General features: G+C 65.4%; 52 protein-coding genes (1 of these 52 cut by a window edge). 27 read left to right on the top strand and 25 right to left on the bottom strand.

The window, feature by feature from the left end; genetic code table 11:
* On the bottom strand, positions 1-2226 hold the 5' portion of the coding sequence (locus RM96_RS02095; RefSeq protein WP_039007155.1) for an efflux RND transporter permease subunit. The gene continues 966 nt to the left of window position 1, outside the view; the window shows 2226 of its 3192 coding nt (coding positions 1-2226); it begins with the start codon at positions 2224-2226; the stop codon falls past the left edge of the window.
* A 96-nt stretch (positions 2227-2322) separates the two neighbouring features.
* Positions 2323-3558 (bottom strand): efflux RND transporter periplasmic adaptor subunit, encoded by a 1236-nt coding sequence (locus RM96_RS02090; RefSeq protein ID WP_039007153.1) that lies wholly within the window; start codon positions 3556-3558, stop codon positions 2323-2325.
* A 104-nt stretch (positions 3559-3662) separates the two neighbouring features.
* On the opposite strand from RM96_RS02090, the gene RM96_RS02085 reads away from it, so the two are divergent.
* The 5 genes from RM96_RS02085 (at position 3663) to RM96_RS02065 (ending at position 7920) form a co-directional block, all read left to right on the top strand.
* On the top strand, positions 3663-4196 hold the full coding sequence (locus RM96_RS02085; RefSeq protein ID WP_039007152.1) for a winged helix-turn-helix transcriptional regulator: 534 nt from the start codon (positions 3663-3665) through the stop codon (positions 4194-4196).
* 211 nt (positions 4197-4407) lie between these two features.
* Positions 4408-5595, top strand: a complete 1188-nt coding sequence (locus tag RM96_RS02080) for a thiolase family protein (protein ID WP_039007150.1) — start codon at positions 4408-4410, stop codon at positions 5593-5595.
* A 74-nt stretch (positions 5596-5669) separates the two neighbouring features.
* Complete coding sequence (locus RM96_RS02075; RefSeq protein ID WP_039007148.1) at positions 5670-6128, top strand: MaoC family dehydratase; 459 nt, start codon at positions 5670-5672, stop codon at positions 6126-6128.
* Positions 6129-6139: 11 nt separating this feature from the next.
* Complete coding sequence (locus tag RM96_RS02070; protein WP_039007146.1) at positions 6140-7078, top strand: 2-dehydropantoate 2-reductase; 939 nt, start codon at positions 6140-6142, stop codon at positions 7076-7078.
* A gap of 32 nt (positions 7079-7110) precedes the next feature.
* The gene (locus tag RM96_RS02065) at positions 7111-7920 is read left to right on the top strand and encodes an oxepin-CoA hydrolase, alternative type (RefSeq protein WP_039007145.1); all 810 of its coding nucleotides are present in this window, start codon (positions 7111-7113) and stop codon (positions 7918-7920) included.
* A 42-nt stretch (positions 7921-7962) separates the two neighbouring features.
* Here RM96_RS02065 and RM96_RS02060 read toward each other — a convergent pair whose 3' ends face one another.
* The 4 genes from RM96_RS02060 to RM96_RS02045 form a co-directional block, all read right to left on the bottom strand.
* Positions 7963-8961 carry a tripartite tricarboxylate transporter substrate binding protein gene (locus RM96_RS02060; protein WP_039007143.1) on the bottom strand — a complete coding sequence of 333 codons (999 nt, stop codon included), beginning with the start codon at positions 8959-8961 and terminating at the stop codon, positions 7963-7965.
* Between the two features lie 103 nt (positions 8962-9064).
* Positions 9065-11014 carry an acyl-CoA synthetase gene (locus RM96_RS02055; RefSeq protein WP_052279265.1) on the bottom strand — a complete coding sequence of 650 codons (1950 nt, stop codon included), beginning with the start codon at positions 11012-11014 and terminating at the stop codon, positions 9065-9067.
* 2 nt (positions 11015-11016) lie between these two features.
* Positions 11017-11808, bottom strand: a complete 792-nt coding sequence (locus tag RM96_RS02050) for an enoyl-CoA hydratase/isomerase family protein (protein ID WP_039007140.1) — start codon at positions 11806-11808, stop codon at positions 11017-11019.
* 28 nt (positions 11809-11836) lie between these two features.
* Positions 11837-13021: an acetyl-CoA C-acyltransferase gene (locus tag RM96_RS02045; RefSeq protein WP_039007139.1), complete on the bottom strand. Its 1185-nt coding sequence runs from the start codon at positions 13019-13021 to the stop codon at positions 11837-11839.
* Positions 13022-13429: 408 nt separating this feature from the next.
* Between RM96_RS02045 and RM96_RS02040 the strand changes: the two genes are divergently transcribed.
* The 4 genes from RM96_RS02040 to RM96_RS02025 all read left to right on the top strand — a co-directional run bounded on the left by RM96_RS02040 (position 13430) and on the right by RM96_RS02025 (position 17749).
* On the top strand, positions 13430-13909 hold the full coding sequence (locus RM96_RS02040; protein WP_039007138.1) for an SRPBCC family protein: 480 nt from the start codon (positions 13430-13432) through the stop codon (positions 13907-13909).
* A gap of 117 nt (positions 13910-14026) precedes the next feature.
* A complete protein-coding gene (locus RM96_RS02035) occupies positions 14027-14515 on the top strand; it encodes a (2Fe-2S)-binding protein (protein ID WP_039007137.1) in 489 nt (162 codons plus the stop codon).
* A gap of 1 nt (position 14516) precedes the next feature.
* Positions 14517-16892 (top strand): xanthine dehydrogenase family protein molybdopterin-binding subunit, encoded by a 2376-nt coding sequence (locus RM96_RS02030; protein ID WP_039007134.1) that lies wholly within the window; start codon positions 14517-14519, stop codon positions 16890-16892.
* Positions 16889-17749, top strand: coding sequence for an FAD binding domain-containing protein (locus RM96_RS02025; RefSeq protein WP_039007132.1), 861 nt, complete (start codon positions 16889-16891; stop codon positions 17747-17749). The genes RM96_RS02030 and RM96_RS02025 overlap by 4 nt, the downstream gene beginning before the upstream one ends.
* Before the next feature lie 23 nt (positions 17750-17772).
* Here the strand turns inward: RM96_RS02025 and RM96_RS02020 are convergent, their stop codons facing one another.
* The gene (locus RM96_RS02020; RefSeq protein WP_039007131.1) at positions 17773-18465 is read right to left on the bottom strand and encodes a TetR/AcrR family transcriptional regulator; all 693 of its coding nucleotides are present in this window, start codon (positions 18463-18465) and stop codon (positions 17773-17775) included.
* A 75-nt stretch (positions 18466-18540) separates the two neighbouring features.
* Positions 18541-19194, bottom strand: coding sequence for a TetR/AcrR family transcriptional regulator (locus RM96_RS02015; RefSeq protein WP_238587037.1), 654 nt, complete (start codon positions 19192-19194; stop codon positions 18541-18543).
* Positions 19195-19350: 156 nt separating this feature from the next.
* Here RM96_RS02015 and RM96_RS36210 point away from each other — a divergent pair, with 156 nt between their 5' ends.
* The 3 genes from RM96_RS36210 to RM96_RS02005 all read left to right on the top strand — a co-directional run bounded on the left by RM96_RS36210 (position 19351) and on the right by RM96_RS02005 (position 20640).
* Positions 19351-19968 carry a DUF302 domain-containing protein gene (locus tag RM96_RS36210; protein WP_052279264.1) on the top strand — a complete coding sequence of 206 codons (618 nt, stop codon included), beginning with the start codon at positions 19351-19353 and terminating at the stop codon, positions 19966-19968.
* 83 nt (positions 19969-20051) lie between these two features.
* Positions 20052-20330 carry a DUF3562 domain-containing protein gene (locus tag RM96_RS36660; protein ID WP_082016386.1) on the top strand — a complete coding sequence of 93 codons (279 nt, stop codon included), beginning with the start codon at positions 20052-20054 and terminating at the stop codon, positions 20328-20330.
* A 79-nt stretch (positions 20331-20409) separates the two neighbouring features.
* On the top strand, positions 20410-20640 hold the full coding sequence (locus tag RM96_RS02005) for a hypothetical protein (protein ID WP_039007130.1): 231 nt from the start codon (positions 20410-20412) through the stop codon (positions 20638-20640).
* 35 nt (positions 20641-20675) lie between these two features.
* Here the strand turns inward: RM96_RS02005 and RM96_RS02000 are convergent, their stop codons facing one another.
* Complete coding sequence (locus RM96_RS02000; protein WP_052279263.1) at positions 20676-21116, bottom strand: DUF1772 domain-containing protein; 441 nt, start codon at positions 21114-21116, stop codon at positions 20676-20678.
* 129 nt (positions 21117-21245) lie between these two features.
* On the bottom strand, positions 21246-21647 hold the full coding sequence (locus RM96_RS01995) for a hypothetical protein (RefSeq protein WP_039007129.1): 402 nt from the start codon (positions 21645-21647) through the stop codon (positions 21246-21248).
* Between the two features lie 196 nt (positions 21648-21843).
* Here RM96_RS01995 and RM96_RS01990 point away from each other — a divergent pair, with 196 nt between their 5' ends.
* Complete coding sequence (locus RM96_RS01990) at positions 21844-22347, top strand: DUF1993 domain-containing protein (protein WP_039007128.1); 504 nt, start codon at positions 21844-21846, stop codon at positions 22345-22347.
* 25 nt (positions 22348-22372) lie between these two features.
* Here RM96_RS01990 and RM96_RS39215 read toward each other — a convergent pair whose 3' ends face one another.
* Positions 22373-22594: a hypothetical protein gene (locus RM96_RS39215; RefSeq protein WP_193752372.1), complete on the bottom strand. Its 222-nt coding sequence runs from the start codon at positions 22592-22594 to the stop codon at positions 22373-22375.
* A 259-nt stretch (positions 22595-22853) separates the two neighbouring features.
* Between RM96_RS39215 and queE the strand changes: the two genes are divergently transcribed.
* The 5 genes from queE to RM96_RS01965 all read left to right on the top strand — a co-directional run bounded on the left by queE (position 22854) and on the right by RM96_RS01965 (position 27501).
* Positions 22854-23489, top strand: coding sequence for a 7-carboxy-7-deazaguanine synthase (gene queE / locus RM96_RS01985; protein ID WP_039007126.1), 636 nt, complete (start codon positions 22854-22856; stop codon positions 23487-23489).
* Positions 23490-23588: 99 nt separating this feature from the next.
* Positions 23589-24065 carry a 6-pyruvoyl trahydropterin synthase family protein gene (locus RM96_RS01980; protein WP_039007124.1) on the top strand — a complete coding sequence of 159 codons (477 nt, stop codon included), beginning with the start codon at positions 23589-23591 and terminating at the stop codon, positions 24063-24065.
* Positions 24066-24074: 9 nt separating this feature from the next.
* Positions 24075-24665 (top strand): tRNA adenosine(34) deaminase TadA, encoded by a 591-nt coding sequence (tadA, locus tag RM96_RS01975; RefSeq protein WP_082016385.1) that lies wholly within the window; start codon positions 24075-24077, stop codon positions 24663-24665.
* Positions 24662-25630 carry a muramoyltetrapeptide carboxypeptidase gene (gene ldcA / locus RM96_RS01970; protein ID WP_039007122.1) on the top strand — a complete coding sequence of 323 codons (969 nt, stop codon included), beginning with the start codon at positions 24662-24664 and terminating at the stop codon, positions 25628-25630. Before tadA ends, ldcA begins: the two co-directional genes overlap by 4 nt.
* A 248-nt stretch (positions 25631-25878) precedes the next feature.
* Entirely contained in the window at positions 25879-27501 is a 1623-nt protein-coding gene (locus RM96_RS01965) for an ABC-F family ATPase (protein WP_039007119.1), read from the top strand.
* Between the two features lie 73 nt (positions 27502-27574).
* Here RM96_RS01965 and RM96_RS01960 read toward each other — a convergent pair whose 3' ends face one another.
* Positions 27575-28225, bottom strand: a complete 651-nt coding sequence (locus RM96_RS01960; RefSeq protein WP_039007116.1) for a hypothetical protein — start codon at positions 28223-28225, stop codon at positions 27575-27577.
* Positions 28226-28419: 194 nt separating this feature from the next.
* Between RM96_RS01960 and RM96_RS01955 the strand changes: the two genes are divergently transcribed.
* Entirely contained in the window at positions 28420-29853 is a 1434-nt protein-coding gene (locus RM96_RS01955; RefSeq protein ID WP_039007370.1) for an aldehyde dehydrogenase family protein, read from the top strand.
* Positions 29854-29938: 85 nt separating this feature from the next.
* Here RM96_RS01955 and RM96_RS01950 read toward each other — a convergent pair whose 3' ends face one another.
* The gene (locus tag RM96_RS01950; protein WP_039007114.1) at positions 29939-31519 is read right to left on the bottom strand and encodes an isocitrate lyase; all 1581 of its coding nucleotides are present in this window, start codon (positions 31517-31519) and stop codon (positions 29939-29941) included.
* A 145-nt stretch (positions 31520-31664) separates the two neighbouring features.
* The gene (locus RM96_RS38365) at positions 31665-31964 is read right to left on the bottom strand and encodes a hypothetical protein (RefSeq protein WP_152624021.1); all 300 of its coding nucleotides are present in this window, start codon (positions 31962-31964) and stop codon (positions 31665-31667) included.
* Between RM96_RS38365 and RM96_RS01945 the strand changes: the two genes are divergently transcribed.
* The 3 genes from RM96_RS01945 (at position 31963) to RM96_RS01935 (ending at position 35952) form a co-directional block, all read left to right on the top strand.
* The gene (locus RM96_RS01945; RefSeq protein WP_039007111.1) at positions 31963-34428 is read left to right on the top strand and encodes a penicillin acylase family protein; all 2466 of its coding nucleotides are present in this window, start codon (positions 31963-31965) and stop codon (positions 34426-34428) included. The genes RM96_RS38365 and RM96_RS01945 overlap by 2 nt on opposite strands.
* A 100-nt stretch (positions 34429-34528) precedes the next feature.
* Positions 34529-35236: a glutamine amidotransferase gene (locus tag RM96_RS01940; RefSeq protein WP_039007109.1), complete on the top strand. Its 708-nt coding sequence runs from the start codon at positions 34529-34531 to the stop codon at positions 35234-35236.
* A complete protein-coding gene (locus RM96_RS01935; protein WP_039007107.1) occupies positions 35233-35952 on the top strand; it encodes an MOSC domain-containing protein in 720 nt (239 codons plus the stop codon). The genes RM96_RS01940 and RM96_RS01935 overlap by 4 nt, the downstream gene beginning before the upstream one ends.
* Before the next feature lie 4 nt (positions 35953-35956).
* Here the strand turns inward: RM96_RS01935 and RM96_RS01930 are convergent, their stop codons facing one another.
* Positions 35957-36142 (bottom strand): DUF1289 domain-containing protein, encoded by a 186-nt coding sequence (locus tag RM96_RS01930; RefSeq protein ID WP_052279279.1) that lies wholly within the window; start codon positions 36140-36142, stop codon positions 35957-35959.
* A 255-nt stretch (positions 36143-36397) separates the two neighbouring features.
* On the opposite strand from RM96_RS01930, the gene RM96_RS01925 reads away from it, so the two are divergent.
* Positions 36398-36871, top strand: coding sequence for a PaaI family thioesterase (locus tag RM96_RS01925; RefSeq protein WP_039007105.1), 474 nt, complete (start codon positions 36398-36400; stop codon positions 36869-36871).
* Positions 36872-37109: 238 nt separating this feature from the next.
* On the opposite strand, the gene RM96_RS01920 is transcribed toward RM96_RS01925, so the two are convergent.
* The 6 genes from RM96_RS01920 to prpB form a co-directional block, all read right to left on the bottom strand.
* On the bottom strand, positions 37110-38234 hold the full coding sequence (locus RM96_RS01920) for an asparaginase (RefSeq protein WP_039007103.1): 1125 nt from the start codon (positions 38232-38234) through the stop codon (positions 37110-37112).
* 228 nt (positions 38235-38462) lie between these two features.
* Positions 38463-39920 carry a bifunctional 2-methylcitrate dehydratase/aconitate hydratase gene (locus RM96_RS01915; protein ID WP_039007101.1) on the bottom strand — a complete coding sequence of 486 codons (1458 nt, stop codon included), beginning with the start codon at positions 39918-39920 and terminating at the stop codon, positions 38463-38465.
* A 24-nt stretch (positions 39921-39944) separates the two neighbouring features.
* Entirely contained in the window at positions 39945-41135 is a 1191-nt protein-coding gene (gene prpF / locus RM96_RS01910) for a 2-methylaconitate cis-trans isomerase PrpF (protein WP_039007099.1), read from the bottom strand.
* 125 nt (positions 41136-41260) lie between these two features.
* Entirely contained in the window at positions 41261-43873 is a 2613-nt protein-coding gene (gene acnD / locus RM96_RS01905; protein WP_039007097.1) for a Fe/S-dependent 2-methylisocitrate dehydratase AcnD, read from the bottom strand.
* Positions 43874-43995: 122 nt separating this feature from the next.
* Positions 43996-45153: a bifunctional 2-methylcitrate synthase/citrate synthase gene (gene prpC / locus RM96_RS01900; protein ID WP_039007095.1), complete on the bottom strand. Its 1158-nt coding sequence runs from the start codon at positions 45151-45153 to the stop codon at positions 43996-43998.
* Positions 45154-45240: 87 nt separating this feature from the next.
* Entirely contained in the window at positions 45241-46149 is a 909-nt protein-coding gene (prpB, locus tag RM96_RS01895) for a methylisocitrate lyase (protein WP_039007093.1), read from the bottom strand.
* Between the two features lie 269 nt (positions 46150-46418).
* On the opposite strand from prpB, the gene prpR reads away from it, so the two are divergent.
* Positions 46419-48398 (top strand): propionate catabolism operon regulatory protein PrpR, encoded by a 1980-nt coding sequence (gene prpR / locus RM96_RS01890; protein ID WP_082016384.1) that lies wholly within the window; start codon positions 46419-46421, stop codon positions 48396-48398.
* Between the two features lie 28 nt (positions 48399-48426).
* On the opposite strand, the gene RM96_RS01885 is transcribed toward prpR, so the two are convergent.
* Both RM96_RS01885 and RM96_RS01880 read right to left on the bottom strand, forming a co-directional pair.
* Positions 48427-49440 carry a cysteine synthase A gene (locus tag RM96_RS01885; RefSeq protein ID WP_039007092.1) on the bottom strand — a complete coding sequence of 338 codons (1014 nt, stop codon included), beginning with the start codon at positions 49438-49440 and terminating at the stop codon, positions 48427-48429.
* A 100-nt stretch (positions 49441-49540) separates the two neighbouring features.
* On the bottom strand, positions 49541-49834 hold the full coding sequence (locus tag RM96_RS01880; protein WP_039007091.1) for a putative quinol monooxygenase: 294 nt from the start codon (positions 49832-49834) through the stop codon (positions 49541-49543).
* 224 nt (positions 49835-50058) lie between these two features.
* On the opposite strand from RM96_RS01880, the gene RM96_RS01875 reads away from it, so the two are divergent.
* The gene (locus RM96_RS01875; protein WP_039007090.1) at positions 50059-51246 is read left to right on the top strand and encodes an HD-GYP domain-containing protein; all 1188 of its coding nucleotides are present in this window, start codon (positions 50059-50061) and stop codon (positions 51244-51246) included.
* Positions 51247-51351: 105 nt separating this feature from the next.
* A complete protein-coding gene (locus RM96_RS01870; protein WP_039007088.1) occupies positions 51352-52695 on the top strand; it encodes a mechanosensitive ion channel family protein in 1344 nt (447 codons plus the stop codon).
* 27 nt (positions 52696-52722) lie between these two features.
* On the opposite strand, the gene purT is transcribed toward RM96_RS01870, so the two are convergent.
* A complete protein-coding gene (purT, locus tag RM96_RS01865) occupies positions 52723-53928 on the bottom strand; it encodes a formate-dependent phosphoribosylglycinamide formyltransferase (protein WP_082016383.1) in 1206 nt (401 codons plus the stop codon).
* A 274-nt stretch (positions 53929-54202) separates the two neighbouring features.
* On the opposite strand from purT, the gene RM96_RS01860 reads away from it, so the two are divergent.
* Positions 54203-55336: a BamA/TamA family outer membrane protein gene (locus RM96_RS01860; RefSeq protein WP_039007084.1), complete on the top strand. Its 1134-nt coding sequence runs from the start codon at positions 54203-54205 to the stop codon at positions 55334-55336.
* 40 nt (positions 55337-55376) lie between these two features.
* Here RM96_RS01860 and RM96_RS01855 read toward each other — a convergent pair.
* Positions 55377-56614, bottom strand: a 1238-nt coding sequence (locus tag RM96_RS01855; RefSeq protein ID WP_039007364.1) for an MFS transporter, incomplete at its 5' end; no start/stop codon positions are given.

Here is a 56614-nt window from a genome sequence, read left to right as displayed (position 1 = left end):
CTTGGTCCGGTCAAGCTGCACGTCGAGCTGCGGCACGTTGATCTGGTAGTTGCTGAAAACGCCGGCCAGCTCGGGCGTGGCGCGCGCCTTGGCCAGGTATGCCTTGGTCGCTTCGAACAGCGCGTCATAGCCGAGCGCGGCCCGATCCTCGATGATCATCTTGAAACCACCGATCGTGCCGAGCCCCTGCACGGGCGGCGGGGGGAACACGCCGATGTACGCATCCTGGATCGACGCAAACTGCTTGTTCAGGCTGGCCGCGATCGCTTTGCCGGACAGTTCCTTGCTCTTGCGCTCGTCGAACGGCTTGAGGCCGACGAACAGGATGCCCGCGCTCGGGCTGTTGGTGAAGCCGTTGATCGACAGGCCCGGGAAGGCCACCGCCGATTGCACGCCCGGGTGCTTGAGCGCGATCTCCGACATGCGGCGGATCACGTCCTCGCTGCGGTCGAGCGTGGCGCCGTCGGGCAGCCGGGCAAAGCTGACCAGGTATTGCTTGTCCTGCGCCGGCACGAAGCCCTTCGGCACCAGCTGGAACACGCCCCAGGCGGCCAGCAGCATCACCGCATAGACGCCGAACACCGAGCCCTTGCGGCGGATTACCCCCTTCACGCCGCGGCCATAGCTGTCGGCACTGCGGCCGAAGAATTGGTTGAAGCGCTTGAAGAAGCCGCCGAACACACGGTCCATCCAGCGTGACAGCCAGTCCTTGGGCGCATCGTGGCCCTTGAGCAGCAGGGCCGACAGCGCTGGCGACAGCGTCAGCGAGTTGAACGCCGAGATAATGGTCGAGATCGAGATCGTCAGGGCGAACTGCTTGTAGAACTGGCCAGTCAGGCCGGTCATGAAGGCCAGCGGCACGAACACGGCGATCAGCGTCAGCGCGATCGCGATGATGGGGCCGCTGACCTCGCGCATGGCCTTGTAGGTGGCCTCCTTCGGTGTCAGCCCCTCTTCGATATTGCGTTCAACATTCTCCACCACCACGATCGCGTCATCGACCACGATCCCAATGGCAAGCACCAGCCCGAACAGCGACAGCGCGTTGATCGAGAAGCCGAACGCATGCATCAGCCCGAAGGTGCCCACAATCGACACCGGCACCGCCAGCAGCGGAATGATCGACGCGCGCCAGGTCTGCAGGAACAGGATCACCACCAGCACCACCAGCGCGATGGCCTCGAACAGCGTATGCACCACCGCATCGATGCTGTGTTGCACGAAGCGGGTTGGATCGTAAGCGATGCGGTAGTCGAGGCCCTCCGGGAAGTTCTGCTTGAGCTCCTCCATCGTCTTGCGCACGTCTTCCGAGATCTGGAGCGCGTTCGAGCCTGGTGACTGGAAGATCGGCAGGCCCACTGCGGACTGGTTGTCGAGCAGGGAGCGCAGCGCATATTCCGATGCACCGAGTTCAATCCGCGCGATGTCCTTGAGGTAGGTCACCGCACCGTCCGGCGACGTCTTGACGATGATGTCGCCAAACTCCTCCACGGTTTGCAGGCGACCCTGGGCGTTCACCGACAGTTGCAGGTCGGTTCCGGGCAGCGACGGCGATTGCCCGATCACGCCCGCGGCCACCTGCACGTTCTGCTCGCGGATCGCTTTGACCACTTCCGCGGCAGTCAGCTGCCGCTCGGCGACTTTCTCCGGGTCAAGCCACACCCGCATCGAGTAGTCGCCCGAGCCGAACAGCTTCACCAGGCCCACGCCCTGGATCCGCTCCAGGCGGTCCTTGACGTTGATCACCGCGTAGTTGCGCAGGTACGTCATGTCGTAACGATTGTTCGGCGAGATCAGGTGGACCACCATGGTCAGGTCCGGCGAGCTCTTGACCGTGGTGATGCCCAGGCGGCGCACGTCTTCGGGCAGGCGCGGCTCGGCTTGCGAGACGCGGTTCTGCACCAGCTGCTGCGCCTTGTCCGGGTCGGTGCCGAGCTTGAAGGTCACCGTCAGCGTCAGGTTGCCGTCGCTGTTGGCCTGCGACGACATGTAGAGCATGTCCTCGACGCCGTTGATCTGCTCTTCCAGAGGCGTGGCCACGGTTTCGGCGATCACCTTGGGATTGGCGCCGGGGAACTGCGCGCGCACCACCACCGAAGGCGGGACCACTTCCGGGTACTCCGAGATCGGCAGTTTGAACACCGATATGGCGCCAATCAGGAAGATCAGCACCGACAGCACGCCCGCGAAGATCGGGCGATCGATAAAGAATTTCGAGAGGTTCATCCTGGTCTCGGCGAAAGCGGTTCCCCTGGCGATCCGCCGGAACGGACGCCGCCTGCAGCTGCAAGGGGGAAAGTTGTCTGGCGGGCCTGGCTGGGCTCAGCTCACCCCGGGTTTTTCGGCTTGCGGTTGCGCAGCCTGCCTGCGGTCCGGCCCATTGCTGCGAGGTTCGAGCTCGCGGCGATAGGCCATCGCCACGCTCTTCGGCGTCACCGTATCGCCCGGCCGTACGCGCTGCAGGCCGCTGACGACGATGGTCTCGCCCGGCTCCAGGCCCTTGCGGACCACGCGCAGGCCTTCATGCGTCGGCCCCAGCTCCACTTCGCGATACGCGAGCTTGTTGGCCTTGTCGGCGACAAGCACGAATTTCTTGCCCTGGTCGGTACCGATCGCGCGATCGTTGACCAGCACGGCCGGATGGGGCGTGCCGCCACCAAGCTTGACCTTGCCGTACAGGCCCGGCAGCAGGCGGCCGTCCTCGTTGTCGAAGACCGCGCGCACGCGGATCGTGCCGCTATGCGGATCGAGGCGATTGTCGACCGACTGGATCCTGCCCTGGTGCGGATGGCCGTCCTCGTTGGCCAGGCCCAGGTACACCGGCAGGTCGTTCTTGTCGCCGCCGGCGCCCGGCGCGGTGTAGCGCAGGTAGCTCTGTTCATCGACATCGAAGCCTGCATATACCGGCGACACCGACACCACCGTAGTCAGCGGCGGCGATGCGGCACCAGCAGCCACAAGGTTGCCAACGGTGATTTCCGCACGCGATACCTTGCCGGAGACCGGCGCCACGATACGCGTGTAGCCCAGGTTCAGGCGCGCCAGTTCCAGCGCCGCCTGCGCGCCGCGCACGTCGGCCGTGGTTTCGCTGGCAGCGTTGATGCGCTCGTCGAATTCGCGACGCGAGATTGCGTTGTCGTCGAGCAGACGCTGCGCGCGCACCTTCTCGGTCTGCGCATGCGAGGCCCGCACCTGCGCTGCCGCGAGTGCGGCTTCGGCGTGTGCCACTTCGGCCGCGTACGGGCGCGGATCGATCGTGAACAGCGGATCACCCTTCTTCACGATGGCGCCATCGCGGAAATGCACCGTTTCGATCGTGCCGGACACACGCGGACGGATTTCCACGCGGTCCACCGCTTCGAGCCGGCCCGAGAACTCATCCCATTCGGTGATGGTCTGCCCGACTACGACGGCCACTTCCACCGCCGGTGCGGGTGGCGGCGTGCTGGCCCGTGCTTCCCCACCGTGCCTGGGGCGCAGAACCGAGGTTGCCACGGCCACGCCAAGAATTGCCGCGATGGCAACGGCGATCAGCGAGCGCTGAGATTTGTGATTCATCTTTCTTTCACTCCGTGTCCCATCTACTTGCTTGCATCATGATAGTTTCAACTCTATACTAACTTTCATGTTGATACCAACAAGATTTCTTGGCCACGTCGATCATGCATAGAAAGCCACTTGGAGACACGCCTTGCCCAATCGCCCGCACGGTGGCGCGCATCGGTGAAGGGTGGAGCGTGCTGATCTTGCGGGAAGCGTTCTACGGCGTGACCCGGTTTGACGATTTCCAGAAGAACCTGGGCATCGCTCCCAACATGCTGACTCGCCGCCTGAACTTCCTGGTCGGGGAAGGCGTGCTGGAGCGGCGCCCGTATTGCGACCATCCACCGCGTTCCGAATATGTGCTGACCCAGCGCGGGCATGAGTTTCGCCCAGTGCTGCTGGCAATGCTGGCGTGGGGCAACAAGCATTTCGCGCCCGAGGGCGAAAGCGTGTTGCTGGTGGACCGGCGCACGGGCGCCAGCGTCAGCCCTGTGCTGGTCGATGCAGCCAACGGGCATCCGATCACGGAAGCGGATCACCTGATGGCGGCTGGCCCGGCTGCCAGCGAGGGCATGCACCGGCGGCTGGCCCGGTCGGCTGGCGCCAGTGCCGAAGCGCAGATCCAGACTGTCCCGGCGGCGGGTGAATCCTGAAAGCAGAAGGGACATGCCATGCGAACTGTTTCCTCTTCCAGATCGAGGGCCGGCACCAGACGGCAGTTGGCTGCCGGCGCGCTGTCGATCGCCGAGCTTGCCGGGATCGGCTTCGGGTTACCACGGGCCTGACCAGGCCACCCATGATGCACTGCACTTCGCTTGACGTGCGTGCGACCGATTGATATTGCCCCATGCAAGGGAGAGTGCTATGAACGCAAGAGAAGTGGTGCTGTGCCAGCCGGTGCGAACCGCCATTGGCGCCTATAACGGCTCATTGAAATCCATCCCGGCGACTGAACTCGGCGCCGCGGTGATACGTGCAGCCGTGGAAGGCGCCGGAATCGATCCTGGCCAGGTTGGCAGCGTGGTGTTCGGCAATGTGATCCAGGCAGGCAACCGGATGAACCCGGCCCGCCAGGCTGCCATCGGCGCAGGCCTGCCGGTTTCGGTTCCGGCGATGACCGTCAACCGCGTATGCGGTTCGGGCGCGCAGGCCATCGCAACGGCCGCGGACGAGGTACGGCTGGGCTATGTCGACATCGCCATTGCCGGCGGCATGGAGAACATGGACCGTGCGCCTTACCTGATGCCCTCCGGCCGTTGGGGACAACGCATGGGCGATACAGTCCTGCATGACAGCATGCTGTACGACGGGCTGCACGACGCATTCTCCGGCCAGCATTCCGGCTGGCATACCGAGGACCTTGCCGCGCGCTATGCGCTTAGCCGCGAGTCCCAGGACCGCTGGGCCGAGCGGTCGCAGCGGAACTTCGCGCTGGCCCAGTCCCAGGGGCGATTCGCCGATCAGATCGTCGGCGTGCAGGTGAAGGGGAAGGGTGGCCCGACGATGTTCCAGGTGGACGAAGCCAACCGGCCCGACACCAGCCTCGAAGCGCTCAGCCGGCTCAAGCCCGCGTTCCGCCCGGATGGCACCATCACGGCCGGCAATGCGCCCGGGCTCAACAGCGGGGCGGCAGCCATGATCGTTGCCGAGCGTTCGCTGGCCGAAGGCAAGGGGCTGGCGCCGGTGGCGCGGCTGGTGGCTTACGGGGTGGGCGCGGTGGAGCCCGGCCTGTTCGGCCTGGGCCCCGTCCCGGCGGTGCGGCAGGCGCTGCAGCGCGCGGGGTGGCAGCTGGGCGATATCGAACGCATCGAGATCAATGAAGCCTTTGCCACGGTGCCCCTGGCCGTGGCAGCGGAGCTTGGCCTGCCTCACGACATCATCAATGTCGACGGTGGCGCTATTGCGCACGGCCATCCGATCGGCGCGACCGGCGCGGTGCTGACGACGCGCCTGCTGCATGCCATGCGCGCGGATGGCATCCGGCGCGGCATTGTCACGCTATGCATCGGCGGCGGACAAGGGATTGCGCTGGCGCTGGAGGCGCTGGCCTGATTCGTCGCCGGCTGTGTCGCAACGGGCGCGCGCTGGTCCGTGAATTCAGCGTGAGGAAACCTGGAGGAGCAAGCATGAACATCCAATACATTGAGGATCTGGTGCCGGGCCAGAAATATGGTTCCGGACGGCTGCGCGTCGAGGCAGACAGGATCAAGTCCTTCGCCGCCGAGTTCGACCCGCAGCCCTTCCACCTCGATGACGCGACTGCCCGCGACACACTGTTCCGCGGGCTGGCCGCTAGCGGCTGGCACACGGCGGCGCTGACCATGCGCCTGCTGGTCGACGGCGAACTCCGGCCCGCGGGCGGCATCGTCGGCGCGGGCTTCGAGGAGCTGCGCTGGCCCAAGCCGGTGCGGCCCGGCGATGAGTTGCGCGTCGAGAGCGAGATCCTTGAGGTGCGGACATCGAAGTCGCGCCCCGATCAGGGCATCGTGAAGGTGCGCATCACAACCTTCAACCAGCATGACGAGCCCGTGCAGGCCGGCGTCGTCAATCTGGTCGTGCAGTGCCGTCCCGCTGGTAACGCGTAAACGGGGGCATCATGAAGATATTGGTACTCGGTGCCGGTGCAATGGGTGGCTACTATGGCGCGCGACTGATCGAGGCGGGCGCGGACGTGACTTTCCTGGTGAGGCCCGGACGCGCGCGGGCGCTGGCACGCGATGGACTGGCGGTGCGCAGCGAGCTTGGCGACTTCCATCGCCCGGTAAGAACAGTCCAGGCGGGCGAGGTCGATGCGCAGTACGACCTCGTCGTGCTCGCCTGCAAGGCCTATGACCTTGACGATGCGATCGCAGCGATCAGCCCGGCCGTCGGCCGCGGCACCGCGATATTGCCCCTGCTCAATGGCCTGTCTGCCTACGACCGGCTTGACCATCGCTTTGGCAGGGAGCGCGTGCTGGGCGGCGTCTCGTACATTGCGACAACGCTGGCCGCGGATGGCACCGTCCTGCACGCTGGCCGCGTGGACCGGCTGGTGGTCGGGCCGCGCACCGCGCAGACCTCGGCGCTGGCCGCGGAGTTCCATGCGCTGGTGTCCAGGGCGGCGGGCACGCGCGAGGTATCGGGCGCGATCGGGCAGGAGCTGTGGAACAAGTGGGCCATGATCGCCGCGGGCGCGGTCATGACATGCCTGATGCGAGGCACCGTGGCGGACATCATGCAGACGCAGGACGGTCGTCGCCTGATGCTTGACGCGATGACGGAGTGCCGGGCGGTGGCGCAGCTGTGCGGCCACCCCATCCCGGAACCCGTTGCCGATGCCATGCGGGCGCGCCTGCTGGATAGTGCATCGACCTGGGCGGCCTCGATGATGCGGGATATTGCCCAGGGCGCACCACGCATCGAAGCCGACGCCATCGTCGGCGATCTCATTGCACGCGCGGCCGAACGCGGGCGCGATCTCCCGTTGAGCCGCGCGGCCTATTGCCACCTTCAGGTCTATGAGTTGCAGCGCGCTGCCCAACAGAATGCCGGCTGACCGGACCTCGCCTCACTGACAGAATTCACGACATGACCACTTTTTCTTCTCTGTTGCAGCGCACGGAAGGTCGCGTGCTGGTGCTAACCATCAACAACCCCGGCAAGCGCAATGCCATTGCGGCCGACCTCTATGACAACATTCGCGCAGCGCTGGCCACCGCCGCGGACAATCCGGAGATTGGCGCGATCGTGCTGACCGGCGCCGACAACTACTTCTGTGCGGGCGGCGACCTGGAACTGATCAGCAAGCGGCGGGAACTGAGCTACGAGGAGCGCATCGAGCGCCTGGGGCACCTGCACGACGTGGTGTGCAATCTGCGCGATTATCCGAAGCCGATCGTGGCAGCGGTCGAAGGCGGCGCTGCCGGCGCGGGCTTCTCGCTGGCATTGGCTTGCGACCTGATTGTTGCATCGGCCGGTGCGGCCTTCTCGATCGCCTATGTGAAGGTGGGTCTGACACCGGATGGCGGCATTACGGGCCTGCTGGCGCAGAGCCTGTCGCGGCAGGTGCTGACGCAGCTGGCCCTGACCGGCGATCGCATCACGGCGGAGCAGCTGCAGCACTTCGGGATCGTCAACCAGCTGGTTGAAGCAGGACAGGCCGGCGCGGTGGCGATCGCGCTGGCGGCGCGGCTGGCGCAAGGGCCACGGCAGGCCATGGCATCGATCAAGGCGCTGTGCCGGCATGCCCACGAGCGCACGCTCGACGACCAGCTCGAAGCTGAGCGGATCTCGATGGCCGTGGCCCAGGGCGGCGCCGAGGCCGCCGAAGGCATTGCTGCGTTCCTGGGGAAACGGCCCGCCGATTTTGCCAGCCTGCGCCGCGACGCGGCTGGCTGACCGCATTGCCGATGGGGCCTGCACCAGGCCCCATCAGCGCTATTACCCTGCCAGCTTCAGGCCTTTGGCAATCCGGGTCAGCTTGGCGTGTTCGCCGTTCAGGAAGGCTTGCGCCTGGGCCATCGTCATCGGCTCGATCGCGCGCTGCAGGTTGACGGTGCGGCGGGTACGGTTCTCGGGGCTGGCCACCCAGGCGTTCATGGCATCGACCACGCGCGCCGTCACGGCGTCCGGTGTATTCGGCGGGGCCAGCACGCCTGCCCACTGGCTGTATTCGAAATCGGCCAGAGCCTTGTTTTCCGACAGCGCGGGCACATCGGGCAAGGCCGGATGCCGGGTCTTGCTGGCGACCCCGATCGGCTTGAAGCGGCCGGCCTTGATCATCCCGAAAGTCGGGCCCCCCATGGGAATGAAAGTCAGGTCTACCTGTGAACCGGCGATGTCGCTGCTAACCGGGGCCGCGCCTTTGTAAGGCACCTCCAGGAAGCGCACGCCGGTGCGGGCCTGGAAGTCGGCGCCGACCAGGTGGGGGGCCGAGCCGGGGCCCCAGTGCGCCAGCGACAGTGGACGGTTTTTCGGGTTCTTCGCGTAGGCAATGACCTCGTCGACGTTCCTAAATGACAACGAGGAATTCGAGACCAGGATGAAGTCCGAAATCCCGGTGAAGCCCGCCAGCCTGAACGCCTCCGGCGAATACCTGGCCGATGGGATGGTGAGCGGCGCGACCAGGAAGTCGATGCCGGTGGTGCCCAGCAAGGTGTAGCCGTCACTGGCGCTGCGCAGCACATTCATGGCGCAGATCGAGCCGCTTGCGCCGGGGAGGTTGTCGGCAATGACGTTCTGGCCCAGGCTACGCTTCATCACGACCGCTGCCGCACGGATCGATTCGTCCGCCGGGCCACCAGCGGGAAATGCGACCTTGACGATAATCGGCTTGCCCGGATAGGGCGCTTGCGCCCGCAGCCAGGATGGGGCAAGCAGCGCCGGCGCGGCGCCACAGGCAGCCTGCAGCAGGCGCCGGCGCGAAAGCTGGATGGTCATGGTTGTCTCCTTTTTGGATCTTGCGAGCCGGCATACCGGGCGTGGAGCGCTGCCGGCATGCCACTCGCGCTGCCTCTGGCGAGGCCCTGATTCTGGAAATGGGCTACTCGTAGACCACCGCGTACTTGATCGTCAGCGTCGTGAACGCTTGGCTGATGGTGGCAACCGCGACCGCCTTTTCCTCGTTGCTCAGGGTGGCAGGCAGCACCAGCGTGGACAGGATGCCCTGGTCCCCGCGATCTTCGATGCGGATATCCACCAGCGGCACCGGCGTATCCGCCTTGACCTCGGCAAGCATCTGCCGCTGGGCCCGCAGCACGGCGTCACTGCGCAGTGTGTTCTTCTGGATCTTGCCGACAGCAGTCTTCGGGATGGCATCGACCACGTAGAACTGCTTGGGCACGGCGGCGCGTTCCGGAATCACCTCATAGGCGTAGTGCTTGATGCGTCCGATCGGATAGGTGCTGCCCGGCTTGAGCGCAAGGTACGCCACCGGCAGTTCCCCCGCATGCGCGTCCGGCAGCCCGACTGCGGCGGCATCGAAAACTTCGGGATGACGATACAACGCCTCTTCGATCATGCGCGGATCGATGTTGTTGCCGCCGCGGATGATCAGGTCCTTGGCGCGGCCGGTCAGCCAGAGGTAGCCATCCTCGTCCGCATAGCCCAGGTCGCCGGTATTGAACCAGCCGCCCTCGAACCAGATGCTCTTGTTCTGCTCCGGGTTCAGGTAGCCGGCGAAGATATTGGGTCCGCGCACCACCACGATGCCAGGCTCGCCCGGCTCGCACTCGCGCTGGATCTGCCCGCCGGCAGCCTTGACCACCTTCATCTCTTGGTAGGCCATGGGCAGGCCAATGGAGCCGATGCGCCGCTGGCCATAGCGCGGGTTGGTGGCACTCAGCGCGGTGCCTTCGGTTAGCCCGTAGCCTTCGAAGATCATCGCGCCGGTCTTGCGCTCGAACGCCTCGGCGACCGCCACCGACAGCGGCGCCGTACCGCAGCTGGCCGCCTTGAGGGAGCTGATGTCAGCGTCGCCGATCGGGATGTTCAGCGCCATGTTGACCACGCTCGGGACCATGCCCAGCGCGGTGACGCCAAAATGTTCGACGATCTGCCAGAGATTGCGGATGACGGAGGGATCCCGCCAGCCGCTGGCTGTCAGCAGCACGACCGATGCGCCACGCGCCAGCGGCATCAGGCAGTTGGTGAGCACGCCCGTGACGTGGAACATCGGTACCCCGCAGACCCGCACGTCTTCCGGCTGGACGTCGATCTGCATCGCGCTTACCCACGCCATGGCCACTTCATTGCCGTGGGTGTGCAGCGCGAGCTTGGGCGTGCCGGTGGTGCCGCCGGTATGGAACATCGAAGCCCTGTCCTGCGACGAGAACACCCGTTTGCTGTCGAGCGCCTCGCCATCGAAGCGGTCAAGTTCGGCGTCGAGGTCGACGATCCCTGCCTCGCTCGCCTTGCCGCCGCCGGCCTTGATCCAGTGCCGCACGCCAGGCAGCTCGCGCCGCACCAGCATGGCCTTGTTCCAGGCTTCGATATCCGGGTCGGGGCCATAGGCGATCACCGCCTTGGCGCCGGCGTTGCGCAGCAGCGCCGCGATAATCTCCGGCTCCAGCATCCAGTTGACCGGGCAGGCAACGCCCGTCGCCTCGCTGCCCCAGATCGCGTACTGCGACTCCAGGGTCACCGGCATCAGCACGCCGATGACGTCATCGGGGCCGAGGCCCAGCGAGTGCAGCAGGTTGGCGGTCTGCGTGATGCGCCCGAACAGCTGCGCATGGGTGATGGTGACCGCCTTGCCCAGCTCGTCGCCGGAGGTGAAGAAGTGCAGGGCGGGCGCCTCCGGCGCACGGTCGCGCGACAGGCGCAGCAGCTCGTAGGTGCTGTCGGGCAGGTGGCGATCCGCAAGCGGGGTCTGCTCGAAACGCCGGATATCGGCAAGCGCCGTCACCGTCAGCCGAGGGCGGTAGGGGTCCGGTTGCGCCGGGCTGGCCGCATGGGCCGCGCCAGCCATAACGCGTGTGCTGAGTTGGCTCATGATCAGACTCCCCGGTAGACCGGACGGCGCTTGTCCAGGAACGCTTCGCCGCCTTCGTGCATGTCTTCCGTGCTGAACAGCGTGGCAAAGGCCAGCTGTTCCAGCATCAGCGCCGTATCGAGACTGGCGTCCTGGCCGTTGTTGATCATCAGCTTGGCCATGGCGATCGAGTGCGGCGACTTCTCGGCTATGCGGTGCACATAGGCCTTCGCTTCCTCGAGCAACTCGCCAGCGGGCACCACCTTGTTGACCAGACCGATGCGGTAGGCCTCGTCCGGCTTGATGATTTCGCCGGTAAAGATCATCTCCTTGGCGCGTGTCGCCCCGACCAGCCGGGTCAGCCGCTGGGTACCCCCGCGCCCCGGGATCAGGCCGACGTTGGTTTCGGTCTGCCCCATCAAGGCGTTGTCCGCGGCCACGCGCAGGTCGCACGCCATGGCCAGCTCCAGGCCACCGCCAAAGCACGGCCCGGCAATCGCGGCGATCACGGGGATGGTGCTGTGATGGATCAGCGCCCACAGGTCGGGCGCACCGCTGGTCGGGACGAAGGCCTCGATCGGGCGGCGCGCCAGCATTTCGGGGATGTCGCCGCCGGCCACGAAGGCCTTGGTGCCGCCCCAGAGGACGATGCCGCGGACCGTGCGGTCGGCCATCAGCGACGACAGCGCCGCGTAGAGGTCGCTGCGCAGTCCGGTATTGAGCGCGTTGTACTTCTCCAGCCGGTTCATGGTGACGACGGCGCAGGGGCCGTCCCGGTCGATAAAGACCGTGTCGTACTCGGTGATGGTGGTCATCGGTGTCTCCGTTGTGTTCCTGGGATGCTCAGTGGATGAACTCGAACAGGCCGGCCGCGCCCATGCCGCCGGCGGCGCACATGGTCACGACGCCATATTTGGCCTTGCGGCGACGCCCTTCGAGCAGGATGTGGCCGACCTGGCGCGCGCCCGTCATGCCATACGGATGACCGATGGCGATGGCGCCGCCGTTGACATTGACGCGCTCCAGCGGCAAGCCCAGCTGGTCGATGCAATACAGCGCCTGGCAACCGAATGCCTCGTTGAGCTCCCACAGGTCGATGTCGTCGACGGAGAGCTCGTTGCGCTCCAGCAGGCGCGGCACCGCACGGACCGGGCCGACTCCCATCTCGTCCGGTTCCACCCCCGCGGTGGCGAGGCTCACGAAGTACCCCAAGGGTTCGAGGCCGCGCCGTTCCGCTTCGCGTTCGGACATCACCACCAGCGCTGCGGCACCGTCCGACAGCTGGCTGGAGTTACCGGCCGTCACCTGGTAGCCCTCGCCCTTTACCGCGGGAAGCACGCGAAGTCCGTCGAGCGTAGTGTCAGGGCGAACACCTTCGTCGGCCTCGAGCAGGAAGTCCATCGTCGATGTCTGCCCTGTCGCCTTGTCCGTCACGGACTTGATCGATGCGAGCGGAACAATCTCATCCGCAAAACGGCCTGCCTTCTGCGCCTCGACGGTCAGCTGCTGGCTGCGCACCGAGAACTCGTCGGCACGCTCGCGCGACATGCCATAACGCTTTGCCAGGATTTCCGCGGTGTCGATCATGTGCAGGTAGACGTCAGGGCGATTTTTTGCCAGCCACGCCTCTTGCTGGGCGACCTTCAGCGTGACCGGCTGCGACAGGCTGATGGATTCGACGCCACCCGCCACCATCACCGGGACCTTGTCGATCAATACGCGCTGCGCGGCAAAGGCCACCGCCTGCAGCCCGGAGGCGCAGAAGCGGGTCAGCGTGGTGCCGCTCACCGACACCGGCAGGCCGGCGCGGATGCCGCCCGCGCGCGCAATGTTGCCGCCGGTGGCGGCGATGGGCTGGCCGCAGCCGAAGATGATGTCCTCGACTTCGCCGCCATCGATCCCGGCGCGCTGGACGGCATGGCGGATGACATGGCCCGCCATGGTTGCGCCATGGGTCATGTTGAATGCCCCTCGGCTGGCCTTGCCGATCGGGGTGCGGGCATACGAAACGATCACTGCGCGAGACATGGGTTCTCCTTTGAGGTGGATGGAGGCAGCCGTTCAAAGCCTCCGAAATCAAATGTAGACAGTGGGTACATTAAGGGGCACGTGTTATGCCGGAACGAAGGGTTGGCCGTGTTGTCCGTGCCAGATGCCTTGCCTGACGTAGCCTGCCAGCGGATCATCGCTGCGCATTCAGTGTATCCACTGTCTACATACTAGGGTTACGGTTTCAGCGACGTCAAGAACTGGTTGGCCAATTCCGGGTTTACCTGCCCGTCCAGAAGTTGGTGTGGTCACAGCGCTAGGGTTTGCACTAGCCGCAAACGTCCTTCCGTTCCTTGACGCCGGGCGACCTGCTCCCTACGATATAGACACTGGATAGATTGTTGTGCCATGACGGCAATGGAATGACAGAAATCGGAGGGACGGATATTGGAATTCACTGGCGCACAGGTAATCAAGGCTTCCAGGGCAGAGGTCTGGAGGCGGTTGAATGATCCGGCAACCTTCCAGCAGTGTTTGCCGGGATGTGAGCAATACCAGCAGGGAGGTGACGGTGGTTATGACGCAGTCATCGTCGCGGCGGTCGGCCCGATCAAGGCCCGGTTCAAGGGCACGGCCCGCTTCTCTGACCATCAGGAGGGCATCGGCTATCACATCGAAGGCAGTGGGAGCGGCGGCGTAGCGGGTTTCGGCAAGCTGGGCGCCGATGTCCGCCTGGAAGACGTCGAAGGTGGCACCTCCCTGCATTACGTGGCCGCGGCGCAGATGGGCGGCAAGCTCGCGCAGATCGGGTCCCGCCTGGTGGGTTCCATGGCGAACAGGTTCCTGTCGGAATTTTTCTCCCGCTTTGAAAAGCTGGTCAGCCAGGAGGCGGATGGCGGCGGTTCCCTGGCACCTTCCCCTGAATGAGGGCTGCCCAGGCGGAAGGACGCAATCAATTTTTTTGCCCTTTGGTATTATGATCGTAATACTATAAGCACCACGCGTGCCGATGCTGAAGGTGCAAACGGAGACACAGAGGCGACTGTGAAAATAGAAAACACCATCAATGGCGTGAGCGCCACAACCGAGATAGAGCCGAGGCGGCTCCTGGTGCATATGTTGCGGGACCAGAAACGCCTGACCGGCGTGCACATCGGTTGCGACACCTCCCAGTGCGGGGCCTGCACGGTGCTTGTGGACGGAACGACGGTGAAGTCATGCACCGTGCTTGCCGCCCAGACCGAAGGCTGCGAACTGCACACGATCGAAGGGATGGAGCGCGACCACACGACGACCGTGTTGAAGGAAGCCTTCAACGAGCTGCATGGGCTGCAGTGTGGCTTCTGTACCCCGGGGATGCTGCTTGCGGCACGCGCACTGCTCGCGCATCACCCCGCGCCCGCCGAAAGCGATGTCAGGGAAGCGCTGCACGGCAACCTGTGCCGCTGCACCGGGTACCAGAACATCGTGGATGCCGTCCTGCTTGCTGCCAACAGGCTGCAGCAGACGCCGGCCGTCACCGGGGAGTCCTGAGATGAGCGAAGCACAGAACGGTAGTGCAACCCGATACATCGGCAAGTCGGTCCGCCGTCGCGAAGACAAGCGCCTGATGAGTGGCCAGGGCAGGTTTACGGATGACCACGTGTTTCCGGGCATGGTCTTCGCGGCCTTCGTGCGGTCGCCTTATGCCCATGCCGTTGTCAGCGAGATCGACACCTCGGCCGCGCGGGCGCTGCCGGGCGTGATCGGCGTGCTGACCTATGCGGACATCCAGGGCAAGGTCGGCGACATCCGGCCGAACTGGGTCGTGGGCAACTCGAAGGTGCCGCCGCATCCTCCGCTTGCCGCCGAGCGCGTGCGATACGTGGGCGAGGCCGTGGCGATGGTGGTGGCACAAACGCGCGAGATCGCCGCGGACGCCGCCGAACTGGTCACGGTAGCCTACGAAGAATTACCACCGGTGGTCGATGCGGAAGCTGCCTTGTCGGACACCGCGCCGCAACTCCACGACAACGTGCCGGGCAACCACATTGGCGTCTTCCGGATGAAGGGCGGCAGCTACGAGGGCGCGCTGAAGCAGGCCGACCGGGTCGTGTCGATCCGGCTGGTCAATCAGCGGCTGATCCCGAGCCCGCTCGAACCGCGCGCCTTGTGCGCGAACTACGACCCGATCGACGAGCGCCTGACGTTTATCGTGCCGACGCAGGTTCCGCATATGTCGAAACGCTGGCTGGCGGAAACACTGGGCTGGCCCGAGCACCGGGTGCGGATCGTCGCGCCGGATATCGGCGGCGGATTCGGCGCAAAGATGCATTTCTATGCGGAAGAAGTGCTGGTGGCATTCGCGTCAAAGCATTTCGGTCTGCCCGTGAGCTGGACCGAGACCCGCAGTGAAAACCACGTCGCGACCACGCATGGCCGTGCGCATACCGAGTACGTGGAAGCGCCGGTCACCAGCGACGGCAAGGTGCTGGGGATCCGCTTGCGCTCGTTCGCCAACCTCGGCGCCTACCTGTCGAATATGGCGACGGGGATTCCTACCATCAACACGGCCAACTACATCACGGGCAACTACCAGATCTCGTCGGTCGACGTGGAAGTGAACCTGGTGACGACCAATACCACGCCGGTCGATGCCTATCGCGGCGCCGGGCGGCCGGAAGCCGCATACATCATCGAGCGGATGATGGACGCCGTCGCGTGGGAACTCGATATCGACCCGGTCGAGCTGCGGCGCCGCAACCTGGTGCAGCCCGATCAGTTTCCTTACACGCCGCACGATGGCGCGCGCGGCAAATGGGACTCCGGCGACTACGAGGCGTGCCTGAACAAGGCGACCGAGCTCATCGGCTACCAGCGCTGGCGCGAGGAGCAGGCGGCGCTGCGGCAGCAGGGGAAGTACATCGGCATCGGTGTGATCTGTTATCTCGAGCTCGTGGGCATGGGCATTTCGCCGATGCTTGAGAAGGTCGGATTCAACCGGGGTGGCTGGGAGAGCGCCCATGTCCGGGTGCATTCCGACGGCAAGGTCACGCTGTTCAGCGGCTCGATGCCGCAAGGCCACGGCCATGCCACCAGCTATGCGCAGATCGTTGCGGAAGCCCTGCAGTTGCCGATGGAGGATATCGATGTCGTCCAGGGTGACACCGACCGCGTGCTGGCGGGCCATGGCACCTTCAATTCACGCTCGATGCCCGTAGGGGGGAGTGCCGCGTATACCGCAGCGGGCAAGATTCTCGAAAAGGCGCGGCGGATTGCCGGCTTCATGCTGGAAGTCCCGGCAGAGGATGTGCACTATGCGGATGGCCAATTCTCCAGCGCGGCGAACCCGGCCGTCATTCCATTCTCGCAGGTCGCAAGAATGGCATATCTGGCGCACAAGCTGCCCCGGGGTTTTGAAGCCGGGCTGGAGGAGCGCGTGTTCTATGAGCCGACCGCCCTGGGAGCGCCGAACGGCTGCCATGCCGTGGTGGTGGAAGTCGACGCGGAGACCGGCGTGGTGACGATCCTCGACTATGTCGCGGTGGATGACGTCGGCGTCATGATCAACCCCATGCTTTGCCACGGCCAGATGCATGGCGGGATCGCCCAGGGGATCGGGCAGGCCCTGTTCGAGGAGGCAAAGTATGACGAGGCGGGGCAGCTGCTGTCGGGTTCGCTGCTCGATTACGGCTTTCCGCGCATCGAGCAGGTCCCTCGCATGCGCACTGGCTTCCATATCTCTCCTGCGCCGTCGAATCCGCTGGGGGTCAAGGGCATCGGGGAGGCGGGCTGCGTCGGAGCGCCGCCCGCGGTCGTCGCGGCGGTATGCGACGCCCTCAAGCCATTCGGCATATCCCATCTCGATATGCCGCTGACGCCGCCGAAGGTCTGGCGTGCCATCCATGAGACGAGCCGGAGCGCAGCATGATTCCCTATGAAGTCGAATACCTCAGGGCGAGCAGTGTGCAACAGGCGCTCTCCGTCCTGGCGCAGAACCCCGAGGCGAAGATCCTGGCCGGCGGCCATACGCTGCTGCCGATGATGAAGCTCAGGCTGGCGCGGCCTGGCTTGCTGGTCGATATCGGCCGCCTGCCGGAACTCCGTGGCATCACGGTCCACGAGGATTCGGTGTCGATCGGCAGCGCCACGACTCACGCCGAACTGGAGGCGAACGCGGAGCTCAGGCAGCTGGCGCCGCTGTTTTCGCGTGCCGCCAGCGTGATTGCCGATCCGACGGTCAGGAACCGTGGCACGATCGGTGGCGCGCTGGTGCATGCCGATCCGTCGGCCGACTGGCCGGCGGTCGTGCTTGCGCTGGGCGCCGAGATGGAGGTGGTGGGCGAACAAGGCACGCGGCGCGTACCCGCGCATGAATTCTTCGTCGGCTTCATGTCCACGGCCGTGGCGCCGGACGAGGTCCTGACGCGCATCCGCGTGCCATTGCCGGTCCCGGGCCGGGTCGCATACCGCAAGTTCCGCCACCCGTCGTCAGGCTACGCGGTGGCTGCCGCGGCCGTCGCGATCGAGGCTGGCCAGGATGGCTACGCCTGGGGGCGGATCGGCATTACCGGCGTCGCCGATGCCGCGTTCCGCGCAAGGGAGGCCGAGGCCTTGCTGGAAGGCAACTTCACCGGCCTCACGGACAGGGTCGATGCCATCGTCGACGCTGCGTTCGCCGAGGTGAGCCCGCTGGAAGACAATTTCGCGGATGGCGAATACCGGCTTCAGCTCGGCAGGGTGATGTTGAAGCGGGCGCTCCTCGATGCCCTGGAGCCACTCGGCTGAGGCGCTGAAATCCCGGGGCGGGGCTATGACTGTGCGGCGGCTCGTGGTCTTGCCCTTGGTTTTGCCGCCGCGGCGGCTTTTTTCTGGCCCGCGGCTAGCAGGCCGGTCAGCACGAACTGCTGCACGCTTTGCCGCCATTGCGCCAGCGCAACCTTCGGGCGCGGGCTCGGTCCGGTCGGCTTGGCGCTGAAGAACATGCTGACGCCGTGCATGGCCGACCACGCACAGCGCACCATCATGTCGTCGAACTGCTCGGCCAGATGGTTTTCCCGGAAGTAGTCCTGGACCGCGCCCGACAACAGCTGGTAAGACGCGCTGCCCGCCTCCAGCAGCTCGGGGTACTTCTCCTTGTCCTCGATCTGCGGGCCGAACATCAGGTAGAACAGGGCAGGATGCTTGACGGCAAACTCGATATAGCCATCCATGATGGTGAGCAGCCGCGCCTCGGCGCCCATCCCGGGCGAGAGCCGGGCCCGGCGCACGGCCACCAGCTCGCGGAATCCTTCAGCGGCGATCGCGGCAAGCAGGCCTTCCTTGTCGGCGAACTGGTTGCGCGGCGCGCCGTGCGAAACCCCCGCGAGCTTGGCCGCGGAGCGCAGGGTCAGTCCATGGACGCCCTGGCTGGCCAGGATTTCCCGGCCGCAGCGGATCATTTCTTCCCGCAGGTTGCCATGGTGATAGCTCTGGCGGGCCGGGCGAGTCGTGGAGGTGGTCATGGGGTGCCGTTCGCGGTGTCGTCAGGCCTCCATATTAGCGCCATCCCATCCCGCCTCCCCGGGACGCGCGTTTCGCTACACGGACGTCTGCAGCGCCTCCATGATTTCCGCAGACAGCGCTTCCGAGCGGACGGCGCGCGCCAGCACGATGCCGCCTACCATGGCCGCGAGCGTGACGACGGCATCCTTGCGCGAAGCCTCATCCTCACCCCCGGCAATCAGTTCGATCAGCGAGTTGACCCGTGCCTCGAACCGCCGCCGCGTCTTCGCGTCAAGGCGCGACACATCGGTGCCGAGCGCGGCGATGGCGCAGCCGGCCCCGGGATTGTCGCGGTGCTTCTTGCTTACATACGCATGAACGATGGCTTCCTTGCGCTGCCGGGGCGGCGCCGCCGCCGTTGCCTCTTCCAGGAAATCCATGGTCTGGTCGAAGGCAGCGTCGATCGCCTCGGCGATCAACGCGTCCTTGGACTCGAAGTGTGCATAAAAGCCGCCATGGGTCATACCGGCGCTCTTCATCAGCTGCGCCACGCCGATACCGTTGACACCGTGCTTGCGGAATTGCGTCGAGGCAGCCTTGACGATGTGCCTGTGGGTTTCGGCTTTCTGGTCGAGCGGATAGCGCATGATCGGGTGAGAGATATAGAGGGGCCAGAGTGTCTCTGTAATATATAGCATTACGATCATCATTGCATCGGCTTCCTGCCGGAAGCCGGCGATCAGCGACATGCAGCCTGCGCTGCCACCGAATCCCTGGGGGTAGCACCGAGGCGGGTTCTTCCTTGACCATGCCGGTTCACCTGACTAGGATGTAGACGATGGATACATTTGTTGGTCTGATAGGGGGTTGACGGAGAACAGGCGATGCAGCCCAAGGGAGGAGAGATGAAACAGGAACTAAAGCGCGCATGCGCACTCGCGTTGTCGGCCACGCTGGTGCTGCCGTGCGCCGCGGTGCATGGCAGCGAGGCGACGGCAAAACAGACGGGGCTTGCCCCGACCCGGGCCAGTTCCCAGCCAGTCGGCATCGTGCACAAGACGCTGGAGCTGCGCGCCAGCTATGAGGATTTCACGCGCAGCTTCGAAGCCATCCTCGGCAGGTACGATCCGGCGGGGACGGCCTCCCTTGCCAGCGACCCCCGTGCGGCAGAGGCAAACATCGCGCGCATGGAGGGCGAACAAGGACTGATGATCTTCGCAGTGCAGAACCATGGCGCGCTGTTTGCCCTGGTCGGCTCGCACAGGAAAGCCAGGCGCTATCACGTGGGAAACCCGAGGATTGCACTGCAGATGACCAGCCTCGATATCCGCGCCGGCCTCTATGCACCGCTTTCGGTGCTGGTCTATGAATCGGAACCCGGCGTGGTGAAGGTCGACTTCGACCAGCCTTCCACGCTGTTCGGCCAGTTTGGCAACCCGGGTGTCACTGCCATCGCGCTCGAACTCGATCGAAAGCTGGAAAACGTGATCGAGCGGGCCAGATCGCTGGCGGCTTCGCAGTAAGCCTTGCAAGGGAGCACGGCAGGCGACGGGGCTGCCTGGGACGCCTACACTGAAATGGAGTCCTAAGTCGCGGGGAGTGCTTCATGAGTGGCTCATGCGGGTCCACACCTGATCTTCCCGCCCCGGAGCAACCGGGTCCTGAAGACGGCGGCCCTGCGCGCCCGGCATCCGGGCACCACGCCATCGAACGCATTGCGAGCGCTTACAATGTGCCGAAGGAAGTCGTTCAATGGGAATTCTGGAACGCGTGGGATGCACTTTTGGCCGACGCGAAATGTGCCGACTATCTTCTGGTCCTGACCGAGAAACGCGTCATCGCGGCAATTCGACGAAGAGCACGGCCACCGGCCCCGGCCGGCTGACCCGTTGTTCGCGCTGCGAGTGATGCTTCCGGGACGGCCCGTAGCCAGTTGTTTGCAACAGCAGTGACCCTGGAAGCCTATGTCAAAGACGATCAAGAAGCGTTACCTGAAAGCTCTCAACCGGCGCCTGAAGAAGGAGTCGGCAGGCAAGTTCGATACGGTTTTTGTCTTCTATCCGCCCGGCTCGAAGCCAAAGAAAGCCACAGGGGTGACGGCAAGCGGCCCCGCCAACGAGCAGGTTCTCGCAGTCATGGAGGCTGTGCAGGCTCGCGTTTTGGCCAAGTTCGAGGCTTCTGCGAAGCCTGGATGAATGAGGCTGGGAACCGGCGTCGATTCCGCTGCGGGTCAGGCGCTGAGCAAGGAAACCAGAAAGATCACCGAGGCAAGAAGACTCAGCACGCTCCGGATGGCGTGTAGCCTGCCCCAGGTTTTCAGCAGTGTGCGAGTTTCCGCAGAGGCCAGGTCGCGTCCGTCTGCAAGGAGACGCCTGTTGGTGGGCATGATGACGAGGAACGTGACTGGCACGACCAGCCCGATCAGGCATGCGCCTGCCAGCCAGATGACGCCTTCGCCCAGGAGCCAGGTCAATATCCCGGCAATGCAACTGAGAACAGCCAGCGGCGCCTGCATCGCGGTAGCCCGCTTATAGCTTGGCGCCCAAACGGTGGCTGCCGTTTTTGTGTCGCACCCCATGCGCGCCGGATGCTCGACGAGATTGATATAGACGGCCGCACCCGTAAACACACAGCAGCACCAGGTGGCCAGGAACTGAGCAAACTGAAGCATTCCACGCCTCCTTGAGGATATGGCACTCGTTGAAAACCGGGACCACGGTCTCGCTGCGTCAGCAATTCACCGCCGTGTTCGCGATTTCTCCCGCTGCCTACCGCAAACAGTTCCGGCGGTCGTAGGCGCTCAGGCGCCGCCCAGCAGGTCGTGCGCGTCGAGGATCGCGTAGGCGATTTCGGGGTTCTTTTCCATGCTGCGGCGGATGGCGGCGGGGATTGCCTGCTTGGTCTTGCGGCACAGACCCGGCTGGTCCTCCAGTTGGATGTTGATGCCGCGCGTGGTGCGCACACCGTGGATGCTCGGCGTAATGGTCAGGACGATGCCCAGCAGCGCGTGCATGCGCTCTTCCATGCGCTTCAGGTCGGAAAGGCTCGACAGGTTTTCCAGGCGGTCGACGAGTTTCTTTTCCTCCTCCCGGGTGAGCTGCAGGATCCGGATATCCGCGTTCGGATCGCCCAGCAGCACCTCGCGGCGGCAGGTGCAGGCGCCTGGCGGACACTCCGTGCGGATCGGGAAGGGGGCGTTCATGTCGTGGTCGAGGCGGTGCCCGCCTCATGCCGGGAATTAGCCGGATATCTTAATTCAGGATGGCCGGCACCAGTGTTTGCATGCGGCCCTGCACGGTGGCGCAATTCGTTCTATGCTCCCGCCAGCGGTGGCAAGCCGCCACATCGCCAGGCTGTAGCAGAAAACGATAACCAGACAAGACATGCAAGGAGCCCCCATGGCACTTTCGATGTACGAAGTATCGATCCCGGCATTCATCCGGGCCCTCGGCAACCTGTCCGCCATTCTCGAAAAAGGCGCGGCGCACGCGAAGGCGCAGGGCATGGATCCGTCGGACCTGATCCAGACGCGGCTGGTGTCCGACATGGATCCGCTGCCGGCACAGGTGCAGCGTGCGAGCGACGCTGCCAAGGGATGCGCCGCACGGCTGGCGGGGGTCGCGGTGCCGTCGTTCGCCGACAACGAGTCGACCTTCCCCGAACTGCAGGAGCGGATCGCGAAGACCATCGCCTTCCTCGAGACCATTACGCCCGCTCAGCTGGAAGGCAGCGACAAGCGCGTCGTCGAGCTGAAGCTACGCCAGGGGCCGATCACCTTCGACGGCAAGTCGTACCTGATCAACTTCGCGCTGCCGAACTTCTATTTCCACGTGACGACCGCCTACGACATCCTGCGCCACAAGGGCGTGCAGATCGGCAAGCGCGACTATCTCGGCCAGTAATGAAAGATGCTTCCCGCCGGCGTGTTCAGTCCCACGCTGGCGCGAAGCCCGGGTTGGCCAGGCGCTCGCCGCGTTCCAGCCCGGAGCGGTGGATGGCAGCGAAGTGCATATCCAGACACGCCTGAGCGCTTCCAGTGGCGAGGCGCTGCGCCAGCTGGCGCTGGCCGGGCAGGGCATCGCCTGCTTCCTGGATTTCCCGGCTGCGAACCTGTCCGGTAGCGATGATTAGCCGCGGAAGCGGCGTCATCTAAGCGAAAACCCTGACCCCTCTGGTATACTTCGGGCACGTCCGGATCGGCCGGACGCAGCCTGCGAGAGGCCACGACAGGCCACCCGGATCACCGGGCCGAGACTGTCCCGCGCGCCGCCCGCGACGCCGCCAGATCGAAGCGCGATTGCAGCGCGAACCGGATTCACGCGTCGCCCATCTGTCCCACAGCACACTGGCCAGCCATGGCCGCTGACCACGACTTAATTCGACTACAGGTCGCAAGAGACCGCAAAGCATGACTTACGCCGTCAAGGAAATCTTCTATACGTTGCAGGGCGAAGGCGCCAATGCCGGCCGCGCCGCGGTGTTTTGCCGCTTTGCCGGCTGCAATTTGTGGAGCGGACGGGAGGAAGACCGTGCCAGCGCCGTCTGCCAGTTCTGCGACACCGATTTCGTCGGCACCGATGGCACGCGCGGCGGCAAGTATCGCAGCGCCGAAGAGCTGGCCGCCGTGGTGGCGTCCGAATGGCCGCAAGGCACGGGCGGCAAGCCGCTGGTGGTCTGCACGGGCGGCGAGCCGCTGCTGCAGCTGGATGCAGCGCTGATCGACGCGCTCCACGCGCAGGGCTTCGAGATCGCCATCGAAACCAACGGCACGATCGCGGTGCCCGAAGGTATCGACTGGGTTTGCGTCAGCCCCAAGATGGGGTCGGAGCTGGTCGTGACGCGCGGCGACGAGCTGAAGGTCGTGATTCCGCAGGACGGGCAGGACTTCGCTGCATACGAGCGGCTTGATTTCCGCTATTACCTCGTGCAGCCCATGGACGGCCCGCTGGCACGGCAAAATACCGCCGCCGCGGTCGATTTCTGCCAGCGGCATCCGCGTTGGCGCCTGTCGCTGCAGACCCACAAGCTGCTGGGCATTCGCTGAGCGGCGCCGCGAACCCGACCAAAACGTACACAATAGAGGCTGCGGACGTCGTCGCGATGTCCGGCCCAACGCAGGCGGCCAGCATCGGCGCCGGTACCCATGAGCAAACAAGTTTCCATTACCCGCCGGCTGGAGTTCGACTCCGGCCACCGTATCCCCAATCACTGCGGGCAATGCCGCAATATCCATGGCCACCGCTATCGGCTGGACCTGACGCTGTCGGGCGAGGTCCTGCACCGCGAAGGCGCGTCGGATGACGGCATGATCCTGGATTTCGGCGATATCAAGACGCTGGCCAACGAACACCTGGTCAGCAAGTGGGACCACGCCTTCCTGATCTATCGCGGCGATACCGCGCTGCTGAACTTCCTGCAATCGATGGAAGGGCACAAGACCGTGGTGCTGGATGCCATCCCGACGGTCGAAAACCTGGCCCAGGTTGCCTTCGACATCCTGGCGCCGGTGTTCAAGGACTGCTTCGGCCACCACCTGCAGCTGACCAGGCTGGTGCTGTTCGAAACGCCCAACTGCTGGGCCGAGGTCAGCGCCCCGGCCGTGCTGCCGGCCCAGGACTGAGCGAGGGCGATGCCAGACACGCCGCCGCTGCCCCTGCGCGCACCGCGCGCGCTGCCGGACGATCCGGCCGAAGCCGCCGCCCGCGATGCGCACTACATACGCGCCGCGCTGGAAGAAGCACGCCTGGCTGAGGCAGCGGGCGAAGTGCCGGTCGGCGCCGTGGTCGTATGGAACGACACCATCATCGCGCGCGGCCACAACCTGCCGATCCGTTCGGTCGATCCTTCCGCCCACGCTGAAATGCAGGCGCTGCGCGCCGCTGCGCAGGTGATCGGCAACTACCGGATGCCGGAGTGCGAGCTGTACGTGACGCTCGAACCGTGCGCGATGTGCAGCGGCGCCATCCTGCACGCGCGCCTGCGCCACGTGGTGTTCGGCGCCTCGGACCCCAAGACCGGCGCCGCGGGCGGCGTGGTCAACCTGTTCGAGCAGGCCCAGCTCAACCACCAGACCACCATCACCGGTGGCGTGCTCGCGGATGAATGCGGGCAGATGCTGAAGGATTTCTTTGGCGCCCGGCGCCGCGCGCAGAAGGCTGCGCAGCAGGCCGCGCGCGTGCTATCCAACCCCGCCAACCCCGACGAAGATACCGACGCATGAGTACGCCGAACAGCGCGCACAGCACCGCACCGCATACCGAAGTCCGACTGATCGCTTCGTCCGGTTATCCGCACGACGTCGCCATCGCGGCGCGCGGATGTGCCTGGCTCAAGCATCACGGCTACCACATGACCAACCCCGACGTGCTGGCGCGCCGTTACCTGCGCTTTGGCGGCACCGACGCCGAACGGCTGGCCGACCTGAACGCCATCGGCACCGGCGCACCGGGCGAACTGACGCTCGCGGTGCGCGGCGGCTATGGCATTGCGCGCCTGCTGGAGGGCCTCGACTTTGCGCGGATCGCCGAACAGGCCCGCGCCAGCGGCACGCCGATCGTTGGCCACAGCGATTTCACCGCGTTCCAGCTTGCGTACCTGGCGGCGAGCGGTGGCGTGACCTTTGCCGGCCCGATGCTGCTGGCGGATTTTGGCGCCGATGTCGTCGACCCGTTCATGTGGGAACACTTCGAAGGCGTGCTGCGCGATCCGGCTTATACGGTCACGGTACCGTCGCCGCAGTCGGGCGGACAGCCGTTCTCGGGGGCGGTGCAGGGCACGCTGTGGGGCGGCAACCTTGCCATGCTGTGCAGCCTGCTTGGCACCCCGTTCATGCCGGAAGTGGAGGGCGGCATCCTGTTCCTGGAGGACATCAACGAGCCGCCGTACCGCATCGAGCGCATGCTCGTGCAACTGCTGCAGGCCGGAGTGCTGGGTGCGCAACACGCCCTCCTGCTGGGCGACTTCTCCAATTACCGGGTCACCGACTACGACAATGGCTACGACATGGAATCCGTGGTGGCCTACCTGCGCGAGCGCCTGCCCGTGCCTGTGCTGACCGGACTGCCATTCGGGCATTGCGCCCGCAAGCTGACGCTGCCCGTCGGCGGCCAGGCGAAGCTCAGCGCACGTGCCGACGGTTTCGAGCTGGCGCTTTCGGATTACCCCACGCTGCCTTCGCTGGCCTGAGGCGCAGGTGCCATCTCGCTGTTGCCATCCGGTCGCCCAAATGGCGTCCGGATGGTAAAATGATCGGTTATTCCCCAATTTACTGCCGGGTTCCCAGATGAACCGGGCGCGGCCAGCGCCACGATTGCCGCTTTTGCTGATTGCGGCAACCTGCAGCGCGCCATGCCGCGGCCCCATGCCGGCAAACCAAGGCGCATCGACGCGACCGCGTGGTCGGGTTGGCGCCACATCCACACAAGGTTCCAGACGTGCTTTCTACCGCAAACATCACCATGCAGTTCGGCCCCAAGCCGTTGTTCGAGAATATCTCGGTCAAGTTCGGCGAGGGCAACCGCTACGGCCTGATCGGCGCGAACGGCTGCGGCAAGTCCACCTTCATGAAGATCCTGGGCAGCGATCTCGAGCCGTCGTCGGGCAATGTGATGCTGGAGCCGGGCGTGCGCCTGGGCAAGCTGCGCCAGGACCAGTTCGCCTATGAAGACATGCGCGTCCTGGACGTGGTGATGATGGGCCATACCGAGATGTGGGCCGCCGCGCAGGAGCGCGACGCGATCTACGCCAACCCGGAAGCCACCGACGAAGACTATATGAAGGCCGCCGAGCTGGAGGCCAAGTACGCCGAGTACGACGGCTACACCGCCGAGGCGCGCGCCGGCGAACTGCTGCTGGGCGTGGGCATCCCCACCAGCCAGCACCAGGGCACGATGAGCGATGTCGCGCCGGGCTGGAAGCTGCGCGTGCTGCTGGCGCAGGCACTGTTCTCGAATCCGGACGTGCTGCTGCTCGACGAACCGACCAACAACCTGGACATCAACACGATCCGCTGGCTGGAAACCGTGCTCAACGAGCGCAACTCCACCATGATCATCATTTCCCACGATCGCCACTTCCTTAACTCGGTCTGCACCCACATGGCCGACATGGACTACGGCACGCTCAAGGTCTACCCGGGCAACTACGACGACTACATGGAAGCGTCGATGCAGGCCCGCGAGCGCCAGGTGGCCGCCAACGCGCGCGCCAAGGAGCGCATCAGCGAGCTGCAGGACTTCGTGCGCCGCTTCTCGGCCAACAAGTCCAAGGCCCGCCAGGCGACCTCGCGCGCCAAGCAGATCGAGAAGATCAAGGTCGAGGACATCAAGCCGTCGTCGCGCCAGAATCCGTTCGTCCGCTTCGAGTTCGAGAAGAAGCTGCACAACCTGGCGGTGGAGGCCGAAGGCGTCACCAAGACCTACGACCGCAAGATCATCGACAACATGACGCTGTCGATCCAGGCCGGCGAGCGCGTGGCGATCATCGGCGAGAACGGCGCGGGCAAGACCACGCTGCTGCGCAGCCTGCTCGACGGTTCGGTCCAGACCGGCGTGCAACGCGGCGTGGAGGTGGACCGCGGCACCATCAAGTGGGCCGAAAACGCCAACGTGGGCTACATGCCGCAGGATACCTACGAGGAATTCCCGGAGGATCGCGACGTGATGGACTGGATGAGCCAGTGGACGCAGGCCGGCGATGACGAGACCTCGCTGCGCGGCACGCTGGGCCGGCTGCTGTTCTCGGCCGACGACATCCGGAAGTCGGTCAAGGTGCTGTCCGGCGGCGAGAAGGGCCGCATGATCTGGGGCAAGCTGATGCTGGGCCGCCACAACGTGCTGGCCATGGACGAGCCGACCAACCACATGGACATGGAATCCATCGAATCGCTGCAGATCGCGCTGGACAAGTTCCAGGGCACGCTGATCTTCGTTTCGCACGACCGCGAGCTAATCAACGGGCTGGCCACGCGCGTCATTGAAGTACGCACCGATGGGACGCTGACTGACTACCTCGGCACGTATGACGAGTACCTGCAGTCGCAGGGCATCGACGGCTGATTGCCGGAGACTGTTGCAAGACAAGGACGGCCGCTTGAAGCGGCCGTTTTCATTGGACCGACGGCATCTGCGCTCAGCCGTTCTCGCCTATCTCCAGGCTATTCACGATCTGGTCCAGCTGCTCGGTGATGGCGCGTGCCGTGATATCGCCCTTGGCCTTGAGCAGCGCGGCGTGAAGCGGATCGCGCAAGGCGATCAGGGCGGGCAGGTCGGTGGCCTTTTCGACCTTTACCTGCATGACATATCCGCGCAGGCCGAGGTGCTGGCTGATGATGTCGGTATAGAAGTGATAAAGCCGCTGGAAGGCCTGGATCTCTTCAGCGGAGTGCGTGGGTTCCTCCTGGTCGGCCCGGTCGGCATTGCCGGCAGTCTGCGCAGCTCCCGGCTGCGGCGCCTCCACGCGACGCATGGAGTACAGCGAGAACAGGTTGCTGTCTTCCCCGGCGGATGGCCCTCGGTTGCTGTCTTTGGGGGCCGCACGTGGCGGCTGCGCCGCTTGCGTGGCCTGCGTCTCGGGCAGCACGTCGATAAGCTGCTGTTCCAGCAGGATGTCAAAGGCCTCCGCCCCTACGCCCATGCCGCCAACTTGCGCCAGCAGTTCCTTCTCGCGCCGTTCCCCGTTCACGATCAGCAGCAACGCGCGCAGCTTGTGGTCCAGCTTGCGTGCACGGCTCTTGATCTCATCATGCCCCGCGTCCGTCTTCCGGTAGATCGGGTTGACCATGTCTCGCTCCCTTGTTATGTGTCGGCCGCCTTTGCGAGATACCCGTTGGGCTGCGCGGCCGATTATCGCCACTTCTTGCCTTGAGCGTTCGACAGCGCAAAAAAGCGTGCCCGGAATCCGCTCTACAATGTGTGTGCACCATAAAAGTAACAAAATTTGCAAACCGCCGATTGACCAATCTGACAACTGTGGCCATGCAACAACGAGACAAACTATTCATCAACGGCAAGTGGGTCAGCCCGCACGGTACCGGGCTGATCGACGTTATCCACTCCAGCACTGAAGTGGTCATGGGCCGCATTCCCGAAGGCCATGCACGCGACGCCGAGGACGCCATCCAGGCCGCCCGCGCCGCCTTCGAGGGCTGGGCTGCAACGCCGGCGGCCGTGCGTGCCGGCTATATCGCAAAGATTGCGGAGGGCCTGAAGGCCCGTAGCGAAGAGCTGGCCCAGCTGATCGCTGGCGAAGTCGGCATGCCGATCAAGCTGGCGCGTGCCATCCAGGTCGGCGGCCCGGTCTATAACTGGGGCCAGGCGGCCAAGCTGGTCGAGAGCTATTCCTTCGAGGAAGAAGTCGGCAACTCGCTGGTCGTGCGCGAACCGGTGGGCGTGGTGGCCGCGATCACGCCGTGGAACTACCCGCTGAATCAGATCACGCTGAAGGTTGCGCCGGCGCTGGCGGCGGGTTGCACGGTGGTGCTCAAGCCATCGGAAGTCGCGCCGCTGAATGCCTTTGTGCTGGCGGAAGTGATCGAAGCCGCGGGCCTGCCGCCCGGCGTGTTCAACCTCGTGACCGGCTACGGCCCGGTGGTGGGCGAAGTGCTGGCCAGCCATCCGGAGGTGGACATGGTGTCGTTCACCGGCTCAACCCGCGCCGGCAAGCGCGTGTCGGAACTGGCGTCGCAGACGGTGAAGCGCGTGGCGCTGGAACTGGGCGGCAAGTCAGCCTCGGTGATCCTTGACGACGCCGACCTGCCGGCGGCCGTGAAGGGCACCATCAGCGCGTGCTTCCTGAACTCCGGCCAGACCTGCTCGGCCCATACCCGCATGCTGGTGCCGCGCGCCCGCTATGACGAAGTGAAGGCCATCGCGCAGAAGGTGGTGGAAGGCTTCACGGTCGGCGATCCGCTGCAGGAAACCACCCGGCTGGGCCCGCTGATCTCGGCGGTGCAGAAGGACCGCGTCACGAGTTATATCCGGCGCGGCCTGGAAGAGGGCGCCGAGCTGGTGGCGGGCGGTCCGGAAACGCCGGCCGGGCTCGACAAGGGCTTCTTCGTCAAGCCGACCGTACTGGGCAATGTGGAGCCGCGCGCGACCGTGGCGCAGGAAGAGATCTTCGGCCCGGTGCTTACGATCATCTGCTACGACACCGAAGATGACGCCGTGCGCATTGCCAATGACAGCATCTATGGGCTGGGCGGCGGCGTGTGGTCGGGTGACGAGTCGCGCGCGATCCGCGTGGCGCGCCGCATCCGCACGGGGCAGGTCGATATCAACGGCGGCCCGTTCAATATGCAGGCGCCGTTCGGCGGCTACAAGCAGTCCGGCAACGGGCGCGAGGCAGGCAAGTACGGCCTGGAGGAATTCCTCGAGTACAAGTCGCTGCAATTGAAGAAGCCGGCTGCCTGAGGCCGGCCCCCGCGAGCTATCTCGGCGGATAAAAAAAACGCCAACCCGTTATGGGTTGGCGTTTTGCCTGGGGGTTTTACCGGTATCAGAACTGGTTCATGGTGTTGTCTTTACCCGCCGCTTTCAGGGCCGCTTCGCCGCTGAAATACTCCTTGTGATCGTCGCCGATGTCCGAGCCGGACATGTTCTGGTGCTTAACGCAGGCGATGCCCTGGCGGATTTCCTTGCGCTGCACGCCAGCCACATAACCGAGCATGCCCTGGTCGCCGAAGTATTCCTTGGCCAGGTTGTCGGTCGACAGTGCGGCGGTGTGGTAGGTCGGCAGCGTAATCAGGTGGTGGAAGATACCTGCTTCGCGCGACGCGTCGGCCTGGAAGGTCCGGATCTTTTCGTCGGCGAGCTTCGCCAGTTCGGTCTGATCGTATTCCACGCTCATCAGCTGGGTGCGCTCGTATGCCGATACATCCTTGCCCGCGGCCTTCATCGCGTCATACGCCTGCTGGCGGAAATTCAGGGTCCAGTTGAACGACGGGCTGTTGTTGTAGACCAGCTTGGCGTTCGGGATGACCTTGCGAATCTCGCTGACCATGCCGCCGATCTGGGCGATATGCGGCTTTTCGGTTTCGATCCACAGCAGGTCAGCGCCGTTTTGCAGTGCGGTGACGCAATCCAGTACGCAGCGCGCTTCGCCCGTGCCGGCGCGGAACTGGAACAGGTTGCTGGGCAGGCGCTTGGGACGCAGCAGCTTGCCGTCGCGCTTGATGATGACGTCACCATTGCCCAGTTGGTCGGCCGACAATTCCTCGCAATCGAGGAAGGAATTGTACTGGTCGCCCAGGTCGCCCGGCGTGGTGGTCACGGCGATTTGCTTGGTCAGGCCAGCACCCAGCGAGTCGGTACGGGCCACGATGACGCCGTCGTCCACACCCAGTTCCAGGAAGGCGTAGCGGATGGCGCGGATCTTGGCCAGGAAGTCCTCGTGCGGCACGGTGACCTTGCCATCCTGGTGGCCGCACTGCTTCTCGTCGGACACCTGGTTTTCGATCTGAATGCAGCATGCGCCCGCTTCGATGAACTGCTTGGCCAGCAGGTACGTTGCTTCGGCGTTGCCGAAACCCGCATCGATGTCAGCGATGATGGGCACTACGTGAGTGACGTGGTTGTCGATCTTTGCCTGGATGGCGGCCTTGGCAGGCCCTGTGGCAGCGTCCAGCTCGCGGAACAGGCCGCCCAGTTCACGGGCGTCGGCCTGGCGCAGGAAGGTGTACAGCTCGCGGATCAGCGCGCTGACGGAGGTTTTCTCGTGCATCGACTGGTCCGGCAGCGGGCCGAACTCTGAGCGCAGCGCGGCCACCATCCAGCCGGACAGGTACAGGTAGCGGCGGTCGGTGCTGTTGAAGTGCTTCTTGATGGAGATCATCTTCTGCTGGCCGATGAAGCCGTGCCAGCAACCCAGCGACTGGGTGTACTTGGACGAGTCGGCATCGTAGGCGGCCATGTCGGCGCGCATGATCTTGGCGGTGTATTTGGCGATGTCCAGGCCCGTTTTGAACTTGTTCTGGGCACGCATGCGGGCAGCATACTCGGGGTTGATGGCATTCCATGCGCTGCCGTGGTTCTCTTTCAAACCTGCAACTGCCTTGATGTCGTCTTGATACTGGGCCATGGGAATTTCCTAAGAAGAAAGCGCGTTTGAAGAAATGGTCGCGTGTGCCGCTACGGATGTCGAAGCAAGCAGCGTGGACTCATTGTATGGCGCTTTTGACCCGTTACGGCTATGTCTTATATAAGACATAAGAGTTGGTTTATCCTTATTTTTCAATAAGATAGACGACAAATTTTGCGATGTGGAATGAGTTTTTACGAAACGAAAACACAGCGCTGGGGAAACTCGGCGTGAATTCCGCAATGTGAAAAGCCCTTTCAGGTGCCGGAGGCAGAGGCACGCAAGGATGGTCGAGCAACGATAGCTGGGGGGATTTTGCAGAGGTATGTCGAACGAACTGGGCGGACTCGGCCGTCAGCCCTTCTACCCTCAAGGAATCACGCAGATCGGCGATGAACCATTGTTTGCGCTCATAATGCGCGCAAACAAAACGGGAGAAGGGCATGCGCTGGTTCCGACGACTAGCCAGGGTGGTGTTGCTGCTGGGTTTGCTGGCCGTGGCGGGCGCCGTGGGCGGATTTGCCTGGTATCGGCAGGCCTCGCAGCCTGACACCGCCGGCACTCTGAAGCTGCCTGGCCTGCGCGACAGGGTCACGATCGTGCGCGATGCCAATGCCGTGCCGCACATCCGCGCGGGGAGCAAGCTCGACGCCTGGTACGCACTCGGCTTTGTCCACGCGCAGGACCGGCTCTGGCAGATGCAGATGAACAAGCGCGTCGTGGCCGGCCGGCTTGCAGAAATCCTCGGCCCCAGTGCGCTCGATACCGACAAGTTCCTGCGTACGCTGGGCGTCCGCAGGAATGCCGAAGCCATCCTCGCCCAGAGTTCGCCGGAAACCCGCGCCGCGCTGCAAGCCTATGCGGACGGCGTGAACGCCTATATCGACAGCCGCAAGGAGCCGCTGCCGCCAGAATTCCTGATCCTGCGCACCCGCCCTGAACACTGGGAGCCGGCCGACACGCTCGGCTGGCAGACCATGATGGCCTGGGACCTCGGGGCCAACTGGACGCAGGAAACACTGCGCATGAGCCTGTCGCAGGTGCTGCCGGTGGCGCGCATCAACGAACTGCTGGCGCCATATCCGGGCGAGCGCCCGGTGCGCACCATGGACTATGGCAATCTGTACCGGCACCTGGCGCCGCTGGCGACCGCGATGGCCAGCATCCAGCAGAAGGCGCCGGCCAGCTATGTCGAGGGCATGGGCTCGAACAACTGGGTGGTGTCCGGCGCCCATACGCAATCGGGCAAGCCGATGCTGGCCAACGATCCGCACCTGGGTCTGCAGGCCCCGGCACTGTGGTATTTCGCCCGGCTGCAGGCGCCCGGACTGGACGTGACCGGGGCGACGCTGCCCGGCGCGCCGATAGTCGTGCTCGGCCACAACCAGCGCATTGCGTGGGGCCTCACCAACACCGCGCCGGATGTGCAGGACCTGTATATCGAACGGCTGCAACCGGGCAATGGCGACAGCTACCAGACGCCCGACGGCTGGGCGCCCTTCGTTACGCGCACGGAGACCATCCACGTCAAGGGCGCACCCGATGTCGCGCTGAACGTCCGCGCCACGCGTCACGGGCCGGTGATTTCGGATGTGGCCGAGCCGGTCGCGGCTGCGGCGGCACCGTTCGGCGCGCAGTACGTCGTCGCCTTCCAGTGGACCGCGCTGCGCGCGGACGACCGCACTTTCCAGGCCGGCCTGAAGATGAACGTGGCCAGCGACTGGGCCACATTCACCGAGGCGCTGCGTGACTTCCACGCGCCGCAGCAGAACATCGTCTATGCCGATGTCGACGGCAATATCGGCTTCATTGCGCCGGGCCGCGTGCCGCTGCGCCGGGCCGACAACGATCTCAAGGGGCTTGCGCCCGCGCCGGGCTGGGATGCGCGCTACGACTGGACCGGCTTCATCCCGTTCGATCAGCTGCCGCGCAGCTATAACCCGCCGGACGGCATCATCGCGACCGCCAACCAGCGCATCGTCGGCCCTGACTATCCGTACTTCATCACCAGCGAATGGACGGTGCCGTACCGCTACCAGCGCATCAGCGCGCTGCTGGCGGCCACGCCGCGCCACACGCTGGACAGCTTCGGCGCCATCCAGAAAGACGTGGTCTCGCTGGCCGTGCGTGACGCCTTGCCGCCGCTGCTGGCCGCGCCGGTCAGCAGGGACGCGTCCCGCCCCGAACGCGAGCGCGCCCTGTTCGAGGCACTGCGCAAGTGGGACGGCACCATGGACGCCGACCGCACCGAGCCGCTGGTGGTCACGGCGTGGCTGCGCGCGCTGTCGCGGCGGCTGTTCGAGGACAAGGTCGGCGATGCGCTGTTCGCCCGCATGTGGGAGCAGCGCAATGTCCAGCAGCCGATGCTGAACATCCTGCGCGACCAGCGCGGACTGGGCAGGTTCTGGTGCGACAAGTCGACCACGCCTGAGACGGAGACCTGCAGCGATGCCATTGGCGATGCCTGGGAAAGTGCCATCGCGGACCTCGACCGCCGCTATGGCAGCAAGCCGGAACACTGGCGCTGGGGCGAGGCGCACACCGCGCGCTCGGAACACAAGCCGTTTGGCAAGGTGCAGTACCTGGCAAGCCTCTTCAACCTGCGCGTGCCGACCGGCGGTGACACATATACAGTCAATGTTGGCCGGCACAACCTGCGCGACGAGAAAGCACCGTTCGAAAGCACGCATGCAGCGAGCGTGCGCGCCCTCTACGATTTGTCCGACCTGGACGGGTCCCGCTTCATGGATTCGACCGGGCAGTCCGGCAACGCGCTCTCGCCGCACTATCGTGACTGGACCGGCAAATGGGCGGCCGTACAGTACTTCACCATCCCGCACGGGCGCCGCACGCCGGGGCAGGAAGCGTTCGAAACGCTGGTGCTTGCACCTGCCGGCGCCGCAAAGTGAATCGCATCACGCTGTGATACAGCACCGGCGAACAGGGTTTTCACGGCATTACGGGATTGACGCTAACATGGTGGCCCTCCGGACCTGACAGGAGCGCCTGATGGCCACCCGCACCACCCATGTCATCCAGCACGTCGCCTTTGAACACGGTGGCGTGATCGCCGAAGCCCTGCGCGCACGCGGGCACACGCTGAAGGTCTTCCAGGCCGGCGTGGACGACCTGCAACCGGTTGCAGAGAATCCGCCCGATCTGCTGCTGGTGCTGGGCGGCCCGATCGGCGTCTACGAGACCGACGCCTATCCATGGCTCGAAGCTGAAATCGCCCTGATCCGGCGGCGGCTGGCGGCAGGCGGGAAGATGATCGGGGTTTGCCTCGGGGCGCAGCTGATTGCCCGCGCGGCGGGAGCGCGCGTCTATCCGGGCACGCGCGAGATCGGCTGGGCGCCCATCACGCCGACCGAGGCCGGACAGCAGTCCGCACTGGCGGAACTGGGCGGCGCGGGCTGGGAAGTCCTGCACTGGCACGGCGATACATTCGACCTGCCGCCGGGCGCGCAATTGCTGGCCTCGACGGCGGCCGTGCCGCACCAGGCCTACGCCATCGGCAAGCAGGTGCTGGCCCTGCAGTTTCATCCCGAAGTGATGCCGCGCGATATCGAAGCCTGGCTGATCGGCCATACGGTCGAGCTTGCCAAGGCCGGCATCGACCCGCGCACGATTCGCGCGCGCACCGCGGAAGTCGGCGCCACCGTTGCGGCGGCGGGCCAACGGATGTTCGCGCGCTGGCTGGACGAGGCCGGGCTATGACAACTGCAGCTTGGCCGCAGCCGGTCATGATCGGTGCGGTCCTGACGGGCCAGGTCCGGCCGTTCGGCCCGAAAGGCCTGCCCAGCGGGATCGGCAAATTGCCGGTGGCTGGCCCGGTCCGCGTCACGACGCTGGGCCTTGCCGGAGACGGGCAGGGCGATCCCAAACACCACGGCGGCCCGGAAAAGGCCCTGCATCACTACGCCTACGACTACTACGGCGCCTGGCGTGATGAGCTGTCAGGGGAATCCGGGGAAGCGGCAAAGGTCCTGGCTCGGCCCGGCGCGTTTGGCGAGAATCTGAGCACAACCGGGCTGACCGAGGCCGATATCTGCATTGGCGACCGCTTCCGGCTTGGCACTGCGCTGGTCGAGGTTTCGCAGGCACGCCAGCCGTGCTGGAAGCTCAATCACCGCTTCGGTCACGGCGGCATGTCGCGTGCCGTGCAGCACAGCCTGCGCACGGGCTGGTACTACCGTGTGGTGGAGGAGGGCGAGGTCAGCGCGGGTGGCACGCTGCAACTCGTGGAGCGGGCATGTCCCGGCTGGACGCTGCAACGACTATTGCGCGTGCTTTACGTCGATCGCCTGGACTACGCGGCGCTGGCAGAGATGGCCGGACTCGTACCGCTGGCAGAGAACTGGCGCAAGCTCGCCCGCGAGCGCGTGGCAAAACGCGAAGTCGAAGACATGGAACGGCGGCTCGCAGGAGGCTGAGCCTTCAGCCCTCGCGAAAGCGACGCGCCGAGCCTTCGCGCGTAATGCGCTCCCACACGGCCTGTTTTTCTTCGTCGCTGAAGAACACCCAGTTGCTGACTTCGGCCGCAGTCCGGCCGCAGCCCTGGCAGATTTCGTCGAACAGCGTGGAGCAGATGCCGATGCAGGGGCTGTCCGGACGGTCGGACAGGCCGGTCTCCGCTGCGCTGGTGACGCTTTCGGCACAGGTCGGAGCGGAATCGGGTGCGCTGGACGGCAAGGACGGCATCTGGATCGGGTTGGGCGAGTGGCCGCACATTATAAACGCGCCCGCGCTGGCCGCCGGTCGCACGGTTGGCCGCTTTTCCGGCGTATTGAAATCATTACGTGCGGGGTAATTGAGGCGCTGCTTGCGCCCGCCTACGCTTCAGGCAGGTCACCAACGACTGGATCCAGGAGCGTGAACATGCCGCAAGCCATCGCAAGACTGCTGCCCCGCAAGACAAGCCAGAACGGCGCCATCGACCCGCGCATGCGGCATATGGTGGAAAACGTGCTGATGAATTCGCCCGTGGCCCGCGGGCTGGGCATCCGGCTGGAAGTCATCGAGCCGGAGCACGTCGAGCTGGTGCTGCCGTTCCTGACGACGAACGTGACCCATGGGAGCATCGTCCACGGCGGCGTCATCGCCACGCTGATCGATATCGCAGGCGCCGCGGCAGCCGCATCCGGCGCGAATGGAGACGAGGTGCGGGGCGGGGCGACCAGTTCGCTGACCGTCCAGTACCTGGCGCCGGCCCAGGCCGCCACCCTGCGCGCCGTGGCAACCGTGGTCCGCCGCGGCCGGCGGCAGGTGGTCAGCGATATTGCGGTCTACGCGGAAGCACCGGATGAGGGCGTGCTCGTGGCCAAGGCGCTGATGTCGAGCGCAATGTTCTGACCGGGCAGAGACCGGCAGAATGAGGCAGGCGTGAGCCTGCGTTCTCGATAATTTGCAATTAACGGCCTGAAAACATACCGACTCACCTTACAGGGTTGCGGTATTTGAATGGGTTTCACTTCTGGCAGGGCAAGGCATCCAGCAAGTGAATCTGGATTTCGGTCGGGCGGCAGGCAGGGCGCTCTGCCGCCCCGGGTCAGGCCGGCGAGCAGCGCAACGCTGTGCCGGCCCGTTCCGATCAGTACTTCCAGAAGATCTGCTGCAGCGCCTTGCTGTCGTTGCTCTTCGTCAGCGCCAGCGCCATCAGGATGCGGGCCTTCTGCGGCAGCTGGTCGTCGGTGACGATCCAGTCGTACTTGTCATCCGGCTGCTCGGCATTGCGGATCACCACGCCGCTACCGGTGCGCGAGGCGCGCACGATCTGCACGCCCTTCGCGCGGGCGGCCTTGAGCGGCTCGACCATGTAGTCGCCGACGCTGCCATTGCCGGTCGCGGCATAGACGATGGCCTTGGCGCCGTTCTTCACGGCAGCGTCGATGCTGGCCGGGTTGACGTTGCCGTAGGCATAGACCACGGCGACTTCAGGCAGCTTGTCGATCTTGTCGATGTCCCACTCGGTCTGCATGGTGTGCGGGCGCGCCGGCAAGCGGTAGTACAGCGTGCGGCCTTCGACCACGTAGCCGAGCGGGCCGAACGGCGAGCGGAAAGTCTCAGTCTTGAAGGTATTGCTCTTGGTGACGTCACGGCCGGTATGGATTTCGTCGTTCAGTATCACCAGCGTGCCCTTGCCCCTGGAGGCCGGGTTGGATGCAACCAGCACGGCGTCGTACAGGTTGAGCGCGCCGTCCGCGCCCAGCGCCGTGCCCGGGCGCATCGAGCCGACGACCACCACTGGCTTGTCGCTCTTGAGCGTCAGATTCAGGAAGTAGGCCGTTTCCTCGATAGTATCGGTGCCGTGCGTGATGACAATGCCGTCGACATCCGGCTGCTTGAGCAGCTCGGAGACGCGCTTGCCCAGCTTGAGCAGGCGTTCGTTGTTGAAGCTTTCCGAGCCGATCTGGAAGATCTGCTCGCCCTTGACGTTGGCGACCTTCGAGATCTCGGGCACCGAGGCGATGATCTTGTCCACCGGCACCACGGCCGACTGGTATGCCGCGGTATTGGTGGCGGAAGCACCCGCGCCGGCGATGGTCCCGCCGGTGCCGATGATGACGATATTGGCCTTGCGGGCTTCGGCCGGTGCGGTGGCAGGTGCGGCGGACGGTTGTGCGGCGGGTGCGAGCTGCGCGTGGGCAGTGCCGGTGATCAGGCTGGCCGAGAGCAGGGCAGCGGCCAGCATGCTGGCGCGGGCAAGATGTTTCATGATTCTCCTCGGTATATATACGAACGTGTAGGCACGTATAGGAACGACACGGCATGCCTTTTGGGTGGAGCAGGGTCGTCCGTGTTCAGTCTCGTGGCTGCCCGCCACGGACCTGTTTTCCAGGGCCACGAACGGGCAGCGGCAGAGACTATACGTTAGGAGAATTTGCCGCGGGAGCCTCTGTGAAAGGGTTATGCCGATTCGGCATGAAGATGCCGGGGCGATAACTCAAATCGCATACATATCGAGGTATTCGTTGACCGCCACGCCTTCCAGCCTGGCCTGGTCGAGCGACACGGCCAGGATGGCTTGCTGCTGCCTGGGAGGGAAGCGGCGGGCCAGGTTCGTCCTGAATTTCTCGACCAGCAGCGGCATCCCTTCGGCCCGGCGGCGCTTGTGGCCGATGGGGTACTCGACCATTACCTCGTCCAGTACCGTGCCGTCGTCCAGTTCGATGGTCAGTGCATTGGCGATCGAGCGCTTGTCCGGGTCGTGGTAGTCGGCGGTGAATGACTTGTCTTCGACGCAGACGATCCTCGCGCGCAGTGCGTCGATACGCGGGTCGGCCGCTACCTTGTCCTCGTAGTCCTCGGCGGTCAGGCGGCCAAACAGCAGCGGCACCGCCACCATGTACTGGATGCAGTGGTCGCGGTCAGCGGGATTGTTCAGCGGGTCGGTCTTGTCGATGATGCGCAGGCAGGCCTCGTGCGTGCGGATGGTGACGCGCTTGATATCGGCCGCGCTCTTGCCGGCACCGGCCAGCGCGCCATGCAGCGTCATGGCGGCTTCCACGGCGGTCTGTGCATGGAATTCGGCCGGGAACGAGATCTTGAACAGCACGTTCTCCATCACGTACGAGCCGTAGGGGCGCTGGAATCTGAACGGCTGCCCCTTGAACAGCACGTCGTAGAAGCCCCAGGTCTTTGCGGTCAATACCGACGGGTAGCCCATCTCGCCGGTCCGGGCGATCAGCGCCAGCCGCACTGCGCGGCTGGTGGCGTCGCCGGCCGCCCAGCTCTTGCGGCTGCCGGTGTTGGGCGCGTGGCGGTAGGTGCGCAGGCTCTGGCCATCCACCCACGCCAGCGACACGGCATTGAGGATCTCGTCGCGCGACAGGCCCAGCATCTGGGCGACCACGGCGGTCGAGGCCACCTTGACCAGCACCACGTGGTCCAGCCCGACCTTGTTGAACGAGTTTTCCAGCGCGATGCAGCCCTGGATTTCGTGCGCCTTGATCATGGCCGCAAGCACGGCCTTCATGGTCAGCGGCTTGCGGCCGGCTGCGACGTTGCTGCGCGAAATCCAGTCGGCGGTGGCCAGGATGCCGCCGAGGTTGTCCGACGGATGGCCCCATTCGGCCGCCAGCCAGGTGTCATTGAAGTCCAGCCAGCGGATCATCGTGCCGATATTGAAAGCGGCTTGAACGGGGTCGAGCTGGAACTGGGTGCCGGGCACCCGCGCGCCGTTGGGCACGATCGTGCCCGGGACAACGGGGCCCAGCAGTTTGGTGCAGGCAGGGTAAGACAGCGCTTCCAGCCCGCATCCGAGCGTGTCGATCAGGCAGTTGCGCGCGGTGTCGTAGGCGAGGCCGCTCTTGATCTCGTACCCGGTGACATAGTCGACGATGTCGACCAGCACGGGGTCCGGGTCGGGGCGACTGGCAGACTGTGTGTCAGGAGCAGACATAGGCCTCACCGCTTCAGTGGTTGGTCAGAAGGCATCCCCCGGCACGCGTACCCAGCCTTCCATCAGCACACGGGCGCTGCGGCTCATGATGGCCTTTTTGACCACCCATTCGCCATCGACCTGTTGCGCCTCCGCGCCCACGCGCAGCGTGCCGGACGGATGACCGAAGCGTACCGCATTGCGCTCGCCGCCGCCCGCCGCCAGGTTGACCAGCGTGCCGGGGATTGCCGCGGCGGTGCCGATCGCGACCGCTGCCGTGCCCATCATGGCATGGTGCAGCTTGCCCATCGACAGCGCGCGCACCAGCAGGTCGACATCGGCTGCTGCCACCTTCTTGCCGCTGGACGCCACATAGTCCACCGGCCTGGCGACAAAAGCGACCTTCGGCGTGTGCTGGCGCCTGGCGGCCTCGTCCACGTCCTTGATCAGGCCCATGCGCAGCGCACCGTAGGCGCGGATGGTCTCGAACATCGCCAGCGCCCTGGTGTCGCTGTTGATGGCGTCCTGCAGCTCGGTGCCGGTGTAGCCGATGCTCTCCGCATTGACGAAGATGGTCGGAATGCCGGCGTTGATCATGGTGGCCTTCAGCGTGCCGACGCCCGGCACTTCCAGGTCGTCCACCACATTGCCGGTCGGGAACATCGCGCCGCCGGTGCCCTCTTCCTCGGCGGCGGGGTCCATGAACTCGAGCTGAACTTCAGCGGCGGGGAAGGTCACGCCGTCCAGTTCGAAATCACCGGTTTCCTGCACTTCGCCGTTGGTGATGGGCACGTGGCCGATGATGGTCTTGCCGATATTGGCCTGCCAGATGCGCACGATGGCGACACCGTTCTGCGGGATGCGGGCAGGGTCGACCAGGCCGCCGCTGATGGCGGCAGGGCCGACGGCGGCAGAAAGATTGCCGCAGTTCCCGCTCCAGTCGACGAAGGGCTGGTCGATCGAAACCTGGCCGAACAGGTAGTCGACATCGTGGTCCGGCCGGCTGCTCTTCGAGAGGATGACCGTCTTGCTGGTGCTCGACGTGGCAGCGCCCATGCCATCGATCTGTTTGCCGTAGGGGTCGGGGCTGCCGATCACGCGCATCAGCAGCGCATCGCGTGCCGGACCGGGGACTTGTGCGCTCTCGGGCAGGTCTTGCAGGCGGAAGAACACGCCTTTGCTGGTGCCGCCACGGATGTAGGTAGCGGGGATTTTGATCTGGGGTACGTGGGCCATGGAAATCTTTGTCCGAGTTAGGCCAGGGGCCTTATCACAGCTTAGGAGTCAATCCAGAGGGTAGCAAAGCGCGGCGCTTGTTTGCTCCCCTTCCCCGCAAGCGGGAGAGGGGAGCGTACAGTGCCTTAGGCCGCCGCCTTGGTCGACTCCAGGAAGTCCTGCGCGAAGCGCTGCAGCACGCCGCCGGCTTCGTAGATCGACACTTCCTCATCGCTGTCGAGGCGGCAGGTTACCGGCACTTCCACGCGCTCGCCGTTCTTGCGATGGATCACCAGCGTCAGGTCGGCGCGCGGCTTGCGTTCGCCTTGCACATCGTAGGTCTCGGTGCCGTCGAGGCCGAGCGTGGTGCGGTTCACGCCGGGCTTGAACTCCAGCGGCAGCACGCCCATGCCGATCAGGTTGGTGCGGTGGATGCGTTCGAAGCCTTCGGCCACAATCACTTCCACGCCCGCCAGCCGCACGCCCTTGGCCGCCCAGTCACGCGACGAACCCTGGCCGTAGTCGGCGCCGGCGACGATGATCAGCGGCTGCTTGCGGTCCATGTAGGTCTCGATGGCTTCCCACATGCGCACGACCTTGCCTTCCGGCTCGACGCGCGCCAGCGAACCCTTCTTCACCTTGCCGTCGACCACGGCCATTTCATTGATCAGCGTCGGGTTGGCAAAGGTGGCGCGTTGCGCGGTGAGGTGGTCGCCGCGGTGCGTCGCGTAGGAGTTGAAGTCCTCCTCGGGCAGGCCCATCTTCGCCAGGTACTCGCCGGCGGCGCTGTCCAGCAGGATGGCGTTGGACGGCGACAGGTGGTCGGTCGTGATGTTGTCGCCCAGCACCGCCAGCGGACGCAGGCCCTTGAGCGTGCGCTCGCCGGCCAGCGCGCCTTCCCAGTAGGGCGGGCGGCGGATGTAGGTGCTCTGCGGACGCCAGTCGTACAGCGGGCTGATCTTCTCGCCGTTGTCCACCGCGAAGCTGAACATCGGGTCGTAGACCTTGCGGAACTGCTCGGGCTTCACGCTCTGCGCCACGATCGCGTCGATCTCTTCGTCGGTCGGCCAGATATCCTTCAGCGTCACCGGCTTGCCGTCCTGGTCCGTGCCCAGCACGTCCTTCTCGATATCGAAGCGGATGGTGCCGGCAATGGCGTAGGCCACCACCAGCGGCGGCGAGGCCAGGAAGGCCTGCTTGGCGTACGGGTGGATGCGGCCGTCGAAGTTGCGGTTGCCCGAGAGCACTGCCGTCGCGTACAGGTCGCGGTCGATGATTTCCTGCTGGATCTTCGGATCCAGCGCGCCCGACATGCCGTTGCAGGTGGTGCAGGCAAAGGCGACGATGCCGAAGCCGAGCTTCTCCAGGTCCGGCAGCAGGTTTGCTTCTTCCAGGTAAAGCTCAACGGCCTTGGAGCCGGGCGCAAGCGAGGACTTGACCCACGGCTTGCGGGTCAGGCCGCGCGCGTTGGCGTTGCGTGCCAGCAGGGCGGCGGCAATCACGTTGCGCGGATTGCTGGTGTTGGTGCAGCTGGTGATGGCGGCGATGATCACTGCGCCATCGGGCATCAGGCCTTCGGCTTCCTGCGCGCGGGCCTTGTCCAGGTCGACGGCGATGCCGCGCTCGGCCAGGTCCGACGTCGGCAGGCGCTTGTGCGGGTTCGACGGGCCGGCCATATTGCGCACCACGCTCGAGAGGTCGAACGTCAGCACCCGCTCGTACTCGGCGTGCTTCAGCGAGTCCGCCCACAGGCCGGCGGTCCTGGCGTAGGTTTCCACCAGCTTGACCTGCTCGTCGTCGCGGCCGGTCAGGCGCAGGTAGTCGAGGGTCTGGTTGTCGATAAAGAACATCGCTGCCGTGGCGCCATACTCGGGGGCCATGTTGGAGATGGTGGCGCGGTCGCCGAGCGTCAGGCTCGAGGCGCCTTCGCCACGGAACTCCAGGTACGCGCCGACCACCTTTTCCTTGCGCAGGAATTCGGTCAGGGCCAGCACGATGTCGGTGGCGGTAATGCCGGGCTGGCGCTTGCCGGTCAGCTCCACGCCGACGATATCCGGCAGGCGCATCCACGAGGCGCGGCCAAGCATCACGTTCTCGGCTTCCAGGCCGCCCACGCCGATGGCGATCACGCCCAGCGCGTCAACGTGCGGCGTATGGCTGTCGGTGCCGACGCAGGTATCGGGGTAGGCCACGCCCTTGTCGGCGTGGATCACCGGCGACATCTTTTCCAGGTTGATCTGGTGCATGATGCCGTTGCCCGGCGGGATCACGTCGACGTTCTTGAACGCCTTCTTGGTCCAGTCGATGAAATCGAAGCGGTCTTCGTTGCGGCGGTCTTCGATGGCGCGGTTCTTGGTGAAGGCATCGGGGTCGAAACCACCGCATTCCACCGCCAGCGAGTGGTCGACGATCAGCTGCACCGGCACCACCGGGTTGACCTTGGCGGGGTCGCCGCCCTGGTCGGCAATGGCGTCGCGCAGGCCGGCCAGGTCCACCAGCGCGGTCTGGCCCAGGATGTCATGGCACACCACGCGCGCGGGGAACCACGGGAAGTCGAGCTCACGCTTGCGCTCGATCAGTTGCTTCAGCGAATCGGCCAGCGTGGCCGGGTCGCAGCGGCGCACCAGGTTTTCTGCCAGCACGCGCGACGTGTACGGCAGCTTGTCGTAGGCACCCGGCTGGATGGCCTCGACCGCGGCGCGCGCGTCGAAGTAATCCAGCTTGGTGCCCGGTAGCGGTTTGCGGTTTGCAGAATTCATGGTGTAGGGAAATCAATATTGGTATGAAAAAGGGGTAGTGGCCCAGTGTCAGCGGCCAACTACCCCCTTGCCCGCAGGCCCGGATCAATGCAACCCGACGCGGAGCAAACCGGCAGCCGGTCTTACTTGCGATCCTTGATCGGCACGAACTTCAGGTCCTCCGGACCAGTGTAGTTGGCGCTCGGACGAATGATCTTGTTGTCGATGCGTTGCTCGATAATGTGCGCTGCCCAGCCCGAAGTGCGGGCAATCACGAACAGCGGCGTGAACATCGCGGTCGGCACGCCCATCATGTGGTAGCTCACGGCGCTGAACCAGTCCAGGTTCGGGAACATCTTCTTGATGTCCCCCATCACCGTTTCCAGGCGCTCGGCGATGTCGAACATCTTCATCGAACCGGCGTCCTTCGACAGCCTCTTCGCCACGTCCTTGATGATCTGGTTGCGCGGGTCGCTGATGGTGTACACCGGGTGGCCGAAGCCGATCACGACTTCCTTGTTCTCGACGCGGCGGGTGATGTCGGCCTGGGCCTCATCCGGGTTGTCGTAGCGCTTCTGGATCTCGAACGCGACTTCATTGGCGCCGCCGTGCTTGGGGCCGCGCAGCGCGCCGATGGCGCCGCAGATGGCCGAGTACATGTCCGAACCCGTGCCGGCGATCACGCGGCCGGCGAAGGTCGAGGCATTGAACTCATGCTCCGCGTACAGGTTCAGCGACGTGTTCATGGCGCGCTCCCACAGCTCCGACGGCTTTTCGCCGTGCAGCAGGTGCAGGAAGTGTGCGCCGATCGAGTCGTCGTCGGTTTCCACCTCGATGCGGCGGCCGTTGTGGCTGTAGTGGTACCAGTACAGCAGCATCGAGCCGAGGCTGGCCATCAGGCGGTCGGCGATGTCGCGCGCGCCCGGGGTGTTGTGGTCTTCCTTCTCCGGCAGCACGGTGCCGAGCACCGACACGCCGGTGCGCATCACGTCCATCGGGTGGGCGCTGGCCGGGACCCATTCGAGCGCGGCCTTGACGTTGGCGGGCAGGCCGCGCAGCGACTTCAGCTTGGCCTTGTAGGCGGCCAGTTCAGCCTTGTTGGGCAGCTTGCCGTGCACCAGCAGGTGGGCGATTTCCTCGAACTCGCAGGTGTCGGCGATGTCGAGGATGTCGTAGCCGCGGTAGTGCAGGTCGTTGCCGGTACGGCCGACCGTGCACAGCGCGGTGTTGCCGGCGGCTACGCCGGACAGGGCGACGGATTTCTTGGGCTTGGGAGTGGCGAGCGGTTGCGCTTCGGACATCTGGGTCTCCTTGATGTGATGCCTGGTATTGCCTGTTCTGAACTGTGCAAACGGCCGGGCATGCCCGGCCGCGCTTGTGTGTCTTGCTTACTTGCCCTTGCCTTGTGCAAACAGGGCGTCGAGCTTTTGCTCGAAATCGTGGTAGCCAATGCTCTCGTAGAGCTCGGCCCGGGTCTGCATGGAATCGACCACGTTCTTCTGCGTGCCGTCGCGGCGGATGGCCGCGTAGACATTCTCGGCTGCCTTGTTCATCGCGCGGAAGGCCGACAGCGGGTACAGCACCATCGACACGCCGGCGCCGCCGAGTTCCTCGGTGGTGAACAGCGGTGTGGCGCCGAATTCGGTGATATTGGCCAGCACCGGCACCTTCACTGCGTCGACGAACTTGCGATACATGGCGAGATCGGTCATGGCCTCGGGGAAGATGGCGTCGGCGCCGGCTTCCACGCACGCCACGGCGCGCTCGATGGCCTTGTCCAGGCCTTCCACGGCCAGCGCATCGGTGCGGGCCATGATGACGAAGTTCTCGTCGGTGCGGGCGTCGACGGCGGCCTTGATGCGGTCGACCATTTCACCCTGGGTGACGATTTCCTTGTTGGGACGGTGCCCGCAGCGCTTGGCGCCGACCTGGTCCTCGATATGCATGGCCGCCGCGCCGAACTTGATCAGCGACTTGGTGGTGCGGGCCACGTTAAAGGCCGAGGCGCCGAAGCCGGTGTCGACGTCCACCAGCAGTGGGGTGTCGCACACGTCGGTGATGCGGCGGACATCGGTCAGCACGTCGTCCAGGTTGGAGATGCCCAGGTCGGGCAGGCCCAGCGAGCCGGCCGCGACGCCGCCGCCCGACAGGTAGATGGCGCGGTAGCCGGCGCGCTTGGCCAGCAGGGCGTGGTTGGCGTTGATGGTGCCGACCACCTGAAGCGGATGCTCGTCGGCAAGCGCCTGGCGGAAACGGGCGCCAGCGGAGCGCGCGAGGTCGGAAGCGGAGTAGGTCATGGCGTTTGCGTGGGTGAACGGAACAGGCCATTAGCGCAAGGGCTGTGCCAGGCGCCTCGAAGACTCTTTGGAATCTGCCGCCAGGCCTTGTCAGGACTGGGCTAGCGGGAAATTCGGTACGATCGTCGCGAGCCCCGATGTATCGATTTCGATGCATTTGCATTTCAAATTTGAAATCGCTGATTTCATGCTTGAAATATAGCCGGGACCGGCGCACAATCGCCAGCACTGTACGCCTGTTGTCGCGTTCGTTGCCACCCGTTTCATTGATGAGCCCTCCCGTTTCCACCCCGGCCCGCCCGCGCATCTGGGCCATCGGCATCAGCCGGCTTGCGCGCGCCTTTGCCGACCTGATTCCCGCCTACGCCAGCCGTGCCGAATTCCGCATCGTCGGCAAGGGCTATGAAGCCGCCGCCAGCGCGGTCGCCCGCGAGGCCCGCGAAGGCCGGCTCGATGTGGTGGTGGCCGGTGGCTCCAACGGCGCCTACCTGCGCCAGCACGTGGACGTGCCGGTAGTGCTGGTGAAAGTGACCGGTTTCGACGTGATGAGTGCGCTGGCCACCGCCCGGCGTATTTCGTCGAAAGTGGCGCTGGTCACGCATGCGTCGACCTATGCCGAGGTTGATGAATTCGTGCGGGCGTTCTCGCTCTCGATCCCGGCCTATACCTATCTCACCGAAGACGATGCCGTGGCGCGCGTGAAAGCGCTCAAGCAGGAAGGCGTGCAGGTCGTGGTAGGGCCGGGGCTGGTGACTGACCTGGCCGACCGGTTCGGCCTGACCGGCGTGTTCCTGTACTCGGGCAATTCGGTGCGCATGGCGCTGGAAGACGCAATCGAGGCCGCGCGCCTGAGGCGCATCGAGGCGGTCCGGCGCGACTACGTCAACACCATCCTGGCGCACCTGAACGAAGGCGTGGCGGCCGTGGACGCGGAAGGGCGCATCCAGTCGTTCAACCCGGCGATGGAGCGCTTTCTCGGCACTACCGCCGCGGCCGCAGTGGGGCGCAAGCTGCAGACGCTGGCGCCGAACCTGGCGCTGGAAGGCGTCATGCAGAGCGGCAACAAGGAACTCGAAGCCATCCACAAGCTCGGCGACAAGATGGTGGTGGTCAACCGTATCCCGATCACCAGCGAAGCCGGCACCACCGGCGCCGTGCTGACCATCCAGGACGCCAGCGCAATCCAGCGCGTGGACCGCAACCTGCGCTCGCGCAGCCGCACGCGACCCGCCGGCGTGCGCTACAGCCTGGACGACCTGGCCGGCACTTCCGCCGCCATGACCGAACTGCGCGAGCTGGCGCGGCGCTACGCGGCCGTCGATTCAACCGTGCTGGTCGGCGGCGAGAGCGGCACCGGCAAGGAGGTGCTGGCGCAAGGCATGCACGATGCCAGCCCGCGCCGCGCCTTCCCGTTCGTTGCCGTCAATTGCGCCGCGTTTCCGGAGGCCTTGCTGGAAAGCGAACTGTTCGGCTACGAAGAGGGCGCCTTTACCGGCGCGCGCCGTGGCGGCAAGGCAGGCCTGTTCGAGTCCGCGCACAACGGCACGCTGTTCCTCGATGAAGTCGGCGACATGCCGCCGGCACTGCAGACCCGCCTGCTGCGCGTGCTGCAGGAAAAGCAGGTGCTGCCGATCGGCGGGCTCGAAGCCGTGCCGGTCAACGTGCGCGTCATCGCCGCCACCCACCGCGACCTGCCGGCGCTGGTGCGCGTAGGCACGTTCCGGCAGGACCTGTACTACCGCCTGAACATCCTGCGCATCGAAATGCCGCCGCTGCGCGAGCGTGCCGAAGACCTGCCGGAACTGGCCGACCTGCTTTACCGGCGCGCGCAGGAGCGGCTTGCCATTGAGCGGCCCCAACGGCTGCCGGCCGCGGCCCGCGCGCAGCTGGCCCGCTATGACTGGCCTGGCAATATCCGCGAACTGGAAAATGTCACCGAACGCATCGCCGTGCTGGTCGCGGGGCGGCGCATGGAGGCCGATGAAATGCTGCGCGAGCTGCAGGCTGCTGCGCCGGAATTGTTCGGCGGCGGTTCCAGCCTGCCACAGGATGTCGTCATTGCATCGACACCGGCAGGCAAGGGCGCCCGCCAGCGTGGTGCCGGCCGCTTGCTTGCCGGCGTGGCCCAGGCCAGCGAGGTCGAGCATATCCGGCGCGTGCTGGAAGAATGCGGCGGCGACCGCATGGCGGCATGCCATGTGCTCGGAATCAGCCCGACTACGCTCTGGCGGCGGCTGAAGGCGGCCTGACTTCGCGACGCCGGCCGGATACGCGCTATCAGCCGGCATGCTGGCCCGGATGTGCCGCGTGTTTGAACGGTGCCGGCACCAGCCCCTTGCCCGCCAGCCATTCCTGGTTGAACAGCCGCCCGAAGTACAGGTCGCCCCGGTCGCACAGCAGCGTGACGATGGTATGGCCCTTGCCCATCTCGCGCGCCAGCGCGACCGCCGCCGCCACGTTGATGCCGGACGAACCGCCCACGAACAGGCCTTCCTCGCGCAGCAGGCGGTAGACCATGTCCACGCAGCTCTGGTCATCGATCCGCACCGCATCGTCGATGGGAGCGCCGGCCAGGTTGGCGGTGACGCGGCTGGAGCCGATGCCTTCGGTGATGGAACTGCCCTCGGCCTTGACCTCGCGGTGTTTCACGAAATGGTAGAGCCCGCTGCCATGCGGGTCGGCCAGCACGATGCGCACATGGTGGCTGCGCTCCTTCAGGCATTGCGCCACGCCTGCCAGGGAGCCGCCAGTGCCGGTGGCGCAGGTGAAGGCGTCGATGCGCCCGGCGGTGTCATGCCAGATCTCGGGGCCGGTGGTCTCGTAGTGCGCCTGGCGGTTGGCAACGTTGTCGAACTGGTTGGCCCAGATGGCGTTTTCGGTTTCTTCGGCCAGCCGCCCGGCAATCTTCTGGTAGTTGCCGGGATCTGCGTAGGGCTTGGCGGGTACGGCCCGTACTTCGGCGCCCAGCATGCGCAGGCGCTCCATCTTTTCAGGCGACTGGGTGTCCGGAATGACCACGATGCAGCGATAGCCGCGTGCCGCGCAGATATGCGCCAGGCCGATGCCGGTATTGCCTGCGGTGCCCTCGATCACGGTGCCGCCCGGCTTGAGGGTGCCGCGCCGTTCGGCGTCGCGGATGATGTAGAGGGCCGCGCGGTCCTTGACGGAGCCGCCAGGGTTGAGGAATTCGGCTTTGCCGTAGATATCGCAGCCGGTTGCCGCGCTCAGCCCGCCCAGCCGGATCAGCGGCGTGCGCCCGATGGTGCCGACAAAACCGTCCCTGACGTCCATGATGCACTCCTGTCGCGCCCGGCAAGGGCGTCATTCAGAGTGATAGATGGGGTACGGCGGATTGACAAGCAAGGGCCGGGAGTCAGCCCCGGGCGGGCCTTCAGGCGGCATCCAGCCAGCGGAAGCTGAAATCGCCCTCGACGAAATCCTGTCGTGTGGCGTGAAAGTCACGCATATAGGGGCGGTTGAGGTGGGATTCGAGCGCTCGCTTGGAGTCCCAGACCATATAGACGACGAAGACTTCGGCATCCTCGGCGTCCTGCCCGACGTGGTAGTTCAGGCAGCCAGGCTCGGTCAGGCCGCGCGAGCGCAGTGAGGTGAGCTGGGACACCAGGGCTTCACGGCGGTTGGCCTTGGCGCGGGCGATGCCGACTAGCGTGTACGTTCTGGACATGGATGACCGGCGAGCGTCTGGCTGGCGTCTGGTGAGCGTTTGGCGCGCCATTGTAGCGCCGGCGCGCGGGCCTGCCGGAATGCCCGACGGCGGCGTCCGGACATTCGCCGGCCGCTTGACAAGCCCGGCCTGCCTGGGATTGCAGCCATGTGGCGCTAAAGTTCTGCCGGCTGCCGCCGTTATCTGCCCCGAGAACAAGAAAACCATCATCCGAGGGGCGTCGCATGCTGAGAAGAATCAAGGCGGAGCAACTTCAGGTCGGGATGTTTGTCGCCAGGCTGGGCGGCTCGTGGATCAATCATCCGTTCTGGCGCGCGCGTTTCCTGCTGAACAGCGAGGATCAGGTCAACCAGATCCGCTCGGCAGGGGTGCAGGAAGTCTGGATCGACATCCTCAAGGGCCGCAACTTGCCGGCCCCCGAGGCACCGCCTCCTGAAATCGCGCTGCCTGAGCCTGCAGTCCCTGCCAGCACGCTGGAAGCGGAATTCGCCCGCGCGCGCGAGCTGCTGCAGTCAGGCAAGTCAGTCATCGGCTCGATGTTTGCCGACGTGCGCATGGGCCGCGCGCTGGAGGTCAACGGCGCGCTGCTGCTGGTCGATTCCGCCTCGAAATCGTTGTCGCGGCACTCGCAGGCGCTGATCGCGCTGGCGCGGCTGAAAGCACGGGACGACTACAGCTATCTCCATTCCTTCGCTGTCTGCGCGCTGATGATCGCCCTGGGCCGCACCCTGGAGCTGCCGGAGGAGGAAGTGCGCGAACTCGGCCTGGCCGGGCTGATCCATGACATCGGCAAGCTGACGCTGCCCGAAGCCGTGCTGCACAAGGCGGCCTCGCGCACACCCGCCGAAGACGAGGCCATCCGCCGCCATCCGTCCGCCGGCTATCGCATCCTGAACGAGGCGCGGCTGTACTCGAATATCGCGCTCGATGTCTGCGTGCACCACCACGAACGCGTGGATGGGCGTGGCTACCCGTTCGGGCTGGTCGGCCGCGAACTCAGCGTGCACGCCAAGATCGCCGCCATCTGCGACACCTACGACTCGCTCACCTCCAGCCGGCCCGGCCACCAGGAGTGGTCCCCGGCCCGCGCGATGGAATACATGGCGGTGCGTGTCGATACCCTGTTCGACCGCCGCGTATTCAAGGCCTTCACCCGTACCGTCGGCATCTACCCGCTCGGCACCGTGCTGCGGCTGCGCTCGAACCGGCTGGCGGTGGTGTGCGCCCAGAATGCAGCCGACCCGCTGCGCCCTCGCGTGATGGCGTTCTACTCGGTGACCGAGTCCGCCGCGCTGGCGCCCGAAGTCATCGACCTGCACGAGAGCGATGACAGCGTGGTGGCGTTCGAAAACGCGGCCGACTGGGGCTATACGGACGAGAAGCTGATGGCAATGTACGCGCCGCAGGCGTAGCGGCATTGGCGGGCCGGGGGCATCGCCGGCGCCGCCATGTGCGGGGCAGGGTGGCCACGTTTTGTACACTATGTGGCCAAGCACCTCCTAACGGCCGCCCCCGCCATGACTTTCGATGCCCTGCTGGAGTTGTTCCAGCAACGTATCCCCACCCATCCCTGGGCGCAGATATCGCTCTACCTTGCCGTCCTGTTGCTGATCGCCACGGTGTCGCAATGGCTGGTGGCACGCGTGGCGGCGCGTCTTGCCAGCCGCGTGCTGGTAGTGGCCGGCAAGGAGCCGTGGGCGAAGGCGCTGATGCGCCACCGCGCCTACCGGCGCTTTGGCTACACCCTGTGGTTCGCTGTTGTCACTCTCGGCATCGGCGAGGTGCCGCATCTGGGGCGCTACACCCAGGTCATCGAGCGGCTGACGCATGCCGGCGCCTGGATCTGCTTCTTCGTGATGCTGGGTGGCGTGCTCAGTGCCTGGCAAGAGGTCTACGCCGGCACCACGCGCGCGCAGACACGCTCGATCAAGGGCTATATCCAGGTCGGGCGGCTGGGGCTGGGGCTGATCTGCGCCGTGCTGGTGCTGTCGATCCTGATCGACCGCTCGCCGCTGTGGATGCTGTCGGGCCTGGGTGCGCTGTCGGCGGTGCTGCTGCTGGTGTTCAAGGATACGCTGCTGTCACTGGTGGCCAGCACCCAGCTGACGTCCAACGACATGCTGCGCATCGGCGACTGGATCGAGATGCCGCAATGCAATGCGGATGGCTACGTCAAGGACATCGCCCTGCATACGGTCAAGGTGCAGAACTGGGACAACACCGTGACCACGGTGCCCACCTACAAGCTGTTCTCGGAAAGCTACCGCAACTATCGCCAGATGTTCGAATCCGGCGCACGGCGCATCAAGCGCACGCTGCGGCTGGATGCGGGCAGCGTGCGCTTCCTGCAGGACGACGAGGTCCACGCGCTGATGCGCTTCCGCCTGCTGCACGATTACCTGGAAGAGAAACAGGCCGAGGTCGACCGGGCCAACCGCTTGCTGATCGAGGCCGGCAGTGATTCGGTCAATCGCCGGCGCCTGACCAATATCGGCACCTTCCGCGCCTACGGCATCGCCTACCTGAAGGCGCACCCGGAAATCCACCATGACCTGCTGCTGAACGTGCGCATGATGGAGCCCGATTCACAAGGCATTCCGGTCGAGATCTACTGCTTTACCGCGCTGACCGCATGGATGGACTACGAGCGGATCCAGGGCGACGTATTCGATCACCTGCTGGCGATCCTGCCCGAGATGGGGCTGCGGCTCTACCAGGCGCCATCGGGTGCCGACCTGACCGGCGTGCGCATCAGCCCGGTGCTGGCGGCGGCCCAGGTGGCAGCCGTGCAGGCCCAATCGGGCCATTCAGGCCAGACAGCGCAGGCCGCGCCAACCGGGCACATCGGCCATCCTGGCTGAGCCGGCCGCGAGGGCTGGCTTCCTCTGTCAGCTTGCGGTGCGCGGCTTCACGCGGCCAGCGGCTTCCCTGGCTCGCGTGCGGGCGGTTTGCACGTCATCGGCATAGGCCAGCGCCACCCCCATGCGCCGCTTGGTGAAGCTCTCCGGCTTGCCGAACAGGCGCACCTCGGTTTGGGGCACGCGCAAGGCCTCATCCACACCATCGAACACTACACCCTGCGCATCCACGCCACCATAGATCACGGCGCTAGCGCCCGGGCCGCGCAGCGCGGTGCTGACCGGCAGGCCAAGGATCGCACGCGCATGCAGTTCGAACTCGTTCTGCCATTGCGTGGCCATCGTCACCATGCCCGTGTCGTGCGGACGCGGGCTGACTTCGCTGAACCAGACCTGTTCGCCCTTGACGAACAGCTCGACGCCGAACAGGCCCTGTCCGCCCAGGTCGGAGGTGACCGCGCGGGCGATATGCTGCGCGGTCTCCAGCGCCTTCGGATGCATCGGATGCGGCTGCCAGCTCTCGACATAGTCGCCGCTGACCTGCAAGTGCCCGATCGGCTCGCAGAACTGCGTTTCCACCTTGCCATCGGCGCCGGGCGCGCGCACGGTCAGCAGCGTGATCTCGTAGTCGAAGTCGATAAAGCCTTCGACGATGATGCGGCCATGGCTGACACGGCCGCCGGCCATGGCGTAATCCCACGCCGCCCTGACGCCCTCGGGGCCGTCGATCTTGCTCTGGCCCTTGCCCGAGCTGCTCATCACCGGCTTGACCACGCACGGATAGCCGATGCCGCCGTCGATCGCGGCCTGCAGCTCCTCCAGCGAGTCGCAGAACTTGTACGGGCTGGTCGGCAGTCCCAGGGTCTCGGCGGCCAGGCGGCGAATGCCTTCGCGGTCCATGGTCAGGCGCGCGGCCCGGGCGGTGGGGATCACGCGCACCGTGCCGGCCGCTTCCAGCATTTCCAGCATGGGCGTGGCGATGGCCTCGATCTCGGGCACGACCAGATGGGGCCTCTCGGCTTCGATCAGGGCCTTGAGCTGGTCCGGGTCGCTCATGGCGATGGTGCGGGCATGATGCGCCACCTGCTGGCCAGGCGCGTTTTCATAGCGGTCCACGGCGATGGTTTCGACGCCAAGCCGCTGCAGCGCGATCAGCACTTCCTTGCCGAGTTCGCCGGAGCCGAGCAGCATGACTTTGGTGGCCGAGGGGGAGAGAGGGGTACCGATGGTGGTCATGTTCGACGTCGGGAGCGGGGTAAAAACCGGCATTGTACGTGCTGGCGCGACGGCCGGACGTTGACGGTGGGAGCGCAAGCGCGGTGCTGCCAGCCGCCCGGGCGTGCCGTACGGACTCAAAACAATTACATCTCGGATTGAGAAAACTAACTTCGCTGGAGCGGCGCCCCTTGGTTATCGTACGAAATGTGCTGTTGACAGCAATATATGACGATCGAGGCAGGGGCTTGCGAGCAATAACAGGTTTGATGTGCTTGGGAGACCGGGAAGGGCCATGCTGGCCTTCGTACTGGCCGCTGCGCTGCTTGTGCCGTGCGGCCCGGCCTTTGCGGATGAGAAGGAGGAAAAGAAACCCCTGACCTTCTTCGACCCCGAAGACGGCATGTTCGACATGAGCGATTTCATGCTCAACCACAAGGGCGCGCTGCCCGTCCCGACCATCATCACCGAGCCGGCGGTCGGCTATGGCTTCGGACTTGGCCTGATGTTCCTGTCGGAATCGATGGCGGAGGCCGCGGCCAATGCCAGGGCATCCGGCAAGGGGCCGGCGCCGCCGAACATCACCGTGGTAGGCGGCGCCTATACCGAGAATGGCGCCTGGGGCGCCGGGGTGGGCCACTTCCACACCTGGGACGGTGACCGCTATCGCTACCTTGGCGGCATTGCCAAGGTCAATGCCAACCTGGACTACTTCGGCCTGCTGAACCAGCCCCGCGCCTACCAGCTCCAGGGCGTTGCGCTGATCCAGCAACTGCTGGTGCGCATCGGCGATTCGCGCTGGTATGTGGGCCCGCGTTACGTGCTGTTCGATTCCTCGGCCACGTTCAAATTCGGCAACGCCGGCGAGCTGGGCAGCTTCGAGAAGGACCAGCGCATCGGCAAGGGCGGGCTGGTGGTGGACTATGACTCGCGCGACAACATCTTCTATCCGAACCGGGGCACCTATGCCGAGTTCGAGGCGCAGTTTGCGCGCGCAGGCTTCGGCAGCACCCAGACGTTCAATATGTACAACGCGCGCGGCTTTACCTGGCTGCCGCTGGCCCGTACGCTGATCCTGGGCCTGCGCGCCGATACCCGGTTTTCCACCGGCGACGTGCCGTTCTACGCGCAGCCATTCATCGATCTGCGTGGCGTGCAGAAGGGTCGATACCAGGACCGCAACGCGCTTGCCACAGAAGTGGAGCTGCGCTGGGATGTGACGCCGCGCTGGTCGGTGCTCGGCTTTACCGGCGCCGGCAAGGCATATGGGCGCTGGCATGACTTCTCAGACGCCACCACGGTCGTCAGCGTGGGCGCGGGCTTTCGCTACATGATCGCGCGCAAGCTGGGCGTGTCGATCGGCATCGACGTGGCGCACAGCAAGGACCAGAACGCGTTCTACATCCAGGTGGGCAGTGCATGGCGCTGACGAGGGCAGGCATTGGCCTGGCGACGGGCCGCAGTAGCCCTCAGGTCGTCGCCATTTGCGGCGGCCGGCGCTGCGTGGCGACAGCAAACGCAATCTGCGCCAGCCCGGCAACGAGCCCAAGCGCCACACCGGCCTGCCATGCCACGGTGTAGGAGCCAAGCGCGTCATACACAAGTCCGCCGCCAAAGGCGCCGGCAAAGCTGCCGATCTGGTGGCTGAAGAAGGCCACGCCACCCAGCATGGCCTGCCAGCGCAGGCCGAAGGTCTCGGCAATCCAGCCCGCCACCAGCGGCGCCACGCCCAGCCACAGGAAGCCCATCACCGCGGCAAACACCAGCGTGCTCGATGGCGTGGGCGTCGACGAAAAGTACCAGGCCAGCGCCAGCGAGCGAATCGTGTAGATGCAGCCAAGCAGCATCAGCTTGTTGACCCGGCCGCCGGCCCAGCCGAAGAAGATGCTGCCCAGCACATTGAACCCGCCGATCACGCCAAGCGCCTTGGCGCTCAGCATCGGGTCCATGCCGCAGATGTCCAGGTAGGAGGGCAGGTGCGTGGTCAGGAAGACCAGTTGCATGCCGCAGACGAAATACGCCATCGCCATGACCAGGAACGGCACATGGCGCAGCGCCGTGCCCAGTGCCTGGCGCGCGTTGTCCTGGCCGGTGCCGGCAGGAGCCGGGGCCGGCAAACGGTCCACACGGCCGGCAAACCATGCCGCCGGCAGCATCACCAGCGCCAGCACCACGAATGCCGCGATGCCCACGCGCCAGCCATGGGCCTGCGCCACGACCTGTCCGATCGGCGCCGCCACCAGCGCGCCGAGCGAGCCCGCCCCGGACACCAGGCCAAGCACCGTGCTGCGCATGGCCGCCGGCACCGGGCGCGCTGCCACCGCCATCGAAATCGCGCTGCCGGTGCAGGCCATCGAGGCGCCGATCGCGACGCCGGCGCCGAGCGTCACCCCAACCATGCCATGCGAGGTGGCGAGCAGGACCAGGCCGATCACGTAAAGCAGCGAGCCGCTCATCATCAGCGGCCGGAACCCGACCCGCGTCGCCCACGCGCCGGCCAGCGGCTGCAGCAGCCCCCAGGCCAGGTTCTGCACCGCGATGGCCACGGTGAAGTCCGAGACGGAAATGCCGATGTCCTTCGTCAGCGGCGGCATGAAGATGCCCAGGCTCTGGCGCAGGCCCATGGCCAGGCTGAGCATTACGGAAGCGCCAAGGAGGATGGGGAGGGCGGGGCGAAGGCCGCTGAGGCGGGGAGGGACGGGGTTGT

Origin of the sequence: Cupriavidus sp. IDO (assembly GCF_000812465.1) — a bacterium.
Classification (GTDB): Bacteria; Pseudomonadota; Gammaproteobacteria; order Burkholderiales; family Burkholderiaceae; genus Cupriavidus.
This window is presented reverse-complemented; position numbering and strand designations above follow the sequence as displayed.

Bases quoted from the DNA above. Each gene is read 5' to 3' on its own strand.
- RM96_RS02075 (WP_039007148.1), top strand. From the start codon at position 5,670: ATGAACATCCAATACATTGAGGATCTGGTGCCGGGCCAGAAATATGGT.
- RM96_RS02055 (WP_052279265.1), bottom strand. From the start codon at position 11,014: ATGAGCCAACTCAGCACACGCGTTATGGCTGGCGCGGCCCATGCGGCC.
- RM96_RS01880 (WP_039007091.1), bottom strand. From the start codon at position 49,834: ATGTCCAGAACGTACACGCTAGTCGGCATCGCCCGCGCCAAGGCCAAC.
- RM96_RS01940 (WP_039007109.1), top strand. From the start codon at position 34,529: ATGGCCACCCGCACCACCCATGTCATCCAGCACGTCGCCTTTGAACAC.
- RM96_RS02085 (WP_039007152.1), top strand. From the start codon at position 3,663: ATGCATAGAAAGCCACTTGGAGACACGCCTTGCCCAATCGCCCGCACG.
- prpR (WP_082016384.1), top strand. From the start codon at position 46,419: ATGAGCCCTCCCGTTTCCACCCCGGCCCGCCCGCGCATCTGGGCCATC.
- RM96_RS36660 (WP_082016386.1), top strand. From the start codon at position 20,052: ATGAGTGGCTCATGCGGGTCCACACCTGATCTTCCCGCCCCGGAGCAA.
- RM96_RS36210 (WP_052279264.1), top strand. From the start codon at position 19,351: ATGAAACAGGAACTAAAGCGCGCATGCGCACTCGCGTTGTCGGCCACG.
- RM96_RS02060 (WP_039007143.1), bottom strand. From the start codon at position 8,961: ATGACCATCCAGCTTTCGCGCCGGCGCCTGCTGCAGGCTGCCTGTGGC.
- RM96_RS01980 (WP_039007124.1), top strand. From the start codon at position 23,589: ATGAGCAAACAAGTTTCCATTACCCGCCGGCTGGAGTTCGACTCCGGC.
- RM96_RS01935 (WP_039007107.1), top strand. From the start codon at position 35,233: ATGACAACTGCAGCTTGGCCGCAGCCGGTCATGATCGGTGCGGTCCTG.
- RM96_RS38365 (WP_152624021.1), bottom strand. From the start codon at position 31,964: ATGCCCTTCTCCCGTTTTGTTTGCGCGCATTATGAGCGCAAACAATGG.
- RM96_RS02065 (WP_039007145.1), top strand. From the start codon at position 7,111: ATGACCACTTTTTCTTCTCTGTTGCAGCGCACGGAAGGTCGCGTGCTG.
- RM96_RS01915 (WP_039007101.1), bottom strand. From the start codon at position 39,920: ATGTCTGCTCCTGACACACAGTCTGCCAGTCGCCCCGACCCGGACCCC.
- RM96_RS02080 (WP_039007150.1), top strand. From the start codon at position 4,408: ATGAACGCAAGAGAAGTGGTGCTGTGCCAGCCGGTGCGAACCGCCATT.
- RM96_RS02015 (WP_238587037.1), bottom strand. From the start codon at position 19,194: ATGTCGCTGATCGCCGGCTTCCGGCAGGAAGCCGATGCAATGATGATC.
- prpC (WP_039007095.1), bottom strand. From the start codon at position 45,153: ATGTCCGAAGCGCAACCGCTCGCCACTCCCAAGCCCAAGAAATCCGTC.
- purT (WP_082016383.1), bottom strand. From the start codon at position 53,928: ATGACCACCATCGGTACCCCTCTCTCCCCCTCGGCCACCAAAGTCATG.
- tadA (WP_082016385.1), top strand. From the start codon at position 24,075: ATGCCAGACACGCCGCCGCTGCCCCTGCGCGCACCGCGCGCGCTGCCG.
- RM96_RS02025 (WP_039007132.1), top strand. From the start codon at position 16,889: ATGATTCCCTATGAAGTCGAATACCTCAGGGCGAGCAGTGTGCAACAG.
- ldcA (WP_039007122.1), top strand. From the start codon at position 24,662: ATGAGTACGCCGAACAGCGCGCACAGCACCGCACCGCATACCGAAGTC.
- acnD (WP_039007097.1), bottom strand. From the start codon at position 43,873: ATGAATTCTGCAAACCGCAAACCGCTACCGGGCACCAAGCTGGATTAC.
- RM96_RS01885 (WP_039007092.1), bottom strand. From the start codon at position 49,440: ATGGACGTCAGGGACGGTTTTGTCGGCACCATCGGGCGCACGCCGCTG.
- RM96_RS02020 (WP_039007131.1), bottom strand. From the start codon at position 18,465: ATGACCACCTCCACGACTCGCCCGGCCCGCCAGAGCTATCACCATGGC.
- RM96_RS02090 (WP_039007153.1), bottom strand. From the start codon at position 3,558: ATGAATCACAAATCTCAGCGCTCGCTGATCGCCGTTGCCATCGCGGCA.
- RM96_RS01870 (WP_039007088.1), top strand. From the start codon at position 51,352: ATGACTTTCGATGCCCTGCTGGAGTTGTTCCAGCAACGTATCCCCACC.
- RM96_RS02030 (WP_039007134.1), top strand. From the start codon at position 14,517: ATGAGCGAAGCACAGAACGGTAGTGCAACCCGATACATCGGCAAGTCG.
- RM96_RS39215 (WP_193752372.1), bottom strand. From the start codon at position 22,594: ATGACGCCGCTTCCGCGGCTAATCATCGCTACCGGACAGGTTCGCAGC.
- RM96_RS02005 (WP_039007130.1), top strand. From the start codon at position 20,410: ATGTCAAAGACGATCAAGAAGCGTTACCTGAAAGCTCTCAACCGGCGC.
- RM96_RS01875 (WP_039007090.1), top strand. From the start codon at position 50,059: ATGCTGAGAAGAATCAAGGCGGAGCAACTTCAGGTCGGGATGTTTGTC.
- prpF (WP_039007099.1), bottom strand. From the start codon at position 41,135: ATGGCCCACGTACCCCAGATCAAAATCCCCGCTACCTACATCCGTGGC.
- RM96_RS01955 (WP_039007370.1), top strand. From the start codon at position 28,420: ATGCAACAACGAGACAAACTATTCATCAACGGCAAGTGGGTCAGCCCG.
- RM96_RS02070 (WP_039007146.1), top strand. From the start codon at position 6,140: ATGAAGATATTGGTACTCGGTGCCGGTGCAATGGGTGGCTACTATGGC.
- RM96_RS02000 (WP_052279263.1), bottom strand. From the start codon at position 21,116: ATGCTTCAGTTTGCTCAGTTCCTGGCCACCTGGTGCTGCTGTGTGTTT.
- RM96_RS02050 (WP_039007140.1), bottom strand. From the start codon at position 11,808: ATGACCACCATCACCGAGTACGACACGGTCTTTATCGACCGGGACGGC.
- RM96_RS01990 (WP_039007128.1), top strand. From the start codon at position 21,844: ATGGCACTTTCGATGTACGAAGTATCGATCCCGGCATTCATCCGGGCC.
- prpB (WP_039007093.1), bottom strand. From the start codon at position 46,149: ATGACCTACTCCGCTTCCGACCTCGCGCGCTCCGCTGGCGCCCGTTTC.
- RM96_RS01950 (WP_039007114.1), bottom strand. From the start codon at position 31,519: ATGGCCCAGTATCAAGACGACATCAAGGCAGTTGCAGGTTTGAAAGAG.
- RM96_RS01945 (WP_039007111.1), top strand. From the start codon at position 31,963: ATGCGCTGGTTCCGACGACTAGCCAGGGTGGTGTTGCTGCTGGGTTTG.
- RM96_RS01995 (WP_039007129.1), bottom strand. From the start codon at position 21,647: ATGAACGCCCCCTTCCCGATCCGCACGGAGTGTCCGCCAGGCGCCTGC.
- RM96_RS01860 (WP_039007084.1), top strand. From the start codon at position 54,203: ATGCTGGCCTTCGTACTGGCCGCTGCGCTGCTTGTGCCGTGCGGCCCG.
- queE (WP_039007126.1), top strand. From the start codon at position 22,854: ATGACTTACGCCGTCAAGGAAATCTTCTATACGTTGCAGGGCGAAGGC.
- RM96_RS01960 (WP_039007116.1), bottom strand. From the start codon at position 28,225: ATGGTCAACCCGATCTACCGGAAGACGGACGCGGGGCATGATGAGATC.
- RM96_RS01920 (WP_039007103.1), bottom strand. From the start codon at position 38,234: ATGAAACATCTTGCCCGCGCCAGCATGCTGGCCGCTGCCCTGCTCTCG.
- RM96_RS02045 (WP_039007139.1), bottom strand. From the start codon at position 13,021: ATGTCTCGCGCAGTGATCGTTTCGTATGCCCGCACCCCGATCGGCAAG.
- RM96_RS01925 (WP_039007105.1), top strand. From the start codon at position 36,398: ATGCCGCAAGCCATCGCAAGACTGCTGCCCCGCAAGACAAGCCAGAAC.